The sequence below is a fragment of the Actinosynnema sp. NPDC091369 genome, from assembly GCF_044757065.1.
Classification (GTDB): Bacteria; Actinomycetota; Actinomycetes; order Mycobacteriales; family Pseudonocardiaceae; genus Actinosynnema.
Genome location: NZ_JBIVUG010000004.1, coordinates 1 through 57,671 on the forward strand (window position 1 = coordinate 1; position 57,671 = coordinate 57,671).

A 57,671-nucleotide genomic window follows, 5' to 3' on the forward strand; every position below is an offset into this window, starting at 1 on the left:
GCTGAACGCCTTCGAGATCGCCTTCGACGGCCGCCTGGCCGCCGGACGCAAGTAGCCCTCTTCAACCCGAGTTACACCGCTCGTTTGACAGACCCCTCCAGCCCCGACTGGTCCATTTCGTGATCGGTGTGTCCGGCGTCGTTGATCAGTAGGTCTCGGCGTTCGAGCTAAGCGCCTGACCAGAAGTCTTGTCCGTAACGCTCGGGTAGCCAGGGTGAGGTCCAGGGTGCGGCGGTGGTGAGTGTCTGTTCGTCGGTGCGGTTGTGGAAGTAGGCGTGGGTCTGTCGGACGCGGTCGGCCATGGTGGCGCCCTCGCCGCCGGTGCCCATCCACAATCCGAGCACGTCCTTGCGGCCGTCCACGGTGAAGGATCGCGGCGGTGCAGACCGGCCTAGTGGCGACCTGCCCATCACGGATTTGACCACGATCGCGTCGAGAAACAGTCACGCGATGGTCGGCAGCGGCGGTCGGTGTGACATGGCGCTGCGGTCGGCGGGACACGGCGGCTGGGGGCGGCGGGCGGCTGCGGGCTGCGGTCTGCTGGCGGCGCGAGGAGGTGGGCGGCGGGCGGGTGATGGCAGGGGCCGGCGACGGCAGGCGGCTGGCGGCGCCACGACCCGCGGGCGGTGGCGGCGGCAGCTCGGGGCGGGTGACGGCGAGTTCGGCATCGGCTCGCTGTGTCTCGCGGTAGCGGTGTTGGGAGGTGGTGAGGGCGGGTGGCGGCTGTGAGGTCGAGGGCGGCGAGGTCGGCTGCGGTGGTGGTGGCCCCGGTGGCCCCGGTGGCGGCGATCAGGTGAGGCCGGGTCGTGGGTGGCGGGCGGCAGGTGTGAGGGCGGGGCGGTGTTTGGAAGGGGCGTGGTCGGAGGGGTGGGGGTAGGTCGGGTGGGAGGAGGCGGATCAGGGCGGGGTGGTGTGGGTGAGCAGGCGGGGGGTTGGGGGCGTCGTCTTTGTTTCAACCGACGTCTGAGGGCACTGGAAACAGGGTTTTGATTGATGGGGATGTTGTAGTTCACCCGTTCGTGGAGGCGCGCGGCACGTGCCGGATGGCACCTCCGACAGTGGCCGGGCTGCACTCCCGCGGCCGCTACCAGCGGCAATAGCGTCGCCGGCATGACGTTCCTGATGCGGTTCGGTGCGGTTTGCGGCGTGTTGTCCGGGCTGTCCATAGCCCTGCCCGGGGCGGTGGAGGGGTTTGTCGGGGAGACGACGACCACCAGTCTCGTGATCGGGCTGTCGCCGGCGCTCGCGGCGCCGCTGGTCACCGCCCTCTTCCTCAGACAGCCGCGCACCACGCTCGGCACGGTCGGGTACGTGGTGAGCTTCGTGGGGCTCGGGTTGTTCGGCGGGGCCGCCTACTCCCTCAACATCGTGCTGTTCCACCTGGACCAACCGACGCTCGCGGCGCCGAGCGTGGCAGTCCTGACCGGCAGTGCGGTGATGTTCGCGGCCGGCGCGGTCCTGTTCGCGATCAGCATGATCAAGTCGCACGTGCACCCGCCGGTGCCCGTGTGGACGTACGCCGTCGCCCTCCCGGTCTTCACCTTCGCCGCACGCCTGCCGGACACCCCGCTCACCAGCGCCCTGCACGTCGTCGTCGGCGTGACGCTGGTCTGGCTCGCCCGATCGGTCTACCCGGCCACCCGCCCGGCCAGCACCACCAGCAGCACGATCACGGCCAGCGCCGCGTAGGGCACGTACACCCGGGGCCTCCCGCGCGTCCCCGCCCACGTCAGCACCACCGACGCGGCCCACACCAGCGCGGTCCCGCCGGACGCGACGATCATCGGCATCCGCCCGTACGAGCACACGCCCGACACCGAGTAGTCACAGCTGCCCGTCGGGGTGAACGCCATCAACCCGTACACCATCGCGACCGGCGCGAGAACGCACAGCAGCACCGTGCCGAGCACGGCCCAACCCCTCATGGACCCGCACGGTAGCAGCACCGCCGTGCGGGTCCACAAAGGACTCACTCCTGCGTCACGGCGTCCAGGGCGCGCTCACCGCCCAGCTCACGTCCGCGTCGTACGACGTCGGGTTGTCGTACGCGTGGGCACCGCCGTTGACCGCCACCCACACCTCCTCCGCGTAGTGCCGCACGCTGGCACCGAGCTCGTTCACCGACACCAACCGCACCCCGCCGACGCCGGGCTGGGCGCAGAACGTCGCGTCCCGCCGGAACAGGTCCGTGCCGTCCGACGCCGCCAACCGCACCCGGAACGCCGAGTGCCGCAGGTACTGGCCGGGGAGGTTGCGCGACTCGAACGAGTAGCACGACGGCTCGGCCAACCCGCGCCGCACGACGAACGTCGCGTCGGCCTTCAGCAACGCCGAGCTGCCCTGGTTCACCACGTCGGTCCGGGCCAGGCCGTCCTGGTGGCGCAGGTAGCGGTCGGTGAAGCCGGCGGTGGTCACCCGGAAGGACCGCGCCTGGTCCAGCGGCAGGTCCGCGCCGCTGCGCCAGAGCGGCACGACGGCCGCCCAGGTCGTGTCGGCCGCGAAGCTCGTCGCGCTGTCCCACGGGTTCGTCCCGCCGGACCGCGCCAGGTACACGCCCTCCTGGTAGTGCCGGATGAAGTGGCCGGGCAGGTTGCGCGACTCCAGCACCGTGCCGCCGGCGCCCGCACGCACGCAGAACGTGGCGTCGGACGCGAACGCCGCCGACCCGTCGTTGGCGTCCGACCGCACCCGGAACGCCGAGTGCCGCAGGAACCGCCCGGGGAAGTTGCGCGACTCGAACGACAGGCACGCGGCGTCGGCCAACCCGGGCCGTGCCCAGAACGTGGCGTCCAGCCGGCCCAGGTCGTCGGTGATCACGTCGGTGCGCGCCACCCCGTCCCGGTGCCGCAGGTGCCGGTCGGTGTAGCCGGCCGTGGTGACGCGCAGCGAGATCGCCTCGCCGCGTCCCACCTCGGTGCCCACGGCGAGGGCCAGCACCCGCTGGTTGACCTCGCGCACCCGCGCCTCGGAGACCTTCAGCACCTGGCGGTCGTAGGTGTAGAAGCCGTTGACCTCGTTCTCCACGTCGTACGGTTCGGTGTAGACGGACGCGGACAGGCCGCGGGTGTGCACGAACCGGCCGACCTCCTTGGTGATCTCCACGTACCGCCCGGTCAGCGAGGTCTCGTCGGGGAACAGCTCGCCGTACGCGAACCCGGCTCCCGGCTGCCACTCGTGGCCGACGATCCGCCGGCCCAGGCCGCCGAACTCGCCGAGCACGGCGACCCGGTTGGCGTCGGGCTGCCGGGTGGCGCCGGACATCTGGTAGGCGTGGTCGTCGATGATGTCGCCGTTGCCCGGGTCGGGGTCGGAGACGCAGCAGTTGGAGCCCGAGTTGTGGTTGATCAGCCGGGTGGTGTCGATGGACCGGACGAGGTTCACGATCCGGCCGGCGTCGTACTCGCCCCAGCCCTCGTTGAACGGCACCCACTGCACGATCGACGTGATGCCCTTGAGCTGGTCGACCACGCGGCGCAGCTCGGACTCGAAGTTCGCGCGGCCGTTGGGCACGTCGTCCACGGCGTCGAGCGACGGCATGTCCTGCCACACCATCAGGCCGAGCCGGTCGGCGTGGTAGTACCAGCGGGCGGATTCGACCTTGATGTGCTTGCGCACCATGTTGAAGCCGAGCGCCTTCTGCCGCTCCAGGTCGAACCGCAGCGCGGCGTCGGTGGGGGCGGTGTAGATGCCGTCCGGCCAGTAGCCCTGGTCGAGGGTGCCGAGCTGGAACACGAACTTGCCGTTGAGCAGCGGGCGCATCACGCCGCCGACCATCGCCTTGCCGAGGGACCGCATGCCGAAGTAGCCGGTGACGACGTCGCCGCCGAGGGTGACGCGCAGGTCGTAGAGGAACGGGTCGTCCGGTGACCACAGCCGCGCGTTGGGCACCGGGACGCGCAGGTGCGCGCCCGTGGTGCCGGTGGCGGTGCCGACGACGCGCCCGCCGGTCAGCACTTCGGCGCGCACCTGCTGGCCCGCCGTGCCCTGCACGACCAGGTCGAGCACGCCCGCGGGCACGTCCGGGGTGGTGTCCAGGCGCGTGATGTGGTTGGCCGCCACCGGTTCGAGCCACACCGTCTGCCAGATGCCGGATGCGGCCGTGTAGAAGATCCCGCTGGGGCTGCGGCGCTGTTTGCCGATTGGATACAGGCTACCGTCTACAGCCGACCGTACACCGACGATCACCTCGTTGTCTCCGGCGCGCAGGGCGTCGGTGATGTCGAACGAGAACGCGTCGAAGCCGCCGGTGTGCGTGCCGACGCTGACGCCGTTCACCCAGACGCGGGTCTCCCAGGTGACCGCGCCGAAGTTCAGCTTCACCCGGCGACCGCTCCAGCCGGACGGCGTGGTGAACGTGCGGCGGTAGAACATGTGGTCCTCGTGCCGCTTGATCCCCGACAGCGCGGACTCGATCGGGTACGGCACCAGCACGCCCTCGGCGAGCGGGCGGCCGAACGGCGGCGAGGACAGGTTGGGCGCGCCCGCGAACTCCCAGACGCCGTTGAGGGTGAGCCAGTCCGACCGGACCAGCTGCGGGCGCGGGTACTCGGGCAGCGCGTTGGTCGGTGACACCTGGCCGGTCCACGGTGTCGTCAGGGGCGCCGGTTTGGGCTGCCAGACGGCCGCGGCGGCGGTGCCGGGCAGCGCGAGGACGAGGGTGCTCAGGACCAGCAGTCCGGTCAGGCCGGACAACAGCTTGCGCATGGTGGCTCCACGATCGGCAGGGTGTGCGGTGACGTGGGTGCTCTGGTACTCGTGACCTGGGTCACTTGCAGTTCTTACATCGTTGGTACAACGTTGTAAAGCGGTGCCCCGGCCGGCTACGATCCCGGTCGTTCCCGAGAATGGCCCCGTCCGGCCATCGATCCGCAGAACGCAGAGCACCGGAGGCGCCGCTTGGCCACGCTCAAGGACGTCGCCGCGCTGGCCGGCGTGTCGGTGAAGACGGTGTCGAACGTGGTCAACGGCTACGCGTTCGTGAAGCCGGAGAACCGCCGCCGGGTCGAGGAGGCGCTGACCGCCACCGGCTACCGCCCCAACCTGGGCGCGCGCAACCTGCGCCGCGGCCGGACCGGCTTCGTGGCCCTCGTGCTGCCGGAGCTGGTCGTGCCGTACTTCGCCGAGCTGGCCGGGCTGGTGCTCGGCGCGGCCCAGGAGCGGGAGTGGAACGTCCTGATCGAGCAGACCCTCGGCACGCGCGAGGGTGAGCGGGACACGCTGGCCTCGCTCGGCCCGCACATGATCGACGGTGCGATCGTGAGCCCGGAGGCGTTGCAGGCGCGCGACTTCGGCGAGCTGGCGCCGGGCATCCCGGTGGTGATGCTCGGCGAGCACTCGGTGGACCTGCCGATCGACCACGTCGGCATCGACAACGTGGAGGCGGCGCGGGCGGCGGTGGCGCACCTGGTCGGCCTCGGCCGCACCCGGATCGCGGCGATCGGCGCGCACCCCCACCGCGGCACGGCGGCGCAACGCGTGGAGGGTTACCGGAAGGCGTTGGTCGAGGCCGGCCTGCCGGTGCGGGACGAGCTGGTCGCGACCGCGTTGAACTACCACCGGCGGGACGGCGCGGTGGCGATGGCGCGGCTGCTCGCGGCGGACGAGCCGCCGGACGCGGTGTTCTGCTTCAACGACCTGCTGGCCGTCGGCGCGGTGCGGGCGGCGGCGGAGCGGGGCGTGCGGGTGCCCGACGACGTGGCCGTGGTCGGGTTCGACAACACCGAGGAAGGCGCGTACAGCCTGCCGTCGTTGACCACGGTCGCGCCGGACAAGGCGGCGATCGCGCGGGCGGCGGTGGACCTGCTGCGGCGGCGCGTGGACGACCCGGAACGGCCGCCGGAGCACGTGCGGACGCCGTTCTCGTTGGAGGTCCGGGAGAGCACGGGTGGCGGCGCGGGGGCGTGACCGCCATGGAAATTCCCGATCGGATGGACTCGGTGCCATTCCCCGGGTTCTTCGGTAACCAATACATCCACTAGTTGGACAGGGCTTCACCTGCACTGTCGTGGTCGGACGCCTCCGGGCCGCGGCGCGACGGGGCTCCGGCCGCGCCACCGGGCGTACACGCCGGGGATGGCCACTGATCACCTTCGGCGTGTACGCAGTACCGGAACGCGTTCTTCCCGGCCCTGCACGAAGGAGAGCCGATGTCCCCACTGACCCGACGAACGCTCATCGCCGGCGGCATCGCGAGCGCCGGCGTGACGGTCCTCGCGCCCACCACCGCGAACGCCATCTCCTACCCGTTCACGCTCGGCGTCGCCTCCGGTGAGCCCGCCGCGGACGGCTTCGTCATCTGGACGCGCCTCGCGCCCAGCCCGCTCAACGCCGACGGCCTCGGCGGCATGGGCAGCGCCTCGGTCCCGGTGGAGTGGCAGGTCGCGACGGACCAGCGGTTCACCCAGGTCGTGCGCAGCGGCTCGGCGACCGCGGTCCAGTCGTGGGCGCACAGCGTGCACGTCGAGGTGACCGGGCTGGAGCCCGGCCGCGAGTACTTCTACCGGTTCCGCGCCGCCGGGCACATCTCCCCCGTCGGCCGCGGCGTCACCGCGCCCGCGGTCGGCACGAGCCCCTCGCTGACCATGCTGTTCGCCTCCTGCGCGCACTACGAGGAGGGCTACTTCACCGCGTACCGGCGCATGGCCGAGGAGAACCCGCACCTCATCCTGCACCTGGGCGACTACATCTACGAGGGTGGTGCGACCACCACCAAGGTGCGCCAGTTCGCGCCGTCGGCGGAGATCGCGAACCTGGCCGACTACCGGGTGCGGCACGCGCAGTACAAGACCGACGTCGACCTCCAGGCCGCGCACGCCGCCGCGCCGTGGCTGGTCGTGTGGGACGACCACGAGGTCGAGAACAACTACGCGAACCTGGTGCGCGCGAACACGTCCCCGGCCGGTGACTTCAAGGCGCGCCGCGCGGCGGCGTACAAGGCGTACTACGAGCACATGCCGTTGCGCCCGGCGCAGGCGCCGGTGGCGGAGAACATGCAGCTGTACCGCCGGGTCCGCTGGGGCGGCCTGGCCACGTTCCACATGCTCGACACCCGCCAGTACCGCGACGACCAGGCGTGCGGCGACGGCACGAAGGTGTGCGCGGAGGCCGACGACCCGGCCCGCACGTTGATCGGCGCCACGCAGGAGGCGTGGTTGCTCGACGGGATGCGGCAGAAGCTGGCCACCTGGGACTTCCTGGGGCAGCAGGTGTTCTTCGCGCAGAAGCTCGCGTCGGCCGACGGCGCGAAGTCGATGGACTCGTGGGACGGCTACAGCGCCAACCGGGGCCGGTTGCAGCGCGGCTGGGACGCGGCGGGGCTGCGCAACACCGTCGTGCTGACCGGTGACGTGCACCGGTCGTGGGCGGCCAACCTGATGAACGACTACGCCGCGCAGGACCGGGTCGTCGGCACCGAGCTGGTGACCACGTCCGTCACCTCCGGCGGCGACGGCAGCGCCACCGACACCGGCGTGTCCAGCCTGAACCCGCACGTGAAGTTCTACAAGAACCTGCGCGGCTACGTCCGGACCGTCACCACCGCGACCCAGCTGAACGTCGACTTCCGCTTCGTGGACCGGGTCACCACGCGCGACTACCCGGTCCGGACCTTGCAGAGCTACGTCGTCCAGGCCGGCAACCCGGGATTGCAGGCGCCATGAGGGATGTGAGCGGGATGAAGAAGCTGATCACGATGGGCGCGGCGCCGGCGGTCGCGGCGCTGATGCTGCTCGGCGCGGGTACCGCGTCGGCCGCCGTCACGTGGGCCGCCGCCAACAGCACCGCCACCGGCGACCAGGACAACGCCGCCGTGTCCGCCGTCCGCAACGGCTGGACCGCCGCGGTCTGGGAGGACGACCGCGACGACGCCACGCCCACCGACCCCGTGCACAGCGACGTGTGGGTCCGGCTGTTCAAGGACGGCGTGTCCCGTTACGAGAAGAAGCTGTCCACCGGCGGCACGGGCAACTGGCGGCACGTCCAGCCGGACGTGGCCGTGCACGACAACGGCACGGCGGTCGTCGTGTGGGCCGACGACGGCGAGGGGAACGGCTACTACAACATCCAGGTGCGGGTGCTGAACACCAGCGGCACCGTCACCGGATCGGCGCGGGCCAACGCCAACACCGACGGCCAGCAGCTGAACCCGGCCGTCGCCGCCGACCCGGACGGCACCGGTTTCGCCGTGGTGTGGGAGGACAAGCAGACCTCCACGAACGCGACGGTCCGGGTGGCCGGGTTCGCGTCCGTGACGTCGAAGACCTACGAGGCCCAGGTGCACACCTCGGGCGGCACCCACCAGCGGCCGGACGTGGCCATGGGCGCGGCGGGCAACGCCATCGTGGTGTGGGACGAGGACGGCGACGGCAACGGCGCCTACAACATCGGCCGCAAGGTCCTGACCCCGTCCGGCGGGGTGAAGGTGGCCCAGGGGGTCGCCAACGTCAACGGCGACGGTCAACAACGCCGACCGGTCGTGGCGGCCAACTTCAACGGCGACCACGTCGTCGCGTGGGAAACCGATCACACCGGCACGGCCCAGGTGGGCGTGCGCTCGTTCGCGGCGGGTGGGGCGGCGCGGACGGAGGCGGACGCGCTGCTGCCGGGAACGGACCCGCAGATCGGGATCGACGACCAGCTCAACGTCGTGGTGTCGTCGGTGGAGGCCCAGGACGTGGTGACGCAGGGCCTCAACGCCGACGGGACGGTCGAGGGCCGGCTGCCGCCCCAGGTCACCGTGTCGACGGCGACGGGCAGGCAGGACGAACCCGCGCTCGGCGTGGACGCCTGGGGCCAGATCACCGTGGTCTACACCGACGACAACGACGGCAACGGATTCGACCAGATCTACATGGGAACCGGCCTCATCAACAGCACCTGGTAAACCGAGTCAGCATTTCGTCCACTGACCCAATCCAATTGCACATCGGATCCGCAGCCATACCGCAGAGGCTCGATTTGACGTGGGTTCGGGTGCTTTAGGCTGGTCGAAGCCGGCAGGTCCGGCGGGACGCTTTTCCCCGCCGGACCTGCCGGCTTTGGCGTGCCTGGAGTGCCCGTGAGGGCCCCGTGTCACATCGAGCCGGACTCAACCCCTGAGCCGCTCGCACCCACCGAGCCGGGCCCAACCACCGAGCCGAGCAGTGAGTCGCCCCACACGACCCGGCCTGACGTGCGATCTTGTCGGTCCCGTTCGGACACTGGAGCCGTGAGCACCCCTCTTCTCGTCTCCCCCACCCGCATCTACGTCGAGCCCGCCGCCGCCGACCTCCCGCGCGGCAGGGAAGTGCTCAACCGGTTCCCCGAGGCGGAACGCGTCGAAGTGGACAGCCACTGGCGCATCCCCGAGCTGCACGGCGACGAGGCCAACGCCCGGCGCTGGGTGCGGATCAAGCAGGAGGCGCTGGTGCTGGGGGTCAAGAAATCCCTCAGCGCTCGACCCAACGGCCGGTCGGCGCACTTCATCGCGCCGTCGACGGCGAACGGGTGCGCGATGGCGTGCGCGTACTGCTACGTGCCGCGGCGCAAGGGGTACTCGAACCCGATCACGGTCTTCGCGAACATCGAGCAGATCACCGGGTATGTGAAGCGGCACGTCGGGCGGCAGGGGCCGATGGACGAGCCGGGTCAGGTGGACGACTCGGCGTGGGTGTACGACATCGGCGAGAACTCTGATTGTTCGGTGGACGCACTGGTGAGCGACAACGTGCGCGATCTGGTGGAGCTGTTCCGGGGGCTGCCCACGGCGAAGGCTTCTTTTGCGACGAAGTACGTGAACCGGGAGCTGTTGGAGTGGGATCCGCAGGGGCGCACGCGGGTGAGGTTCTCGCTGATGCCCGAGCGGACGGCGAAGCTGCTGGACATCCGGACCAGCTCCATCGGCGAGCGGCTCGCCGCGTTGGACGACTTCCGGGCGGCGGGGTACGAGGTGCACGTGAACCTCAGCCCGGTGGTGGTGCACGACGGGTGGTTGGAGGACTGGCGGGAGCTGTTGGAGGCGTTGGGTGACGCGTGCTCGGCGGCCACGCGGGAGCAGTTGGCGGCGGAGATCATCATGCTCACCCACAACCAGGCGCTGCACGAGGTGAACCTGCGGTGGCACCCGCGGGCGGAGGAGGTGTTGTGGCGGCCCGAGTTGCAGGAGGTGAAGCGCAGTGAGGGGGGTGGGGTGAACGTCAGGTATCGGCGAGGGCTCAAGCGGGGGTTGTTGGACGAGTTGCTCGGGGTGGTGGAGCGGAGTGCGCCGTACTTGAGGGTTCGGTATGCGTTCTGAGGGCGCCACGAAAAGACAAGAAAAAGATGAAAAGCGTCCTCGCCGGACGGGCAGATCAGCAGGATGACCCCAACCACTGCGAAAAGTCCCTGTTTCGTCGTGGGTCGGGTTTCGTGTCATCCCACCGACCCCCCTCCGGGCTACCACACGCGTCAAGGACGGACATCAGTGAAGGCCGCGGGTATCGCTCGCACGAGCCCTCCTTGACACGCGCGGTAGGGCAAAGCCAGGTCGGCGTGATGACACGAAGCCCTTCTACTGGGAAAGGGCGTGCCGGTGGAGTCAGCGGGGGTGGTGGGTGGCGGTGAATTGTTCGGCCAGGGTTTTCGGGGCGCGGCACAGCCAGGCTTCGGTCAGGAGTTCGGCCAGGTCGTCGGTGGTGATGGGGTCCAGGTGGACGAGGACGGCGGCGTAGTTGTCGAGGTGGGGGATGGTGAAGTAGACGGTCGGGTCGTCGGCGAGGAGGGCTTCTTTCGCGCCGAGGTCCGGGACGCTGGCGGCGAGGATCGGACCGGAGGGGACGGCCGGGTCGTTCTTGCGCAGGGGGCGGTCCCAGGCGAACGGCTTGTCCTTGACGCGCCAGGCCGGGCGGTTGTCGTAGGTGGGGCGTTCGGTGACCTCGGGCAGGGCCATGGCTATGCGTCGCACGTCGTCCCAGGTGGCCATGGGTAGAGAGTAACCGGGTTGACCGTTGGTTAGGCCAACGTTTATGTTGGTTGAACCAACATTGGTGCAACCAACGGAGTTGTGATGATCGAGCCCTTCACCCTGGACGTGCCGCAGGCGCAGTTGGACGACCTGGCCGATCGGCTGGCCCGGACGCGGTGGCCGGAGGAGTTGCCGGATGCCGGGTTCGACTACGGGTTTCCCCTGGCGGAGGTGCGTGCGCTGGTAAACCGGTGGGTGGACGGGTACGACTGGCGGCGGTGCGAGGCGGAGTTGAACGCCTGGCCGCAGTTCACGACCGAGGTGGACGGCCAGCGGGTGCACTTCGTGCACGTGCGGTCGGAGCGGGAGGACGCGTTGCCGCTCGTGCTGGTCCACGGGTGGCCCGGGTCGGTGGTGGAGTTCCTGGACGTCATCGAGCCGTTGTCGCGGGACTTCCACCTGGTGATCCCGTCGATCCCGGGGTTCGGGCTGTCCGGGCCGACGACCTCGCGGGGGTGGGACGTGTACCGGGTGGCGCGGGGGTTCACCGAGGTGATGGGCAGGCTCGGGTATCGGCGTTACGGGACGCAGGGTGGTGACTGGGGGTCCTCGATCGCCAGGGCGATGGCCGTCGTGGCGCCGGAGAACGTGGTGGCGGTGCACCTGAACTACCTGCCCACGCCGCCGGTCGAGGGGGTCGAGCTGTCCGAAGAGGACGATCGGCGGTTGGACCGGATCAAGGCGATGATGCGCGACCGGCCCGGTTACCAGGTGTTGCACGCGACCCGGCCGCAGACGGTGTCGTACGCGTTGACGGACTCCCCGGTCGGCCAGTTGGCGTGGATCGCGGAGAAGTTCGTGGAGTGGGTGGACCCCGCGTCGCGGATCGACGTGGACCGGGTGCTGACGAACGTGATGCTGTACTGGCTCACCGGGACGGCGGGGTCGTCGGCGCGGTTGGCGAAGGAGACGGGGTTCGTGTCGGACCCGTGCCCGGCGCCGGTGGGGGTGGCGGTGTTCGCGCACGACATCGTGCGGTCGGTGCGGCCGTTGGCGGAGCGGGTGCACCCGGTCGAGCACTGGAGCGAGTTCGCGCGGGGTGGGCACTTCGCGGCGATGGAGGTGCCGGAGCTGCTGGTCGGGGACATCCGGGAGTTCTTCGCCGGACGGTCGTAGGCGGACCACTCGGGCACCGGGTGGTGCCCGAGTGGTCGAGAGGTCAGTAGGCGGCGTCCAGGCGGGCGCGCTGGTCGGCCGTGAGGTGCAGGTCGACGGCGGCCAGGCTCTCGTCCAGTTGGGCGACCGAGGAGGCGCCCACCAGGGGGATCACCGGGACGTCGCCGCCGATCAGCCAGGACAGCACGACCTGGTTGACCGTGGCGCCCGTTTCGGCGGCGACCTCGCGCACGGCGGCCAGGCGGGGTGCCGTGCCGGCGTGGTCGTGGTCCGGACCCAGGGGCTTGTCGTCGCGCACGTAGCCGCCGGACAGCAGGGGCGAGTAGGCGACGAGGGTCAGGCCGGGCTCGGAGCGCAGGTAGGCCAGCAGGTCACCGCTGACGACGCCCTGGTTGCCGTCGGGCGAACGCCTGCCGGGACGGTCGGTGCGGGCGCGCAGGTAGCTGTGGTGGTACTGGAGCACCTCGTAGCCGGGCAGGCCGGCCGCGGCGGCGAGGGTGCGGGCCCGTTCCACCCGCCACGACCAGTGGTTGCTGACGCCGAGCAGGCCCACGGTGCCCTCCGAGACCAGCTCGGCGAAGCCCTCGACGGTGTCCTGCAACGGCGTGAGCGGGTCCTCCACGTGGGCGTAGAGCAGGTCGAGCTTGTCCACGCCCAGCGCTTCGCGGCTGCGCTCGGCCGACTCGCGGATCACCTTGGCGGACAGGCCCTCGACGTTCTCCGCCTTGGCCGTGTCGGCGAACGCGAGCCCGGCGGCGTTCGGCCGGCCGCCCAGCTTGGTGGCGATGACGACCTCGGAGCCGACGCCCCGGCTGCGCCGCCACCGGCCGAGCAGCGCCTCGCTCTCCCCGCCCTGGCTGGCGTTGTACCAGAACGCGTAGTTGTTCGACGTGTCGATGAACGTGCCACCCGCCTCGACGTACCGGTCGAGGATCGCGAACGACGTCTCCTCGTCGGTGGCCGTGCCCATCAGCATCGCGCCGAGGGCGAGCACGCTCACCTCCCGGCGCGTCTTCGGGTCCTGGCCGATAGTGCGGTATTCCATTGCGGGTTTCCTCCCAGGCTGGACAACTGCGGGGCCGACGTTAGCGAAGAGCGGACAGCGCGGACATGACCAGATCGGCGAGTTCCGCGGCGATCTCCGGGTCGTGCGCGCGGACGGTGAGCTCCGGTGTCGGCCTCAGGACGACCTCGACGGTCACCGGGAAGTCGGTCCGGTCGGAGAACCACCAGTCCAGCGCCTCGACGCCGGTCAGCCGGTCGAGGTCGGCGAGGACGTGGAAGTCGGTGTAGTTGAACACCGCTTCGAACGGCGGCCGGCCGAGGTCCGCGGTGAGGCGGGCCAGCGGGTAGCGCAGGTGCGGGTGGTGGGCGCGTTCGGCGTCGAAGGCCGCGCGGGCCAGGGACTCCAGGTCGGTCGTCCTGGCGCGCAGCGGCACGCAGTTCAGGAACAGGCCGAGCAGGCGCTCGACGCCGTCGAGGGCGGGCCGGTTCGACACGACGAGGCCGGTCACGACCTCGTCGGAGCCGGTCAGCTTGGCCAGGGCGGACAGGTGGGCGGCCAGGTAGACGCTCTTCGGCGGCACGCCGAGCCGTGCCGCGAGGTGGCGGACGCCGGTGACGACGTCGGCGGGGACGGGCAGTCGCACGTCCGGTTCGGCGCCCGGCTCCCCCGCCGAGCCGAACGGCAACCCCGGCACCGGGTCGCCGACCACCGAGCGCCAGTAGGCCGCGGAGGTGTCCGAGGTGTCCTCCGACGTGACGAAGTCGCGGAACCGGAACGGGGGCAGCGGAGGTGGTGGGGGTGCGGGGGCACCGGTTTCCCGGTCGTAGGCCAGCAGCAGGTCGGTCATCAGGGTGGCGAAGCTCCACCCGTCGATCACGGAGTGGTGCACGGACACCGACAACCGGAACGTGCCGTCGGCGGCGTCGTGCACGTGGCAGCGGGCCAGTGGGGCGCGGGTCAGGTCGAACGGTTCCGCCCACCGGCGGCTCCACCACCGGCGCACGTCCTCGTCCGGCAGGACGTCGAGCGGGATGCGCGCCGAGGGGTGCACCACCTGGGTGGCGTCGTCCAGGTTGAACGACGTGCGCAGGACGTCGTGGCGGGCGGTCAGCCCGTCCAGCGCGCGGCGCAGCGCGGCCAGGTCGAGGCGGCCGGCCAGGCGGACGCTCGCCAGGTCGTGGTACAGCGTCGGGTCGCCGGTGGACAGGCACTCCAGCAGGATTCCGTACTGCATGGCGGAGACCGGGTACACGTCGTCCGGTGCCGCGGTGGTCGGCGGGGGTGGCGCGGGTTCGGCCGAGCGGGCGAGGTCGGCCAGGACCGGTGAGCGGTAGAGCTGTCCCACGGACAGGTCCAGGCCGGCGTCGCGGGCGGCGGCGACGGCGCGGACGGCGAGCATGGAGTCGCCGCCCAGGCCGAAGAAGCTGTCGTCGGGGCCGATGCCGGACACGCCGAGCACCTGTGCCCACACGTCCGCCAGGCGTTGCTCGTCGGGGGTGAGGGGTGTGGGGGTCGGTGTCGTGGCGGGTGTGGGCAGGGCGAGGCGGTCGAGTTTGCCGTTCACCGTCACGGGGAGGGTGTCGAGCAGCACGAACGCGGCGGGCACCAGGTAGCCGGGCAGTCGTTCGGCCAGGCGGTCGCGGTCCGGCGGGGTTCCCACGACGTAGGCGACGAGTTGCTGCTCCCCCGCCTGGTCGCGCACGACGACCGCGGCCTCCGTGACGCCCGGCTCGTCCAGCAGGGCGGCTTCGACCTCGCCCAGTTCGACGCGGTGGCCGCGGAACTGGACCTGGGCGTCGCGGCGGCCCCGGTAGAGCAGTTCGCCGTTGGGCAGGCGGGTCGCGTAGTCGCCCGTGCGGTAGAGCAGGCCCGGTCCGAACGGGTTGGGCACGAACCGCGTGGCGGTGAGGCCGGGTCGGTCGAGGTAGCCCAGGGCCACACCCGGCCCGCCGACGTACATCTCCCCTTCGGTGGTCGGCCGCAGCCGGTCGTCGAGCACGTGCACGTCCAGGTCGGCGAGCGGGCGGCCGATCGGGCTGGACGACGGGCCGTCGGCGCGGGTCATGGTGCGCGCGGTGACGTGCACGGTGGTCTCGGTGATCCCGTACATGTTCACCAGGCGCGGTGCGGTGTCGCCGTAGTGGTCGAACCACGGGCGCAGGACGGCCGGGTTCAGCTCCTCGCCGCCGAACACGACCAGCCGCAGGGAGGTGGCCGGGAACCCGGCGGTCGCGGCGGCGGTGACGAGCTGGCGGAACGCGGTCGGCGTCTGGTTGAGCACGGTGACGCGTTCGGCGCGCAGCAGGGCGAAGAACGCCTCCGGGTCGCGGGCGGTGGCGCGCGGCACGACGACCAGCCGTCCGCCGTGCAGCAGCGCGCCCCAGAACTCCCACACGGAGAAGTCGAACGCGGCGGAGTGGAACAGCGTCCACACGTCGTCCGGGCCGAACGCGAAACCCGGCCTGGTGACGTGGAACAGCCGGCTCACCGCCCGGTGCGGCACCACGACGCCCTTCGGCCGGCCGGTGGAGCCGGAGGTGAAGATGACGTAGGCGGCCTCGGCGGGACGCACGTCGGGCGCGTGGTCGGGGCCGTCGGGCGCGTCGACCGGGACGAACGACTCGGCCAGGTCGCGGAACCGCTCGTGGCCGACGAGGAGGGTGACGCCGGCGTCGGCCAGGACGGCGCGCAGCCGCGCGGGCGGGTGCTCGGGGTCGAGCGGCAGGTAGGCCGCGCCCGCTTTGAGCACCGCCAGCACCGCGATCACGAGGTCCGCGGTGCGCTCGGCGCACACGCCGATCACCGGTCCCGCGCCGACGAGCCGGTGCGCCAGGCGGTTCGCGGCGCGGTCCAGCTCGGCGTAGGTGAGCGAGCGCGTCCCGTCGGTCACCGCGATCCGGTCGGGGTGGCGGGCGGCGGTGGCGGCGAAGTCCTCGTGCAGGCACCGGGTTCCCGGCGAGCGGATCGGTGTCCGGGGGTCGGTGGTCGCTTCGGCGAGGAGGTCCAGGTAGGCGTCGACCCAGCCGTCCACAGTGGACTTGTCGAGCAGGTCGGTGTTGTACTCGGCGGTGACGGACAGCGCGTCGCCGACCTCTTCGAGCTCCAGGACCAGGTCGAACTTGGCGGTGCCGTTGTCGAGCGGCAGCGGTTCGGCGGTGAGGCCCGGCAGGTCGGGTCCGGTGCGGCGTGCGCCCTGGTGGGCGAGCACGACCTGGACGAGCGGCGGACGTGCGGGGTCGCGGTGCGGGACCAGGGCGTCCACCAGGCGGTCGAACGGGACGTGCTGGTGCTCGAAGGCGGTCAGCGCGGTGCGCGCAGTGTCGCGGAGCGCGTCGGCGAAGGTCGTGCCGGGGGTCGGGGTCAGGCGCAGCACGACGGTGGTGGCGAAGAAACCGATGACGTCTTCGAGGTCGGGGCTGGGTCGGCCCGCGGCCGGTGAGCCGACGAGCAGGTCACGGCGGCCGGTGAGGGCGTGCAGCAGGACGGCGAACGCGGTGAGGTGCACCGCGTAGGGCGTGGTGGCGTGTTCGCGGGCCAGCCGTTCGACGGCGCGGCGCAGGTCGGCCGACGCCATCCGGGTGGTCCGGCGGCCCCGGTAGCGCTGTGCGGCGGGGCGTGGCCGGTCGGTCGGCAGGTCCAGCACCGGCGGCGCGTCGGTCAGCCAGGGCGTGGCGGCTTCGGGGAGTCGGCGTTGCCAGCGCACGAAGTCGCCGTACCCCGCTTTCGGTGGCGGTGGTGTCACGCCCCGGTAGTGGGCGGCGAGCGCGCGGTCGAAGTTGTCCAGGGACCAGCCGTCCGAGACGAGGTGGTGCAGGACGACGAGCAGCACGTGGTCGTCCTCGGCGAGGCGGAACAGCGTCGCCCGCAGCAGTGGTGGCGCGGTCAGGTCGAACGGTTCGGCGGCGGCGGCTTCGAGGTTCGCGGTGCCGTGCTCGACGGCCAGGTCGACTTCGGCGGTGTCGACCACTTCGGCGACGAGCTCGCCGCCGCGCAGGTGGAAGCCGGTGCGCAAGGTGTCGTGGTCGGCCACGACGGCGTTGAGCGCCTCGCGGAGCGCGGTGACGTCCAGCGGTCCGCGCAGGCGGGTGGCGGCGGGCACGGTGTAGGCGGCGTTCGCGGCGGCGTCGAGCTGGGTGAGGAACCACAGGCGGCGCTGGCCCGCGGAGACCTCGTCGTTCGGGCCGCCGGTGGTCAGCCGGGGCCGGTCGTCGGGGTGGCCGTCGGCGATCAGGCGGGCGACGCCGGCGACGGTGTGGGCGGCGAAGAACTCGGGCACGGGGACGTGCACGGCGAACTCGTCGTGGACGCGGGCCAGCAGGCGGGTGGCCATGAGGGACGTGCCGCCCAACGCGGTGAACCCGTCGTGCCGGCCGACCGGGCGGACGCCGACGACCGTCGCCCACAACTCGGCCAGCCGCGCTTCGACCTCGCCCACCGGCTCCTCGTAGGGCAGGTCGGCGGGCCGGTCGACGGTCGACGCGCGCAGGGCGGCCCGGTCGACCTTGCCGTGGGCGGTGAGCGGCAGGGCGTTCAGCGGCACGACCACCGACGGCACCAGGTAGTGCGGCAGCTTGCGGCTCAGCGCGTCCCGGAGGCCGGTCGTGGGGCCGACGACGAAGGCGACCAGCCGCGCGTCGGCGTCGTGGCCCTGGACGACGACCGCGCAGTCCCGGACGCCGGGCAGCAGGCCGAGCTGGTGCTCGACCTCGCGCGGTTCGACCCGGTGGCCGCGCACCTGGACCTGGTCGTCCACGCGGCCCAGGAACTCCAGCCCGTCCCGGCCGCGGCGGACCAGGTCGCCGCTGCGGTAGAGGCGCTGCCCGGTGACCGGGTGCGGCACGAAGCGGGCGGCGGTGAGGCCGGGCTGGTCGAGGTAGCCGCGCGCCACCCCGGGGCCGCCGATGAACAGCTCGCCCACGTCGGCCGGGCGGAGGCCGTCGAAGACGTAGGTGTCCACGCCGCGGAGGGCGTGACCGAGGGGTGGTGGCCGGTCGGACGGGACGGTGTCGCCGAGGGTGGCGAAGACCGTGGTCTCGGTGGGGCCGTAACCGTTGAGGAAGATCCGGCCGCGGCTCCAGCGTTCGGCGACCTCCCGCGAGCACGCCTCGCCGCCCACGGACAGCACGCGCAGGTCGGGCAGGTCGGCTTCGGGGAGGACGGAGAGCAGCGACGGCGGGGAGAACAGGGTGGTGATCCGGCGGTCGCGCAGGAAGTCCACCAGTTCGGGGCCGTCCACGGCGGGTGGGAGGACGACCGTGCCGCCGGCCGCGAGCGGGGCGAAGACCTCCAGCACGGAGGCGTCGAACGTCATCGCGGCGAACTGGAGGAACCGGGTTCCCGGGCCGAGCCGGAACGGTTCGCGGACCGCCTCGACGAGGTGGACGACGTTGCGGTGCTCGACCATCACGCCTTTGGGGCGGCCGGTCGAGCCGGAGGTGTGCAGCACGTAGGCCAGGTCGGTGGGCGCCACGTGCGAGGTGCCGCGCGGGCCTTCGTCGGTGGGCAGGACGACGTCCGGGCCGGGGTCGCGGGCGATGACCACGACCGGCTTGGCGTCGGCCTTCACCGCGTCGAGGCGTTCGGCCGGGTGGCGCGGGTCCAGGGGCAGGTACGCGCCGCCCGCCTTGAGGACGGCCAGCAGCGCCACGACCAGGTCCGGTTCGCGGTGCAGGTGGACGCCGACGAGGGTGTCCCTGGTGACGCCCCGGGCGCGGAGGGCTCCCGCCAGGCGGTCGGCGCGGTCGTCCAGCTCGGCGTAGGTGAGGCTGGACGTGCCCTCGACGGCCACGGCGTCCGGGGTGCGCCGGGCTTGGGCTTCGATCAGCGCGTGGACGGTCATGGGGCTCCGTTCAGCGCTCGGCGGATACCGGCGGCCAGGTGGTCGACGTGGGGTGGTTCGAGCGCGCTCCAGTGGTCACCGGGGGTGGGGTGGATGTCGACGTGCGCGTACATCGGGGTGAGGGCGGCGCGCGGTGTTCGCTCGGTGAGGAAGAGCGCGGCGCGCGTCGGCGCTGGTCCGGGGGTGTAGCGGAGGATCGCGCGGAGGGTGGCGTAGTAGACGTCCGGCTGGTTGCGTTCGACGTAGTGGCGGGTGGCGCCGGCGACGATGTCGGGCACCGCGCCCAGCGCTCGACCCTGGGTGTCCGGGACGTGGCCGTCGATGCCGATCAGGGTGGCAACGGGGAGGTGGCGGGCCATCTCGTGCGCGACCGTGACGCCGGTGGACCAGCCGCCGACCAGGTAGGGGCCTTCGGGGTGGTGGCGGCGGACGAGGTCGACGTGGTGGGCGGCGACCTCCTCGATGGTGGGGAGGGGGCCGGGCGGTTCGAGGCCGAGGACGGGCCGGTCGAGCCGGGCGGCCAGCTCGCGGTAGGCGGCGGAGGTGCCCGTGCCCGGTGCGGCGAGGAAGAGGGGTACGCCGTCGGTGACGTCGTTCAGCGGCACGAGCCCGGCGGTCGTGGGGGTGTCGTGGACGAGCTCGACCAGGCGTCCGAAGGTGGCGCGGGTGGAGAAAGTGGTCAACGGCACCTGGATGCCGGTGCGGTCGCGCACGCGGCCGAGCAGGTGCACGAGCATCAACGACTCTCCGCCGAACCGGAAGAAGTCGTCGGCTGCGCGCACTTCCCCGACCCCGAGCACTTCGCACCAGGCTTCGGCGAGCACCCGCTCCCACCGGCCCGCGCTCCCCGCCTGGCCCTCGCCGGCCGTCTCGCTCAGTGTCGAGTGGTCGGCAGACGCCGACGATCGGCCCGACTCGCTGGTGGAGATGACCGCCGACGGCGGGAGTGTCGAGTGGTCGGTGGGCAGGGCGGCGCGGGTGGCCAGCAGCACGGTGTGGTCGGGGTTGCCCGGTGGGGTGGCGTGGGTGGCGTTCAGGCCCACCTCGGTCAGCGCGGTCAGCCAGGAGGTCCGGTCCAGGTGAGGTGAGTCGCGGCCGTCGGTGGCGGTCCACCAGCCCGGGGCCAGGCCCCAGATCAGGTGGCTCCAGCGGTCCGGGCGGGTGACCTCGACCAAGGCCAGCCAGCCGGTCGGGGTCAGCAGGCGGGTCAGGCCGCGCAGCGCACGGCGCAGGTCGGGGGCCACGTGGACGACGTTGTGGGCCACGACCACGTCGTAGGTGCCCGGGGAGTCCGGCAGCCGGGTGATGTCCAAGGTCGAGAACCGCAGGTCGTGCCGCCCCGCCAACGGCTGCAACCGGGTCATCGCCTGCCGCACGCGCAACGGGCTCACGTCGGTCACGTGGTACGACAGCGCGTCCGGCGCGTCGGTCAGCAGGCGGTCGGCGAAGTCGCCGCGGCCGGCGCCCACCTCCAGCACGCGGCGCACCCGGCCGGCGCGGAGGGCCGCCGCCAGGGCCGCCAGGCACGGCTCGGCGTCGCTCACCGAAACGTCGTTCGCCGCGTACCCGGCGCTCACGAACCCGTCGTCCCCGTCCGGGAACAGCACCGACACCGGGTCGCGGCGACCGCTGAACACGTCCGGGTAGGACTCGACGCAGTGGCGCACCAGGTCGCGCAACCCGGCGACCTCGCCGAGGTGGTCGTGCTCGGCGAGCGCCCGGGACACCCGCTCCTCCACGTCGGCCACCGGACCGCCGTCGGTCAGCCACCCCTCCTCGGCCAACGTCCGCCGCACGAACGACGCCAGCCGGGGCAGCGGCCCATCAGCCGGGAGGCCGGTCAGCGCGAACCGACCCAGCAACCCCGCGCAGTACCGCGCCAACCGCGCCCGCAGGTCCGGCCGCGACGCCAGCGACGGCACCGGTGACGGCCACCGCAGGCCACCCGGCAGGTCGATCGGCGTGGTGATCGGCCTCGACTCGAACGGGTGATGCGGCAACGGCACCTTGCGGGCGCCCGTCCGGGCCCACGCCACCTCGACGCCCCGCTCCCACAACCGCCCCACGGCGTGCAGCACGTCGTCCGGCTCGCGCCCCAGCATCGGGATCGCGCCCGGCACCAGCCGGGTCATCGACGTCCCCGGCCCCAGCTCGACGACCGTCGGCACGCCCGCCACCGCCGCCACGCCGAGGTCCAACCGCACCGGCGCGCACAGGTGCCGCACCCAGTACTCCGGCGACCTCACCTCGTCCGGATCGGCCCGGTCGCCGGTCACGTTCGACACGAAAGGCAGCCGCGGGCGGGCGGTCGGCGTCGACTCCAGGACCTCCCGCAACCGCACGGCCGCGTCCCGCATCAACGGCGAGTGGAACGCACCACCGGTGTCCAGCACCCGGCACGCCACGCCCCGCCGCCGCAACTCCCCCTCCAGCGCCGCGACGGCGTCCACCTCGCCGGACACCACGACCTGCCCCGGTGACCGCACCGCCACGACCAGGCCGGGACCGACGGGCCCCGGGTCGCCGAACACCGCGAGCATCCGCCCGGCCGGCGCCTCCCGCATGGCCCGCCCCCGGGCCGCCACCAGCGCCACCGCGTCGGGGAACGTCCACAGCCCGGCCACCGCCGCCGCCACGTACTCCCCCACGCTGTTGCCGAGCATCGCCACCGGCGTCACGCCCCACGCCCGCAGCTGCGCCGCCAACCCGTACCCGAGCACGAACAGCGCCACCTGCTGCACCTCGGTGTCCCGCAACCACTCCGGGTCCACCTCGGGCGAGAACAGCGGCGTCAGGTCCACTGTGGACGAGTCGACCACCCGCCGGAACTCCGGCAGCCGCTCGTACGCCGTCCGGCCGATCCCCCGCCGCAACGCGCCCTGACCGGGGAACAGGAACGCGATCCGCGGCCGTTCCGCGGCCTCCACCGCGTCGAAGGGAGCGCGCAACGCCTCGGCGGCCGACGCGGCGTCCGGCACCACGTGGGCCGCCCGGTACCGGAACCGCCGCCGTGCGGCCAGCGTCCGCTCGGCGGAACCGACGTCGTCCACCGCCCCGGCCAGCGAGCCGCGCAGCGCGGTCAACGCCGACGGGCTCGCCGCGGACACGAGCAGCACCCGTGACCCGGCCGAACGCTCGACCTCCCCCTCCGGCGCGGCCCCGAGCACGACGTGCGCGTTCGTGCCGCCGATGCCGAACGAGCTGACGCCCGCGCACAGCGGTCCGGACCACGGCTCGTGCCGCACGGCGACCTCGAACGGCGTGCCGTCCAGCCCCAGCTCCGGGTTGGGCCGGGTGAAGTGCGCGGTCGGCACGAGTTCGCGGTGGGCCAGCATCAACGCGGTCTTGATCAGCCCGGCGACACCGGCCGCCGCGCCGGTGTGCCCGATGTTGGACTTCACCGCGCCCAGCCGGCACGGCCCGGTCGCGCCGCGGAACACCTCGGCCAGCGCCGCGACCTCGACCGGGTCGCCCACCGGCGTGCCGGTGCCGTGCGCCTCCACGTACGAGACCTGCGCCGCCGTCACGTCCGCCCGCGCCTGCGCCAGCCGGATCACGGCCGCCTGGCCGGGCACGGACGGGGCGGTGTAGCCGATCTTGCCGCCGCCGTCGTTGTTGACCGCGGAACCCAGGATCACGGCCACCACGTGGTCGCCGTCGGCGATCGCGTCGGCGAGCCGGCGCAGCACGACCACCCCGACGCCGGCGCTGGGCACGGTCCCCGAGGCGTGCGCGTCGAACGGGCGGCACCGCCCGTCCCGCGACAGGATGTCGCCCTCCCGGTACGTGTAGCCGACGGCCTGCGGCAGCACCAGCGACACCCCGCCCGCCAGCGCCGCGTCGCACTCGTGGTCCAGCAGGCCCTGCACGGCCAGGTGCACCGCGACCAGCGACGTCGAGCACGCCGTCTGCACGGTCAGCGCCGGGCCGCGCAGCCCGAGTTTGTAGGCCACCCGCGTGGCCAGGAAGTCCTTGTCCGCGCCGATGATCCGGGCCGCCGCGTCGTCACCGCCCCGCACGTCGGTCAGCGGCGCGGCGTCGCACCCGGCGAACACCCCGACCAGCCCGTCGAACCGGGCCGGGTCCAGGCCCGCGTCGTCCACCGCGGCCGACGCGCACTCCAGGAACACCCGCTGCTGGGGATCGATCCGCACCGCCTCGCCGGGGCTGTAGCCGAACACCGGCCAGTCGAAGCCCTCGCCGCCGGGCAGCACGCCCCGCGCGGGCACGTGGTGGGGCGTGCCGTCCGGCGCGAACCGCGAGATCGAGTCGACGCCGGCGCGCAGGTTGGCCCAGAACTCCCGCACGTCCGCCGCGCCGGGGAACCGGCAGGCCATGCCGACGATCGCGATGCCGTCGTCGGTCACGCCCGCCTCCGCGCCCGTGCCCGCCGGGCCCGCGCCACCGCGTCGTCCCCGTCCGGCGCGTCCCCGTCCGGCGCGCCGCCTTCGGCCGGGCCGAGCGCGCGGGCCAGCTCGCCGACGGTCGGCCGGGCGAACAGCACCGTCATCGGCACCGGCGTGCCCAGCTCGGCCTGCAACCCGGCGCGCAGCGCGGCCAGCAGCAGCGAGTTGCCGCCCAGGTCGAAGAAGTTGTCGTGCAACCCCACCTCGTCGACCTTGAGCACGGTGGACCACACCCGGGCGATCCGGCGCTCCACCTCGCCGACCGGTTCGACGTACTCGACGGCCCGCGCGGGCTGCGGGAGCGCGTCGACGTCCACCTTCCCGTTGGCGGTCAACGGGAACTCGTCGAGCCACACCACGCCGGGCGTCACCGCGACCCACCCGGCGAGCCGGTCCAGCACGGCCGACGTGTCCCACGCGGCGCCGGGCCGCGGCACGAGGTAGGCCAGCAGGCCGTCGGAAGTGCCGCGCACCACCGCGTTGGCCACCAACGGGTCCGCGCACAGCCGGGCCTCGACGTCACCGGGCTCGATCCGGTGGCCTCGAACCTTGATCTGCCGGTCCTGCCGGCCCAGGTACTCGATCGTGCCGTCGGGCCGCCACCGGCCGCGGTCGCCGGTGCGGTAGCCGGAGGGGGTGAACCGCTGCCGCGTCACCGTCGGGCGGCCCCGGTACCCGCGGGCCACGGCCGCGCCGCGGATGTGGATCTCGCCGTCGATGATCTCCACGTCGACGCCGCCGATGGGCCGTCCGATGACGTTGCCGTCGCCGGTGGACAGCAGGTGGGCGGTGGCGAGCACGGTGCACTCGGTCGGTCCGTAGAAGTTGTGCACCGGGTAGGGCAGCTCGGGCAGGGGCCGGGCCAGGGCCGCGCCGCCGATCATCATCGACCGCAACGACGGCAGCGGCTCGCCCAGCGCCCACACCGTCTCGGCCAGCGGCGTCACGAGCATGGCGCGGGTGATCCGCCGGTCGCGCAGCCACCCCGGCACGTCGGCGGCCACCACCGGCGGCTCGTGCGGCACCACGCACGCGCCGGCCGCCAGGTACGGCCACACCTCGATCTGCGACACGTCGAACCCGACGCTGCCCAGGTGGCTCGCCCGGTCGTCCGGCGTCAACCCCAGGGCGGTCACGAACCACGACACCAGGTTGGCCAGGTTCGCGTGCGTGACCTCGACGCCCTTGGGCGTGCCGGTCGTGCCGGACGTGTAGAGCACGTACGCGGTGGACGACGGTGACGGCGCGGGGAACTCCCCGTCCGCTTCCTCGTGCGGGACCTCGCGCACCACCGCGCACGCGTCCACGTCGTCCAGGACGAACTTCACCCGGTCGGCGGGCGCGGTCGGGTCTACCGGGCAGAACGCGGCACCGGCCTTCCACGCGGCGAGCATGGCCACCACGAAGTCCGGCCCCCGGTCCAGCACCAGCGCCACCACCGGGTCGGCGCCGCGCAGCGCCGGGCGCAGCCGCGCGGCCAGGGCGTTCGCCCGCCGGTCCAACGACCGGTAGGTCAGCACCTGCGCCGACTCCACGGCCGGCGCGTCGGGCCGGGCCGCGACCTGCGCGGCCACCAGCTCGGGGACGGTCATCGCGCCACCCCTTCCCGCAGGACCGCCGCGTAGTCCGGTTCGTCCGCACCGAGCTGGTGCCACGAGTCGTGCACCCGGAACGACGCCGAGGTGCAGAACACGTCCGCCACGTCCTGCCGGTCCTCGGTGGACGCGCGGGCCAGCACGAGCGCCATCGCCACCAGCTCGTTCACCACCCGGCTGAGCAGGATCACCGTGCGCTCGCGCTCGAACAGCTCCTCCCGCGGGTGCCGCGCGGTCAGCTCGGCGCAGGTCGACGCGAGCCGCCGGGCCTGGTCCGCGACGAACCGCGCGTGCCCCGCGTTGCGCGCGGACAGCGTCAAGGTCGAGAGGTCCGGCACGACGTCGTGCACCGCCCCGCCCTCGTAGTAGCCGGTGAGCAGGTGCCGTCCGGCCCAGTTGTCGAGCTGGAAGTCGATGCCGCCCGACACCCGCATGGCCCGCGCGTCCCGGAACGCCCGCTCCAGCGGCGAGGCGTCCGCGCCGCGCCCGGCCTTGCTGCCCGCCGTCTCCAGCCCCTCGGCCGCCATGATCGACAACGCCCGGTCGACCACTCGCCACGACGCCAGCGACGCGATGTTCTTCGCCGCCAACTGCTCGTAGAGCGGGTTGACCCGCACGTGATCGGCCAACGACCACTCCACCGCGGTCTCGGTGGCGAACACGTCCGCCGCCGCGACCGCGAGCTGCCGCCGGATCTCCGGGTAGTCGCCCAGCGGGCGGCCGTCGATGGCCCGCCGCGCGACGAACGACGCGGCGAACCGCGCCGCGAGCCGGGCGAACGCCAGCGACGGCGCGGCGATCAGGTGCATCCGGCCCAGCACCACCAGCCGGGTGGCGACCGGGGTGAGCCTGCCCGCGTGCTCCGGCTCGACCAGCACCTGCTCGGCGGGCACGAACGCGCCGTCGAACTCGACGCTGCCGTTGGGGAACCCGGACAGGCCGAGGAAGTCGTGCCGCGCGGTGATTGTGACGCCGGGAGTGGCCGCGTCCAGGAAGAACAGCCGCAGCTCGTCGCCCAGCGTCGCGGTGACCACGAACGCGCCCGCCTCCGGCGCGTTGCCGACGTGGATCTTGCGCCCGTCGAGCCGGAACCCGCCGGGCACCGGCGTCGCCGTGGTCGACCGGCCGCTGTTGTGCGCGCCGGACGGCTCGGTGTCGGCCGTGCACGACACCACGCCCGCCACCACCCGGTCGCGCACCCACTCGCGCAGCGGACCGTCCGGCAGCACGGGCAGGTAGGCGCTGTAGCCCAGCGCGTTGTCCACCGCCATCGCCAGCCCGACCGCCGGGCAGAACGCCACCGCCGCCTCGACGACGTCGAACACCTCGCGCTGCCCGAGGCCGTGCCCGCCGGTCTCCGGTCCACCCGCCAGGTTCAGCAGCCCCCGCGCGCCCAGCGCCGGCAGCACGCCCGCGGGCAGCTCCCGCGTGACGTCGACCTGCTCGGGGTCGACCAGCTCGCGCAGCACCCCGACCACCTCGTCGGCCACCCGCCGCCCCCGGCCCGTGGCCGGGAACGGGTGCACGAGGTCCCAGCGGACCGCGCCGAAGTGCAGGTGCTCGGTGAACCCCGGTCGGTCGGCCTCCCGCAGCAGGTCGACGTCGGACGTCGCGGCGGACCGGCTCATCGCTCTCCCCCAGACATTCCGCTCAAGCGCGACTCAACTGCCCGCGTCCACTTGGCGCAGCACCGCCACCAGGTCCCGGATGGTCGGGTTGCGGTACAGCTCGCGCAGCGGCACCGACGGCAGGCCGCGCGCCCGCAGCGCCGCGCCGATGCGCACCGCCACCAGCGAGTTGCCGCCCAGCTCGAAGAAGTCGTCGTCCAGCCCGACGGGCACGCCCAGCACCTCGCGCCACACCTCGCGCAGGCTGCCCGCCAGGCCCTCGCTGGGCGGGTCGTCGGTGCCGGTCGCGACGACGGGCGCGGGCAGCCGGGCCACGTCGAGCTTGCCGTTGGTGGTCAACGGCAGCGCGTCCAGCGCGGTCACCGTCGCGGGCGCCATGTAGTCGGGCAGGATGCCCGCCGCCCGCTTGCGCACGCCCGCCGGGTCGCCGCCGGTGAGCACCACGTACGCGTCCAGCCGGGCGGTCGCGGCGTCGGCCGGGTCCTCCCGCCGCACCACGACGGCCGCCGCGCGCACGTCCGGGTCCTCCAGCAGCACCGAGCGGATCTCGTCCAGCTCGATGCGGAAGCCGCGGATCTTGACCTGGCTGTCGATGCGGCCCAGGTGCTCCAGCGCGCCGTCGGGCCGCAGCCGGCCGAGGTCGCCGCTGCGGTACATCCGGCCGCCGGTGAACGGGTCCGGCACGAACCGCCGCGCGGTCAGCTCGTCCTGGTTCAGGTAGTGCGAGGCCACGCCCGCGCCGCCGACGTGGATCTCGCCCGCGACCCCGGGCGGCACCAGCCGGCCCGCGGAGTCCAGCACGTAGAGGTGCCAGCCGGGCAGCGCCGGGCCGACCGACCGGGTCGCGGCCTCGGCCAGCTCCCGGGTCACCGTCTGGTGCGTGACGTGCACGGTGGTCTCGGTGATGCCGAACATGTTCACCAGCCGGCAGCCGGGGTGCCGGTCGAACCACGGCAGCAGCATCCGCGCGTCCAGCGGCTCACCGCCGAACACCACCAGCCGCACCGCCGGCCGGCCGTCCGCCCGCGCGTCGACGTCGAGCAGCTGCGCGAACGCCGACGGCGTCTGGCTGAGCACGGTGACGCGTTCGGCGACCAGCAGCTCGTGGAACCGGTCCGGTTCGCGGGAGACGAAGTAGGGCACCACGACCAGCCGGCCGCCGGTGAGCAGGCAGACCCAGATCTCCCACACCGAGAAGTCGAACGCGCTGGAGTGGAACAACGTCCACACGTCGTCCGGGCCCAGCCCGTACTCGTCGCGGGTCGCGTCGACCAGGGCGATCACGTTGCGGTGCGGCACGACGACGCCCTTGGGCCGTCCCGTGGACCCGGACGTGTAGATGATGTACGCCGGGTCGTCCGGGCCCGCGGCGGCCCCGGCGGGGTCGCCGGTCAGCTCGTCCGGCGTGACGACGGTGGTCCCGTCACCGCGCGGGAACTCCGCCAGCCTGGTCACGACCACGCCCAGCGCCGCGTCGGCCGCCGTGTAGGCGAGCCGTTCGGCCGGGTACGCCGGATCGGTCGGCACGTACACCGCGCCCGCCTTGAGCACGCCGAGCAGCGTCACGACCAGCTCGGCCGAGCGCTCCAGGCACACGCCGACGTGGTCGCCGCCGCGCACGCCCAGCGCCCGCAGCCCGCCGGCGACCCGGTCGGCCCGCTCGTCGAGCTCCCGGTAGGTGAGCCGGACCTCGTTGTCGCACAACGCGATGGCGTCCGGGCGGGCCGCCGCCACCCGCGCGAACGCCTCGTGGATCGTCGTGGGCGTGGTGACCAGCTCCACGCCGGGGCGGCCCAGCGCGGCGATCCGGGCCCGTTCGGCGTCGTCCAGCAGCACGCCGTCCCGGTGCACGGACACCAGGTGCCGGGTGAACTGCTCGACGATCTCGGGCGCGAAGTGCTCCCGGTCGTACACGGCGCGCAGCTCGCCGCCGGTCACCGCGATGGCCAGCGGGAAACCGTCGCCGAGGCCGACCGCGGTGGTCGGCTCGGCGGCGTGCTCACCGTCGTAGGCGCGCACGGTGGCGTCGAGCGCGGCCCGCCAGCCCGACTCGGCCACGTCGGTGTCGGCGGGCAGCGGCACGGTCAGCGTGCCCGTGCCCCGGCCGCGCCCCAGTCCCCAGTCCGGCGCGTGCGCCACGGTGTTCCCCCTCAGTGGACGGTCGAGTCGATCAGGTCGAGCAGCACGGGCGCCGAGTCGGCCAGGTACATGTGCCCGCCGGGCACCTCGACCAGCTCGAAGTCGCGGCCGGTGACCTTGGCCCAGCCCGCCGCCTCGTCGGCCGACACCAGAGTGTCGTCCGCGCCGCGCACGGCGGTGATGGGCACGGCCAACGGCTCCCCGGTGGACGGCACGTAGCTCTCGTGCATCTCCACGTCGGCCCGCAGGGTCGGCAGGATCAGCTCCCGCATCTCCGGGTCGTCCAGCGCCTCGTGCGTGTAACCGGCGATCTGCCTGACCCGGGCCAGGAACTCGTCGTCGTCGGCCAGGCCGGTGGCGGTCAGCTCCCGCCGCACGCCGGGCGCGGGCGAGCCGCTGACGACCAGCCTCAGCACCTCCACGCCCGGCGCCGCGAGCAGCCGGTGCGCGAACTCGTAGGCCAGCACCGCGCCCAGGCTGTGCCCGAACAGCACCACCCGCGGGTCCGGGCCCAGCTCGGCGAGCAGGCCCGGCAGCAGCCCGTCCACGGCCTCGTGCACGTCGGTGTACGGGTCGAGGTCGATCTGGCGCTCCCGGCCCGGCAGCTGCACGGGCACGACCTCCAGCCGGCCGCCGGCCATCACCGACCACGGCCGGAAGAACGACGCGCCCGCGCCGCCGAACGGCAGGCACACCAGCCGCGCGGTCACCGCGGCAGCCTGCGGTCGTAGGTGACCGGCAGCTTGGCCAGGCCGCGGCTGGCGGAGTTGTCGAACACCCACTCCAGCTCGTCCGGCTTCACCGCGAGGGCCAGGCCCGGCAGGCGGCGCAGCAGCGTGGTGAACGCGACCTGGCCCTCCACCCGCGACAGCGGCGCACCGGGGCAGAAGTGGGCGCCGTGGCCGAACGCGAAGTGCCGGATGCCCTGGCGGGTGATGTCGAGCCGGTCGGGCTCCTCGAACACCTCCGGGTCGCGGTTGGCCGAGTTGAGCAGCAGGTGGACGAAGCTCTCCTTGGGGATCGGCACGCCGTTGATCTCCATGTCCTGCGCGGCCAGGCGCAGGGTGCCCCGGTAGACCGGGCCCTCGTAGCGCAGGAACTCCTCGATCGCGTTGTCCACCAGGCCCGGGTCGTTCTTCAACAGCTCGAACTGGTCGGGGTGCTGCAACAGGGCCTGGGTGCCGTTGCCGATGAGGTTCGCGGTGGTCTTGTGGCCCGCGATGATCAGCAGGATGAGCGTGGACACCAGCTCGTCGTTGGTGAACACGTCCTCGTCCGTGGCGCGGATGAGGCTGGACACCAGGTCCTCGCCGATGTTCTCCCGGCGCTGCGCCAGCAGGTCCAGCAGGTAGGCTTCGGTCTTCTCGCTGGCCCACTTCAGCCGCGCGTTCGACTCCTCGTCGGCGTAGGGCGCGCCGCTGAGGATCAGGCCCCACTCGTGCAGCGCCGGCCGGTCCTCCACCGGCACGCCCAGGAACTCGCAGATCACCTTCATCGGCAGCGCCAGCGCGAAGTCGTTGAACAGGTCGACCTCGCCGGTCTCCGGGAACGCGTCGATCAGCTCGTCGGTGATCTCCTGGATGCGGGGGCGCAGCAGCTCCATCCGGCGCGGCACGAACGCGCGGCTGACCAGCTTGCGCAGCCGGGTGTGCTCCGGCGGGTCGGCGGTCAGCATGTTCTTGATCAGGATGGGGCTGGACTCGTTGAGCACGTCGCGGAACCACTTCGGGCCGCTGTTGACGCTCTTGGAGATGCGCGGGTCGCCGAACAGCTTCGACACCGTGTCGTAGTCGGCCACCACGTAGGCTTCCGCGCCCGGCGGGTGGTTGATCTGCCGCACCGGGCACTTCTGGCGCAGCTCGGCGAACGCCGGGTAGGGGTTCGCGCCGGGCTGGGTGAAGAACTCCGGCGGCAGCGCGGGGCAGTGCCCCGCCGCGGCCTGCTGAGCCTGCGCAGGGTGGGCTTCGGTCGTCATGTGCTTGTCCTCCGAAACTCAGGCGGTCAGTTCTTCGGGAGCGGGGAGCTTGCGGATCTGCTTGGACAGCGTCGGCACCGCGGCGACCACGCCGGCGACGGCCATGGTGATGAACACCGAGGTGGCACCCGCCAGGTCGAAGATCGCGCCGATGGCGAAGATGCCGATCGGCTGGGCGATCATGGAGATGAACATGATCGCGCCGATGACGCGGCCCTGCTTCTCGTCCGGCACGAGCGCGGCGATGTAGCCGAAGAACAACGCGTTCACCACGCCGGCGCGCAGGAAGATGCAGGCCACGATGATGCCCAGCGGCATGGTGCCGGGCACGACCGCGAGCAGCACGGCGGCGACCGGGCCGATCCAGATCGCGTAGGCCATGATCAGCGACGGCTTGACGAACCGCAGCACGATCGGGGCGATCAGCGAGCCCGCCAGGCCGCCCGCGCCCGCGATGGCGAGCGTCGTGCCGATGACCGCCTCCGAGGCGTCCCGGCTCTCCGCGGTGGCGATGAGCGCGAGGAACATGCCGGAGTGGTTGAACGCCATGTTCGAGACCATCACCCAGAGGATCAGGATGCGGATGATGGGCTGGCCCGCGATGAACTTGAAGCCCTCCCACGCGCCGCGCTTGCCGCCGCCGGACGGGGCGGGGGGCGCCTGCATCGGCTTCTTGATGAACAGCAGGATCACCGCGGACGCCAGGAACGCGATGGCCGCGCCGACGAACGGCAGCGCGCGGGCGATGCCGTAGAGCGCGCCGCCGATGGGCGGGCCCGCGACCGTCGCGCCGAAGAACCGGATCTGGTTCTGCGCGGTGGCCTGGGTGAGCTGCGAGGGCGGCACGAGCTGCTTGATCGCGGCCAGGCCCGCCGGGTTCGCCACCCCGAGGCACGCCGACGAGATGATCACGATGGCGAAGATGAGCGGCATGCTCGTGACGCCGGAGAAGACCAGCACGCTGAACAGCGCCAGCAGCACGAGCCGGATGCCGTCGGTGAGGATCATGATCTTGCGCCGGTCGAACCGGTCGGTCAGCGAACCGCCGGGGATCGACATCAGGCCCGCCACGACGAGCGCGACCGAGCCGACCGCACCCGCGTAGGTGGCCGAGCCGGTGGTGGCGAGGATGAGCAGCGGGTAGGCGATCTCCGCGGACTCCTTGGCGACCGCGGCCAGGAACTGGCTGATCCACAGCGCCTGGAAGTCGCGGTTGCGGAACAGCGGCTTCTCCGGCGCGGCCTGCTCGACCGGCGCCTGGTCCGCGGGCGCCTGGCCGTCGGGTGCCTGGTCCGCGGGGTCGGCCTGGTCGACCGGCGTCGAGCCGGTGCGCGCGGCCTGCTCGGCCGTCGCCTTCCCCGCCGACGTGGCCTCGGTGGTCGTCACTGCGGGTTTTCCTGCCATCACTGCACCCTCTCGGCGTTGGACAAGGCTGCGAGCAGCCCTTCGGCGAGCTCGCCCACGTGGGGCCGCGCCAACATCGACCAGTGGTCGCCGCCGGCGGCGCGCACCTCGACACCACCGCCGTACAGCGGGATCAGGCGCTTGGTCAGGCGCTGTCGGGCGCGCTGGTCCGCGCCGACCCGGAACACCACGGCACGCGCCGCGACCGGCTTGGGCGTGTACGCGGCCAGCACCTTGGCCTTCGTGCGCAGCAGCGCGGTCAACGCGGGGTTGCGGCGCACCTGCGCGCCGACCAGGCCGAGCCCGAGCAGGGCGCTGACCTGGATGTGCGCGTGGCTGTAGAGGAACTCCGGGTCCAGCCCGATCGGGATGCCCTTCCAGCCCTGCACGAACGCGTCCAGGCTGACCACGACGTCCACGGTCTCGCCCTGCGCGATGAGCTGCCGGGCCATCTCGTGCGCCAGCACCGCGCCGAACGACCAGCCGCCCAGCGTGTACGGCCCGTGCGGCTGCACCCGGCGCAACGCGTCGACGTGGTGCGCGGCCTGGTCCTCGACCCGGGTGTGCAGCGCCTCGCGCGGCTCCAGGCCGTGCACCGGCCGGTCGCCCAGCTCCTCGGCGAGCTGCCGGTAGCTCAGCACGCTGCCCGCCGAGTCGGCGACCAGCACGATCGGCCGGCCGACGCCCTCGCGCAACGTGACGGCGTCGACCACGTGCACGACCGCCGCCGCGTCCACCTGTTCGGCCAGCGCGGCCAGCGCGGCGAACGTCGGGTTGCGGGTGAACTCGGTGACGGTGACCGACAGGCCGGTCGCCTCGCGGATCTTGGTCATGAAGTCGACGGCCATCAGCGACTCGCCGCCGAGGGCGAAGAAGTCGTCGTCCGGCGCGACGGACGGCACGCCGAGCGCGGCGCACCACAGGCGTTCCACAGTGGACCGAACCGGCTGCCCCGCGGGCTTGCGCGTCGGTGTGGCCCCGGGTTTCCCCCTGGGGGCAGCCGGTTCGAGTTCGGGTGTGTCGAGCTGCGGGTCGTGCGGGGTGAACGAGTAGGTCGGCAGCGACACCGGGAAGACGTCGTCGCGCACCTCGTCCAGCACCACGTCCGCGCCGCGCTCCCACAGCGTGGCCAGGGCGCGCAGCAGGCCCCGCTCGCCGTCCTCGGGCCGGCCCAGCAGCGGCACGGTGACGTGGCCGGTGTCCCAGTCGCGGTGCCGGCGCAGGGCGCCGGTCATCGACGTGCCGGGGCCGAGTTCGAGGAACGTGTCGCAGCCGGCGGCCAGCACGGTGGCCATGCCGCCGTCGAGCAGCACCGGCCGGCGCAGCTGCTCGGCCCAGTACCCCGGTCCGGTGACGGCGTCGGGGTCGGCCCAGTCGCCGCTGGTGTTGGACACGAACCGCAGCTTCGGGCGGGTGCTCGGGGTGGCCGCCACGGCCTCGGCCAGCACGGCGGCGGCCGGTTCCATCGCGGCGCAGTGCGAAGCCTGCTTGATGTTCAGCGGCCGCACGTCCAGCCCGCGCAGCGCGTCGCCGTCGAGCACCGCGTCCATCCGGGCCCGCGGGCCGGAGATCACCACGCCGCCGGGCCCGATGACCGCGACCGCCACGCCGCTGTCGTCGCCGAGCCGCTGCCGCACCTCCTCGGCGGAGGCGTTGACCGCGGCCATCCGGCCGGGTTCGGTGGCGGCCATCGCGCTGGAGCGCTGGAACACCAGTTCGGCGGCGTCGGTCGGGGACCACAGCCCGGCCAGGGTGGCGGGCGCGTACTCGCCGATGCTGTTGCCGAACATGGCGTGCGGCCGCACGCCCCAGTCGGCGACCTGGCGGCCCAGCGCGTAGCCCAGGGCGAACAGGCCGAGCTGGTGGTTGACGATGTCGGCGAACCACTCGTCGGTGGCGGCCTCCCGGCTGACCACCGGGGTGAGGTCGATGCCGTGCCGGTCGCGCACGGCCTCGCGGATCTCGTCGAAGTAGCCGCGGAACGCGGGCAGCAGGCGGTGCGCGGCCTCGCCCGCGGCGTGCCCGAGCGGGCCGTGGCCGGGGAACAGGAACGCGACCCTGTCGAGCCGGCCGGGCGGCGCGGGTTCCCCCGCCTGCTCCAGCAGCGCCGCGGCTTCGGCCGGGTCGCCCGCGACGAAGGCTTGGCGGTGCCCGTGCGCTCGCCGGTCGGCGAGCGTCCGGGCCACCTCGGGCAGGTCGAGCTTCGGTTCGCCGCGCAGCGCTCGCGCGAGGTCGTCGCGCATCCGTCCGAGGGCGTCGGTGGACGCCGCGGACAGCGCCAGCACCCGTGCGCCGTTGCGGGCGACGGGCGCGGTGCGCAGCGGTGCTCCCTGCACGATCACGTGGGCGTTGGTGCCGCCCACGCCGAATGAGCTGACCGACGCGAGCCGGGTGCCGCGGTCGGGCCACGGCTGCGCGGTCGTGACCACCCGGAACGGGGTGGCGTCGAGGTCGAGCAGCGGGTTGGGGCTGCCGTAGTGCAACGTGGGCACGAGCTCGCCGTGCTTGAGCATCAGCACGGTCTTGATCAGGCCCGCGACGCCCGCCGCCGAGCCGGTGTGGCCGAGGTTGGACTTCACCGCGCCGAGGTGGCACCAGCCGGTGGCGTCGGTGGAGTCGCGGAACACGTCGGTGAGCGCGGACACCTCGACCGGGTCGCCGAGCTTGGTCGCGGTGCCGTGCGCCTCCACGTAGTCCAGGTCCGCCGGGTCGACGTCGGCGACCTTCTGGGTGTAGCGGATGACGTCGCTCTGGCCGGGGATGGACGGCGCGGTGTAGCCCATCTTCTCCGCGCCGTCGTTGTTGATCGCCGAACCGAGGATCACCGCGTCGACCCGGTCTCCGTCGCGCAGCGCGTCGTCGAGGCGCTTGAGCACCACCACGCCGACGCCCTCGCTGGGCACGGTGCCGTCGGCGTTGGCGTCGAACGGGCGGCAGTGGCCGTCGGCGGACAGGATGCCGCCGGGCTCGTACAGGTAGCCCCACTCGCCCTTGCCGGTGACCGCGACGCCGCCCGCCAGGGCCACGTCGCACTCGCCGCCGCGCAGCGCCGCCGCGGCCAAGTGCACGGCCACCAGCGAGGTGGAGCACGCCGACTGCACGTTCACCGCCGGGCCGCGCAGCCCGAGCTTGTAGGCGACGCGGGTGGCCAGGAAGTCCTTCTCCGTGCCGATGTACTGGGCCAGCTCGCTGAGCTGGTCGTCGGCGCGGGCGGCGACCTTGTCCGCGCCCGCGTACACGCCGATCCAGCCCGGGAACCGGGTCGGGTCGATCGCCGCGTCGTCCAGGGCGGCCGTGGCGGCCTGGAGGAACACCCGCTGCTGCGGGTCGATGTTGGCCGCCTCGGCCCGGCTGTAGCCGAAGTAGGACCAGTCGAAGTGGTACGGCTCGCGGATCGTGCCCATGGCGGGCACGAAGTTCGGCCGCCGCACGTAGTCCGGGTCCGCGCCGCGCCGGATCAGGTCCTCCGGGTCGAAGCGGGAGATGCCTTCGACGCCGCCCCGCAGCTGGGCCCACAACGCGCGCACGTCGTCCGCGCCGGGCAGCCGGGCGGCCATCCCGATGACCGCGACGGGGGTCATTTCGCGCCCGCCTCGTCGACCAGTTGCCGGAGGCCCGCGGGGGTGGGGGTGCGCAGGAAGTCGCGCAGCCGCAGCGTGACGCCGAGCCGGTCCTTGACCAGCTTCACCAGGCGCACCGCGCCCATGGAGTTGCCGCCGACGACGAAGAAGTCGGTGTCGGCGTCGACCGTGGTGGTCGGTTCGCCGCCGATGGCCTCCACGAACAGCGGCACCAGGCCCTCGTCGGCGCCCCGGTCGGCCACGACGGGCTTCGGCGCGCGCTGCCCGGCGGGTGCGGCCTGTGCGACCAGGGCGCGGCGGTCCACCTTGCCGTTGCCGGTCAGCGGGACGCGGTCCACCACCGCCCACAGCACCGGCACCATGTAGACCGGAAGCCGTTCGGACAGGTGGTCGCGCAGGTCGGCGGTGCCGACCTCGCCCTTGAGCACCACGGCGGCGACCAGGCGCTTGTCGGCGCTGTTGTCCCCGGTCACGGCCACCACGGCGTCCTGCACGTCCGGGTGGGTGACCAGGGCGTCGCTGATCGCCGACAGCTCGACCCGGTAGCCGCGCAGCTTGACCTGGTCGTCGCGGCGGCCCAGGAACCGCAGCCTGCCCCGCGTGTCGATGCGGACCACGTCGCCGGTGCGGTAGAGGCGTTCGCCGACCTCGGGCGAGAAGTGCCCGAACGCCCGCGCGGTCTCGGCCTCGTCGTCCAGGTAGCCGACGGCCAGGCCCTCGCCCGCCGCGTACAGCTCGCCGACCGCGCCGGGCGGCACCCGCCTGCCCCGCTCGTCCAGCACGAAGACGCGGGTGCCGGGCAGCGGCGTGCCGATGGGCAGCGGTCCGTCCACGTCCTCGGGGTCGCTGACCGAGTACGTCGTGGTGAACGTGGTGTTCTCGGTGGGGCCGTAGCCGTTGGTGATGACCAGGCCGGGGTGCCGTTCGAGCACGCGGGCGGCGTGGTCGTGCGGCACGACGTCACCGCCGGACAGCAGTTGGCGCAGGCCCGCGAACGAATCCGGCGCGAACTCCTCGACCAGCCGGAACAGCCCGGCGGTCAGCCACGCCACGGTCACCTCGCGCTCCAGCAGGAAGTCACCCAGCTCGGTGGGCGTGGGCAGGCCCGCCGGGTACACCTCCAGGGTGGCGCCGGTGAGCAGCGCGCCCCACAGCTCCAACGTGGACGCGTCGAACGCCAGCGGCGACAGCCGCAGCACCCGCTCCCCCGCGCCCAGCCGGACGAAGTCGGCCTCGTGCACCAGCCGCACGACCGCGCGGTGCGGGATCGCGACGCCCTTGGGCTGCCCGGTGGAGCCGGAGGTGAACGCCACGTACGCCAACCGGTCGGGGTCGGCGGGCAGCACGTCGACCTCACCGGCGGTCCACGTCTCGTCCCAAATGGACACCACGGCCACACCGGGCACGCGGCCCGCGGCACCGGGCGCGATCAACGCCGCCGCCGGCGCGGCCTTGGCCACGATCTTCTCCGTGTGCGCGGCGGGCAAGCTCAGGTCGACGCCCACGTAGGCCGCGCCCGCCCACACCACGCCCAGCACGGCGACGATCTCGGCGACCGACCGCTCCACGCCCACGAGAACCCGGTCTCCCGGTCGCACCCCCGCCTCGCGCAGCAGCCGCGCCTGTTCCGCCGCCGCGCCGGCGAGCTGCCGGTAGGTCAGCTCGACGTCGCCCTCGCGCACCGCAACGGCGTCCGGCGTGCTGCGCGCGATGTCGCGGAACAGCTCGTCCAGCGACGCCACCGGGAAGTCGCGGCGGGTCTCGTTGATCCGGTCCAGCGCCGCCCGCCGTTCCGGCGCGATGCAGCGCACCTCCTCCAGCGGCCCGTCGGCCGCGGCGAGTTCCGCCGCCGCGGTCTGGAAGTCGGCCACGAACCCCTCGACCTCGGCGACCTGCCAGACGCTGGTCGCGTACTCGAGGTGCCCGGCCAGCGACGGTTCGGACTGCCGGATCAGCAGCGACAGGTCGAACTGCGAGCCGCCGCCGTGCCCCTCCTCGACCCGGATGCGCAACCCGGCCGCGTCCAACCGCTGCGGCACGAGCTGGTCGTGCATGCCGAACGTCGCCTGCACCAGCGGGTGGCAGCCCAGGCTGCGCTCCACGCCCAGCCGCGCCACCAGCTCCTCGAACGGCAGCGCGCCCGCGTCGATGCTCTGCGCCAACGAGTGGTGCACCGCCCGCAGGTAGTCCGCCACCGGCGCGTCGTCGTCCACGTCGACGCGCACCGGCACCAGGTTGCCCGCCACCGCGACCAGGTCCTCCAGCTCGGAGGTGCCGCGGCCGGTCAGCGGCACGCCGACCAGCAGCCGGCGCGCGCCGGTCCACCGGCTCAGCGTCAACCCGTACGCGCCGAGCAGGAACGCGAACGGCGTGATGCCCAGCTCGCGGGCCCGGCGGACGACGGCGGCGCTGGTGTCCACGCCGAAGTCGACGGTCGTGCGGTCGCCGGCGGCGTCCTGCAACGCGGGCCGTTGGCAGTCCGCGGGCAGCTCCAGCACGGTCGGCACGCCGTCCAGGTGCTTGATCCAGAACTCGGCCTGGCGGTCCCACTCGCCGCTCGTGCGGGCCTGCTCCTGGTGCCGGAACAACGCCTGCGTGGACGGCGCGGTCCCGGTGAACGGCGCGGTCCGTTCGAGCGCCAACGCGTCGTAGTGCGCCCAGATCTCCTTGAGCAGCAGGCCGACCGCCCACCCGTCGAGCACCATGTGGTGCGCCATCAGCACCACGGCGTCCTGGCCCGACCCGGTCACCCGCAGGAACCGGAACGCGGGCGCGGCGGCCAGGTCGAACGGCAGCCGGCCGTGCTCGGCGGCCAGCGCCCGCACGTGCTCCTCGAACCCCTCGCCGTCGTGCTCCACCACCGCGATCTCGGCCGTGTGGTGACCGAGAACCTCGGTGGCCACGTCGCCGTCCACCTCGCGGTACACGGTGCGCAGGCCCGGGTGGCGGGCGACGGTCGCGGCAACGGCCCGCTCGAACACCCCGCCGTCCAGCCGCCCCTCGGTGCCGGGCCGGACGAAGCAGGTGAACACCAGGTTGTACGGCGAGCCGCCGGTGAGCCGCTCGATCAGCCACATACCGCGCTGCGCGTGGGACAACGACTCCGTCGGCACGTCGTCCACCGCGGCGGACGGGGCGGGCTCGGCGGGCGCGGTGACCACGCCCGCCTCGGCGAAGACCTCCGCCAGCGGCGCGTCGCCGAGCAGCGCGGCCACCGGGATCCGCACGCCGAGCTGCTCCTGCACCAGCGCGGCCAGCCGCATGGCGCGTAACGAGTCACCGCCGAGCCCGATGAAACTGCTGGTGGCGAACGCCGAGGCGTCGACCTCCGGACCGAGAACAGCGGTCGCGTACTGGTTGAACGTCATCGCCTGCCTGCCCCTCCAACGCAGAGCGGAACTACCGGGTGGTGGTGGTCAGGCCCGTGCCTCGCCGCGGCGGGCGCGGGCGGCGTCCAGCAGGCGCTGCCGGCTGGAGCCCGCCGTCGAGGAGGTCGAGGCCGCCGGGCCGGCCAGCAGCTCGGCCTGGGCGCGCACGGTGCCCGCGCGGAACAGGTCCACGGTGCGCAGGGCGTGCCCGGACACCTGGTTCAGCCGCTCGACCAGGATCACCAGGCGCAGCGAGTCGCCGCCCGCCTCGAAGAAGCTGACGTCGTCGGCTACCTCTTCCACGCCGAGCACTTCGCGCCACAGGGCGCGCACGGCGTCCAGGCGGGCGGCGGGGTCGTCAGCGATGCCGTCAACGGCGGTGGTGGGTTCCAACACGGGTTCCTCCGGGAATCGGGCCAGGTCGGCGGCACTGCGGCGCAGGCCGGCGAACAGGTCGACGAGGGTCGTGCCCTCGAACAGGTCGGCCGGGCGGTCCAGGGACAGCTCCAGCCGCTCGGCGCCCGAGCTGTGGTCCAGGCGCACGAACAGGGCCAGGTCGTACTTGCTGTACTGCGGCTTGAGCGGCCGGTAGCGGCCCGGCACGCCCGGCGCCAGCTCGAACCCGTCCGGCACCGCGTTGAGCTGCACCAGCACCGGGGTCAGCGGTGGCCTGCTGACGTCGCGGTTCGGGTCGAGCGCGGCGGCGATCGCGTCCAGCGGCACGTCCGCGTCCACGAAGGTCTCCATCGCGGCGAACCGGGCGTCGCGCAGCAGTTCCCGCCACGTGGTCGTCTCGTCCAGTCCGATGCGCACGACCAGCGTGGTCATGAACATGCCGACCACGTCCGCGGTCGCCGGGTCGTCCCGACCCGGCCACACCACCGCGAACAGGAAGTCGCGCTGGTCGCTCATCCGGGCCAGCGTCGCGGCGAGCAGCGCGACACCGGTCATGTAGAGCGTGGCGCCCTCGGTGGTGGCGACGTCCACGAGCTGCTTGGTCAGGTCGGCGTCCAGGTGCGTGGCGCTGTCCGCGCCCAGCAGCGACAGCTCCTCCGACGCCGGGTCGCGGTCGTAGGGCAGGGCCACGCCCATCGGCGCGCCCCGCAGCCGCTCGACCACGTCGGCGACGCGTTCGGCCAGGTCGTCGGGGTCCGGCTGGGACAGCACGTCCGCCGGGTGCGCGGCGGGCGGCAGCTCGACCTCCGCACCGCGCAGCTTGCCCCGGTAGATGGCGGCGATCTCGTCCATCAGCAGACCGCGCGACCAGCCGTCGAAGACGATGTGGTGCACGTTGAGCACGAGCAGCGTGGTGCGGTCGTCCACCCGGATGACCTCGGCGCGCGTCGGCGCCTCCTCGGCCAGGTCGAACGGCGTGTAGCAGAGCACCTCGACCAGGTCGTCCAGCTCCTCACCGGTCCAGCCGTCGGCCGCGGCGTCGATGAACCCGGCCTCGGCGGGCTCGGCGTCGGTGCGGTACTCGACCCGGCGGTGCCGCGCGTCCAGGCGGAACCTCGACCGCAGCGCCGGGTGCCGGGCGATGGCCCGCTGCACCGACGCCACCAGCAGCCCGTGGTCCACCGGGCCGGTGAACTCGACCACGGACGGCAGCAGGTAGGTGGGCCTCAGCCGTTCGATCCGGTCGAGGATCCACAATCCCTGCTGGGTCGGCGTCGCCTCGTGCCAGGTCCTCGGCGTGGTCGGCGGACTAGACATGCGTCGACCCGCCCCCGACCAGGAGGTTTTCCCCTTCTGACAGAAAAGGCGGCGCGGCGGTAAAAAGCGCAGCACAAATGTCCGAATCGGGCGACAGCCCCACGATTACCCCTCAACGTCCCCAGACTTGCCAGCCAGTCCCCGCAGTTCTCCTGGCGGCCGTGGCTCAACGTAGGTGCGTTCCACGCGACGCGTCAAGAGATCCCGAAAAGTCGCCCCGAAGACTTCGAGAACACGTATGTACCAGCGCCTTTCGACGATCGTCCAAACGTGATAGCGGAACGTAAATACCCTTGCCTCCGTTCGGGTTTAACAGTTACCGACACCGTCACTCTGAGACAGGGTTGACACCCTCGTGACCTCGTGCTTAGCTCGATCACCGTCGGCTGCATACAGTCCGGCGCTGGGGTCTGGGGACTATCGGGAGCATCCTGGGGGATTTCCCGCGATTGTCAGGACCTGGTTCACGGATTCACACGGACCAGGTCTGACCTGCGCGTTCGACGGCGCACGCGCAAATCGCTCCACATCGACGAGCCGCTCGCAGCCGGTGGGCGGTGATTTTTTGCTGGCCGGATTTCCCCGCACCGCGGACCGAGACCGGCGCGGAATGAACGCGCACGCTCGAACGAAAGGAAAACGGGCCATGACCACCACGTCCGGATGCCCGGTGCACGTGGGCTCGACCGACCTCGTCGATCCGCACCTCTACAGCGACGGCGACGCCCGCGCGGAGTGGCGCCGACTGCGCGGACTGGACGGGTTGAGCTGGCTTCAGGTGGACGACGACCGCGGATTCTGGTCCGTGGTCAAGTTCGACGACACCGACTTCGTGCTTCGGAACACCGCACTGTTCACCTCGGAGCGCGGCACCATGCTCAGCCTGCTCGGCATGGACGACCCGGCAGGCGGGCAGCAGCTGGCGGCCACCGACCCGCCCCGGCACACGGTGATGCAGAAGAGGCTGAAGAAGGCGTTGGCGGTCAACGCGGTGGACCGGCAGCGTGACATGATCCGCGGCCTGGTGCTCGACCTGTTGCTGCCTCTGGGTGACGGCGGCGCCTTCGACTTCGCGCAGGCGATGTTCGCCATGCCGATGTCGGTCACCGGCACGATGATGGGCCTGCCCCAGTCCGACTGGGCGTGGCTGAGCAGGCTCACCACCATCTGCATCGCCGCCGACGACCCGGAGTACCAGGACGCGGGCAGCAAGTCCGCGACCCTGTCGATGGCGCACCACGAGCTGTTCGCCTACTTCCAGGACCTGGTCCGGCACCGGCGCGACAACCTCGGCGACGACCTGCTCAGCGTGCTGATCTCCACCCGGTTCGAGGGCAGGCACATGACGCCGCCCGAGATCGTGTCCAACTGCTACAGCCTGCTGCTGGGCGCGAACGTCACCACGCCGCACGCGCCGAACTACGTGATGGCCGAGTTCCTGGAGACCGACGTGGTGCGCGACTGGGCGGCCGACATGTCGGCCACCACCACGGCGGTGGAGGAGGCGCTGCGGTGGGCGTCGCCGGTGAACCACATGCTGCGCTACGCCACGCGTGACGTCGTCATCCGGGACACGCCCATCAAGGCGGGCGACGCGGTCGTGGTGTGGCTGGGCTCGGCGAACCGGGACGAGGACGAGTTCCCGGACTCGGAGAGCTTCGACATCCGCCGCAAGCCCAACAAGCACCTGGCGTTCGGCATCGGCCCGCACTACTGCATCGGGCACAGCGTGGCCCGGGTGACGCTGAAGATCCTGTTCGAGGAGCTGCTGACCCGCTTCGAGGACTTCGCACCCGCGGGCAAGCCGGAGAAGCTGATCTCGAACTTCGTGTCCGGTTACAAGCACGTGCCGATCACGGCCCGCGCCAAGGCCCGACCGAGCCGGGTCTAGGTCAGAACACGAGGGAGACGCCGGTCGCCGTGACCACCACGGCGACCGCCGCGTCGAGCACCCGCCACGCCGAGGGCCGGGTGAACACCTTCGACAGCCACCGCCCACCGAACCCGAGCGCGCTGAACCACAGCACGCTGCCCGTGATCGCACCGACCGCGAACCACCACCGGTCGCCGCCGAACCCGGTGGACGCCGTGCCCAGCAGCAGCACGGTGTCCAGGTACACGTGCGGGTTGAGCCACGTCAGCGCCAAGCAGGTGACGACCACCGCCGACGCCGCGCCGGCCGTGCGCTCCAGCGGCAGCGCCGACGGCCGCAGCACCCGCCGTGCCGCCAGCACGCCGTAACCGATCAGGAACGCCGCGCCGACCCACCGCACCGCCGCCAACGCGGTCGGCCACGCGGTGAACGCCGCGCCGACGCCGCCGACGCCGAGCGCGATCAGCAGCGCGTCCGAACCGGCGCAGATGGCCACCACGGCGGGCACCTGCTGCCGCAGCACGCCTTGGCGCAGCACCAGGGCGTTCTGCGCGCCGATCACGACGATGAGGGACAGTCCGGTGCCGAGCCCGGCGAGCAGCGCGTACGTCACGGCGTCGACGGTAGGAACGGGCCGCGGATTAGGCCAGCTACCTTTTCTTACGTATCATCAGCACTCGTGATGCTCGATCCCGAGTGCGTGCGGACGTTGCTGGCCGTCGTGGACGAGGGGACGTTCGACGCCGCCGCCAAGGCGCTGCACGTCACGCCGTCGGCCGTGAGCCAGCGGATCAAGCTGCTGGAGCAGCGCACCGGCCGCGTCCTGCTGGTCCGCGCGAAACCCGCGCGGCTCACCGAGTCCGGCGCCGTGATCGCCCGGTACGGGCGGCAACAGGCGCTGCTGGACCGGGACGCGCGGGAAGCGCTCGGCCTGGTCGAGGACCCGACGCCGATCCCGGTCGCGGTCAACGCCGACTCGCTGGCCACCTGGTTCCGCCGCGTGGTCAAGGAACTGGCCGCCGACGAGGGCCTGGTGCTGACCGTGCGGCGGGACGACCAGGACCACACCGCCGAGCTGCTGCGCCAGGGCCTCGTCGTCGGCGCGGTGACGTCGTCGCCGCGACCGGTGCAGGGCTGCGCCGTCCGTCCACTCGGGAGCATCCGCTACCACGCCGTGGCGACCAGGCGGTTCGTCCGGCGGTGGCTCGCCGACGGGCAGCCGCTGCACGACGCGCCGGTGATCGTGTTCGACGACAAGGACGACCTCCAGGACCGCTTCTGCCGCGAGCTGTCCGGCCGCAACGCCTCCGCGCACCGGCACCACCTGCCCGACGGGCACGTGTTCGAGGACGCCGTGGTGGCCGGCGCGGGGTGGGCGCTGCTGACCGAGCACCAGATCACCACCCACCGCCGGCTCGTGCACCTCGCCCCGGACAAGCCGGTGGACGTGCTGCTGCACTGGCAGCAGTGGAAGCTCGACTCCCCACCACTGGCTCGCGTCGCCGACGCCGTCTTCCGCGCGGCGGCGGCCGAGCTGCACTGACCGGGCCCGCCCTGAGACTGTCTGCAGTGAACACTGGTTCGGTGCCTCGGTTCGAAGACCGCTGCGAGGTGGAACGGGTCCGGCCCCGTCCGGCCGAGGTCGCCGGCGGTGTTCGGCGATCGTGTTCGGGGTTCGTGTTCGGGGGTCGGCACGCGGTCGGTTGCGTCACCATGGCGGTCATGAACGAGCAACCCTTGCAGGTGAGCCGGGCCGTCCTCGGTCTTCGCCGGAGACCGCGAGTGCGGCAAGGGCTGGCGGCAGCGGCCCTGATCGCCGCGGTCGTCAGCCTGGCGCCCCGGTGGTGGGCGCAGGTGGCGGCGGTGGGTGGGCAGTGGGTCGGGCGGCACTGGGCCGTGTGCCTCTTCGGCGTGGTGGCGGTGGTGTTGGCGGCAGGTGGAGGTGACAGGGCCGCGATGGCCCTGGGACGCCGGCCGCGCACGCCCGCGATGCCGCTGTTGGTGCACGTGGCACTGCTGCTGGCGCTGGCCGCGGCGGTCGCGGTGGGGGTCGGGGTGGCCCTGTGGGGCGTGCTGGGACGGCCGACCGGCGTCCAGGAGCGGCTCGACGCGGTGAAGGTCGTGTTGACCGTGGTCGGCGGCGTCGGGGCGGTCGTGGCGTTGACGGTCGCGTACCGGCGGCAACGCCTCAACGAGGTCGACTCCCACCGCGACGACGCCAAGGTGCTGCTCGACCGCTACGCCAAGGCGGCCGAGCTGCTGGGCGCGCCCGACGCCTCGGTGCGCACCGCGGGCGTCTACGCGTTCGCGGCACTGGCCAACGACGCACCCGAAGCGCGCCAGGGCTGCATCGACGTGCTCTGCGCCTACCTGCGCCAGCCCTACGGCACGGTCGACGCGGCGCAGCCGGACCCCGGCCAGGAGCGCCACGTCCGGCTCACCGTCATCCGGCTCATCCGCGACAACCTGCACCTCGCCGACGGCGACCCGCGCACCTGGCGCGGCCACGACTTCGACTTCACCGGCGCGGTGTTCGACGGCGGCGACTTCTCCGGTGCGACGTTCACCGCGCCCGGCCGGGTCACCTTCGCCGACGCCACGATCACCGGCCGGCTGTCGTTCGCCGGGGCCGCGTTCACCGGCGGGGTCGTCTCGTTCGACCGCGCCCGGTTCGCCGGGGGTTCGGTGTCGTTCGACGGCGCGCGGTTCGCGGGTGGGGTCGTCGACCTGTCGGAGGTCGACCTCTCGGGGACGGAGCGGGAGTCGGCGGTCGAGCTGTGGCCGGCGGGTGTCCCGGTGCCCCGAGGGGTGCGATTACCAGCCGAGCCATCACAGCCGACCGAGCCGAATGCGGGGTGAAGGTGAACTTTTTGTCTACACTGAAGGTATAGAGACTTTCGCATTCGAGCGTTGTCCGGCGGACAACGCCGGCCCAACGGCGTTCGGCCGCGCAGCGGGTTCCCGAGCTGTTCCACCGGTGGGAGAATCGGCACCTGACAACGTTGTCAGACCTCCTCCCCCTGCCGGAGGTTCCAGATGCGTCTCCGCTCCGCGGCTGTCGCCGCACTCACCCTCGCCGCGCTCGCCGTCCCGGTCGTGACCGGCACGGCGCACGCCATCACCGATCACGCCCAGCACGTCAACCCGTTCGTCGGCACCAAACCCGGCGGCCCCGACTTCGGGCACGGCGGCGGCGCGGGCAACACCTTCCCCGGCGCCGTCGCACCGTTCGGCATGCTCCAGTGGAGCCCCGACACGGTGACCCACCAGCACGGCGGCTACCACTACGACGACAACCGCATCCGCGGCTTCAGCCTCACCCACCTGTCGGGCCCGGGGTGCAGCGACTTCGGCAACGTGCCGTTCATGCCGTCGCTGGGCACCACCCCCGCGGCCTACTCGACGTTCTCGCACGCCAACGAACAGGCTTCCCCCGGCTACTACTCGGTCCGCTTCGACAACGGCATCCGCACCGAGCTGACCGCGAACCAGCGGTCGGGCGTCGCCCGCTTCACCTACCCCGCCGGCCAACGGGCCTCGCTGAACGTCGACGCCGCCCGCGCGTTCAACGCGGCCGGCGGCTCGATCACCGTCGGGACCGACAGCCTCTCCGGCTACACCGACAGCGGCGGGTTCTGCGGCGCGGGCAACCGCTACCGCCTGCACTTCCACGTCACGTTCGACCAGCCGTTCGCCACCACCGCCACGATCGCCGACGGCCGGGTGACGCCGGGTGGCCGCGCGGTGGAGGGCAGCAGCCGGGGCAGCGTCGCGCCCTCGCCCAAGACCGCCGGGACGCAGCACGTGCCCACGCCGTCCACGGCCGCGCAGGACGTGCAGCCGTTCGCCGCCTCGGCGTTCGTGTCGTTCAACGCCACGACGGTCACGGCGCGGGTCGGCATCTCGTTCGTGAGCCTGGACAACGCCAAGGCCAACCTCGCGGCCGAAACCGGGACCCGGTCGTTCGACGAGGTCCGGACCGCGGCGCGGGCGACGTGGAACGGCTGGCTCGGCCGCATCGACGTCACCGGCGGCACGACCACCCAGCTCCGCACGCTCTACACCTCGCTGTACCACTCGTTGTTGCACCCCAACGTGTTCAGCGACGTCAACGGCCAGTACACCGGGTTCGACCGGCAGACCCACACGACCACGAGGACCCAGTACGCGAACTTCTCCGGCTGGGACGTCTACCGGTCGCAGGTGGCGCTGATCGCGTTGCTCGGCCCGAGGGAGGCGGCGGACATCGCGCAGTCCGCGGTCAACCAGGCCGCGCAGGGCGGGTACTTCGACCGCTGGACGGTCGCCAACGGCGGCACGGGCGTGATGAACGGCGACCCGATGGCCATCATCGTGTCCACCGCGCACGCGTTCGGCGGCACGGACTTCGACACGGCGGACGCGTTGCGCCGCATGGTCGCGGGCGTCAACGACATCCGGCAGCGGCCGGGGTGGTTGCAGTTCAACGACTACGGCTACGTGCCGACGGGCCTCGGTGACGTGTGGGGCTCGGCCGCGACGACGCTGGAGTACACGAGCGCGGACTTCGCCATCTCGCAGTTCGCGGCGAGGCTGAACGACACCGGCGCGGCGGAGAACTTCCTGCGGCGCGCCCAGAACTGGCGCAACCTGTTCAACTCGGGCAGCAAGTACGTGCAGCCGCGCAACACCGACCTGACGTGGCCGGGCTTCAGCCCGACCCAGGAGAACGAGTACGTCGAGGGCAACGCGGCACAGTACACGTGGATGGTGCCGTACAACCACCGCGGCCTGTTCGACGCGATGGGCGGCAACGCGGCCGTGGTGTCCAGGTTGGACACGTTCTTCACGGAGCTGAACGCGGGCCCCAAGAAGCCCTACGCCTACCTGGGCAACGAGCCGACGCTCAACACACCTTGGGCGTACGTGTACGCGGGCGCGCCGCACAAGACGCAGGACGTGGTGCGGCGGGCGTTGACGTCGATCTTCCTGCCCACCCCCGAGGGCCTGGTGGGCAACGACGACCTGGGCGAGATGTCGTCGTGGGCGGTGTGGGCGGCGTTGGGCCTGTACCCGCAGGCTCCGGGTCGGGCGGAGCTGGTGCTGGCCAGCCCGCAGTTCCCGAGCACGACGATCAAGCGGGGCAACGGCGCCACGATCTCCATCACCGCGCCGAACGCCTCCGACAGCGTGAAGTACGTGCAGTCGCTGAAGGTCGACGGGGCGGCGTCGGGCAGGGCTTGGTTGCCCGCGTCGTTCGTGGCGCGGGGCGGGTCGCTGGAGTTCACGCTGGGCACGGCCGCGTCGAGCTGGGGCAGCGGCGCCGGTGACGCGCCGCCGTCGTTCGACGTGGGGCCGAACCCGGCCAGGTCCGGCGCGATCGTCGGGTCGGCGGGCAAGTGCGTGGACGCCGAGCCCGCGGGCCCGACCGACGGCGCGCCCGTGCGGCTGTGGGACTGCAACTCCTCGGCCGCCCAGCAGTGGACCCTGGCGTCGGACGGCACGGTGCGCGCGTTGGGGCGGTGCCTGGACGTCAGCGGCAGCGCTCGGGTCAACGGGGCCAAGGTGCAGCTGTGGACGTGCAACGGCACGGGCGCGCAGCAGTGGTGGCCGAAGGGGTCGACGCTGGTGAACTCGCCGTCCGGCAAGTGCCTCGACGTGCCGAACAGCAACGCGGTCAACGGCGTCCAGCTCCAGATCCACGACTGCAACGGGACGGGTGCCCAGCAGTGGCGGCTGCCGTGAGGCGGGGCCGGGGATAGGACCCGTTGATAGAACACGTGGGTAGAACAGGTTGGTAGGACACGTTAATTGGCCGGTCGCCACGGCTCTCCCAACACGTGGCGACCGGCCGTTGACACCGCGAGGTGGCTACTTGACGCCTCCTGCGGTCAAGCCCGCGATGATCCGCCGCTGGAACAGCAGCACCACGACGACCAGCGGCACGGTCACGATCACGCCGGCGGCCATCTGCGTGCCGAACGGCTGGTCGAAACCGTACGCCCCGGTGAACCGGGAGATCGCGACGGTGGCGGTCTGCATCGAGCTGTCGTTGACCATCGACAGGGCGATGATGAACTCGTTCCACGCCGCGATGAACGTGATGATCGCGGTGGTGAAGATGCCGGGCGCGGCCAGCGGCAGGATCACCTTGCGGAACGCCTGGCCGCGCGTGCAGCCGTCGATCATCGCCGCCTGCTCCAGCTCCTCCGGCATCTGCCGGAAGAACGCGGTCAGGTTCCACACCGCCAGCGGCAGCGCGAACGACAGGCTCGGCACGATCATCGACTGGTAGGTGTTGATCCAGCCGATGTCGGTGAACAACGCCAGCAGCGGCACCAGCAGCGAGATCCCGGGGAACATCGACGTGGCGATGATCAGCGCCGCGACCGCGTTCTTGAACCGGAAGTGCAACCTGGCCAGCGCGTACGCCGCCGAGACGCCGATGATCAGCGTGAGCACCGTGGTGGTGCCCGCGACGACGAGGCTGTTCAGCAGCGACCGGCCGAACCCGACGCCGGGCGAGAACACCGCGGTCAGGTTGTCCAGCGAGAACGGCGCGGGCAGCGCGGTCAGCTCGAACTGGTCGGACGGGCGGCGGAACGCCGACACGGCCATCCAGTAGAACGGGGCCAGGCAGTAGACCAGGATCAGGCCGAGTCCGGCGAAGGTCAGCACCTTGCGCGGCAAGGAGTTGTTGCCCTGGGTGGCGGTCATTTGCGCGCCCTTTCCCGAGCGGCGCCGATGACGTCCGCGCCCAGCAGCCGCACGAACACCAACGCGGTCACGGCCACGTAGACGAACAATATCGTCGCGTACGCGGCGGCGGGGCCGAACCGCAGGCTCGACGCCTCGTCGAAGGCGACCATGGACAACGTCTCCACCGATTCCTTGCGGCTGCCGATGAGCACGAACGGCAGGTCGAACATGCGCAGCGCGTCGAGCACCCGGAACAGCACGGCCACCAGCAGCGCGGGCTTCACCAGCGGCAGGGTGATGCGCCAGAACTGCCGCCACGGCGACGCGCCGTCCACCCGGGCCGCCTCGTAGACGTCGTTCGGGATGATCTGCAACCCGGCCAGCACGAGCAGGCCGACGAACGGCGCGGTCTTCCACACGTCGGCGAGGATGACCGCGAACTTCGCCTGCCAGCCCTCGGTGGTCCACAGGACCTGCTGGCCGATGATGGCGTTCGCCACGCCGTCGGCCTGGAAGATCCAGCGCCACAGCAGTGCCGAGACCGCGGTGGGCACGGCCCACGGCACCAGGATGCCGGCCCGCACGACGCCGCGCCAGCGGATCGCGTGGTGCATCACCAGCGCCATCGCGACACCGATCACGACCTCGAGCGCGACCGTGATCACGGTGAACAACGTGGTGTTGCCGAACGCGTTCCAGAACCGGGCGGCCGAGTCACCGGCGAAGATCGCGGTGTAGTTGTCGACGCCGACGAAACGCGAGCCCTCCACGACGAAACCGCTCTCGTCGAGGTCGGTGCCCTCCCGGAACACCGACTCGCGCAGCGCCGCCACCAACGGGTACCCGACCACCAGGCCGAGCACCACGAACGTCGGTGACAGCAGCGCCGCGGCGAGTCGCCCCGCGCCCGAGGTCGCACCCCGGGCGCGGCGGGCGACCGCCGTCACTTCAGGAGCTCCTGCAACTTCGCCTGCAGGTCCTTCAGCGCCACGTCGCTGGTCTTCTCACCGGTGAGCGCGGCGTAGGCGGCTTCCTGGATCGCCTGCGTGACGTCGCCGTAGCGGACGGCCTGCGGGCGCGGCTTCGCGGAGAGGATCGACTCCTTCAGCGTGGGCAGGTACGGGAACTGCTTGATCAGCTCCGCGTCGTCGTACAGGCTCGACAGGGTCGGGGCCTGCGAGGTGGCCAGCAGGTTGGAGCGCTGCGAGGACTCGCTGGTGAAGAACTTGATGAAGTCCAGCGCGGTGGCCTTGTTCTTGCCGAACGCGGAGATGGCGAAGTTGTGCCCGCCGAGGGTGGAGCTGCCGGGGCCGTTCAGGCCGGGCAGCGGCGCGACGTCGAACTTGCCCGCGACCTGCGACGAGCCGTCGGTCTTGCCGGCCAGGTTCCACTGGTACGGCCACTGGCGGTGGAACAGCAGCTCGCCCGCCTGGAAGGCGCGGCGGCCTTCCTCCTCCTTGTAGGTGATGGCCTTCTGCGGGATGATGCCCTGCTGGAAGCCGGTGACCAGGGCGTCCAGCCCGGCCTTCGCCTCGGGCGAGTCGACCACCGGCTTGCCGGAGGAGTCGACCACGTCGCCGCCCGCGGAGTGCACGGCCTCGTCGAAGTTGACCGTCAGGCCCTCGTACTTCTCGAACTGACCGGCGTAGCAGCCGATCGCGGGCTGCGTCGCCTTGACCGCCTGGCATGCGGTGGTGAGCTCGGCCCACGTCTTCGGCGGCTTCAGACCCGCCGCGTCGAGCAGGTCCTTGCGGTAGTACAGCAGGCCGCCGTCGGAGTAGACGGGCGCGGCGTAGAGCTTGTCGCGGTACTGCGCGGTCTTGATCGCGGGCTGGAGGAACTTGTCCAGTTCGAACTGGTCGGTGGGCAGTTCGACGACCCAGCGGTTGGCCGCGAACTCCGCGGTCCAGACGACGTCGAGGTTGAGGATCGTGTACGCGTCGGACTTGACCTGCGCGTTCTGCACCATCTGCTGGCGCTGGGCGTCGGCGGACTCGGGCAGTTCGATGATCCGGACCTGCTCGTTCGCGTGCGAGGCGTTCCACTCGTCGACGAGCTTCTGCATGTTGCCGGACGTGTCCTTGCCGGTGGCGAAGGTGACCTCGCCCCGACCTTCGAGCGCACCGCTGGGCTGCTCGCCGCCTTTGTCCCCTCCGCTGCCGCACGACGCGAGGAGGACTGCCACACCCAGCGCCGCGGTTGCCCGCGCCGCCGTTGTCCGAACGCCCATTACCGAGACTCCCATTCGTTCAGGTCTTGCTCTGTCAAGCCGATCGGGGCACTGCCCCGGCTGGTGATCACTCGGTTGGTGATCACGCCGGGCAGCGGCACGCCCCGATCGCCGGTCACGCCGGCCGGCTGGTCCACCGTCCACGACGGAGGCGGCGGTGAGTGGTTCTGGCCCGCCGCCGTGACGTCCGTGCACGGGCGGAGGCCGTGGTGGCGCACTTCCCGGTGCACACCTACAGCAAGTGGATCATTCACGCGATCACCACGTCCGGTGTGACTTCGGGGTCCAGCAGGTTCCGCATCACCGGTGGGGCGGGCACGGCGGGCCCAGTCGGCAGGGCAGGCCGGGTGGGGTGCGAGAGGCTTGACGAGGGCAGGGCGGGTGAGGGCAGGTTGGCAGGTCGTCACCGGATAGCCGGGACGTGCCATGGTCTGCTCCCCCTCCCCCGGTCCCGCTCGACTCCGCGCCGTGGCAGTCACGCAGAGCATCCGATCGGACACTTCGACGGATGTTTGACCCTTCAAAACGGGCGGTACTGTGTCGCGGGCCACAGCGTCGTGTCAAGGAGTGGGAAGGGTGCGTGATCGGACCGCAACTCTTTCGCGCTCTGGCGTGGCATATGGGGGGATGTTCACAGGACGATGGTCTGGTCCGGCTCGATGTGACATGGGGCCTTCACGGCACTCCAGGCAGGCCAAAGCCGGCAGGTCCGGCGGGGAGAAGCGTCCCGCCGGACCTGCCGGCTTCGACCAGCCTGAAGCACCCGAACCCATGTCACATCGGGCCTCGTCGGCCGCTGTCCGGTTCGACGGGGGCCGGGTCGGGGGTGGTGAGGTGAGGATTAGCAGATGCTCTGGCGGCTGTTGACCAGGGTGTTGTTGCGGAACGTGGTGTTCGTGCCGCAGGGGTTCTCGGTGATGGCCGAGTTGGTGACGGTCAGGTTCTGGATGGTGATGTCCCGGGTGATCGGGAACTCCGAGCGGGCGGCCAGGCGGATCTCGCCGCCACCGGTGACGCTGCCGCTCTGGGCGGCGATGTTCACGTTGTAGCAGTTCTCGATGAGGATCGAGTTGTTACCCGTGTTGGAGATGGTGATGCGGTCGATCTGGAGGCCGCCGCTCTCCGAGACGCAGAAGATGCCGCGGCCACCGCCGCGGGCGATGACCTGGCCCACGCGGACGTTGGTCGGGTAGCTGTCGCCGATGCGGCCGTTGCGGTTGGCGGTGCGGAAAGCGGCGTAGCCCGTGCCGGTGCCCGCGTTCTCCGCGTCGACGGTGCCCACGGTGGCGTTGATGGTCTGGTTGAGCAGCAGGCCGGATTCGCCCACGCTGCGGGCGACGACGGTGCCGATGGTCAGGCCGTCGACGCCGTAGGTCTCCACGGCGTGGCTGCTGGCGCCCTGCACGTAGGCGTAGTCGATGCGGACGTTGCGGGTCCACTGGCTGGTGTCGCCGCGGTTGTCGATGCGGACGCCCAAGCCCCGGGAGAGGCGCATGTTCACGTTGCCGATGACCACGTTGGTGACGTTGCGCATGAAGATGCCGTACAGCGGGGTGCCGGTGAGGGTGAGGTTCTGGACCTCGATGTCGCGGACGCCGCGCGCATAGACGGGCGCGTAGTCGCCGGAACCGGTGCCGGTGACGTTGATGGTGCCGCACACGTCGATCGTGGTGTAGCTGCGCATCGAGTAGCGCTCACCGGCGGGGATGGAGCCGGAGGCGCGGACGACGATCCGCTCCTTGGAGGTGCGGTTGGCGGTGAGGCTGTCGTTGGCGGCCTGCATCGCGGCGCGCAGGCTGCTGCCGGTGTAGACCGTGCTGCTGCCCCGGCGGGCGGTGAAGCTGCTGCCGGAGCCGGTCACCTCGGCGTGGTACGTGCCGTCACCGCAGGCCGCGAGGGCCTCCGGCGCGGAGACCTGGAGCAGCGCCGCTGTCAACGCTGACACGGCGAGAAGTGCTTTCATGGGGTGATCTCCTGGGTTGGTAAGCGCTTTCCTGGTGGCGGCGGAGATCTGGTGCGACTTCTTCGGTGGTGGTTGGAGCAGCGGCGGCCCGCCGAGGGACGTGACGGGCCGCCACCGAGCTGTGGGCCTGGGAGCGTTCCCAGGGTTATCCGGTAGTGAATCGGATAACGGATTGCGCGTCAAGACCTGGCGCGTACGGCCTTTCGGGCTAACGGGTGATGATGTAGGCGATGCCGCCCGAACCCGAGGCGACCGAGCCGTCGGCGCGGTGGCGCTTGGTGCGCAGCCAGATGGTCTCGAACTGGGCGCGGTCGTAGACGCGGCGCACGGCGTCGTTCGAGGGGGATGCCGGGTCGTTGGCGATCACGTCGCCGTCCTGGGTGAAGCCGATGACGACCATGATGTGGCCCGCCGTGCCGTAGCCGGCGCCGGTCAGCTCGTCCTCGCGGAACGACTGCGAGGTGATGACGGGCACGCCCCGGGCGATGTAGCCCTCCAGTTCGGACAGTGAGCGCAGGCGTGTGACGTGGCCGCGCAAGCCGAAGGTGGCCGCGTAGGCGGTGTTGAACGGCCAGTTGCCCGCGCCGCGGTAGTCGTGGTCGTAGGTGTGCCGGGCGGCGTGGTCGACGGTCCGGTCGACGTGGCCGGGGTCCAACCAGGACAGATCGTCGGCGCTCGGGCCTCGGCCGTGGTACTCGACGACCATCTCGGTGGACGTGGGGCTGCACCACGCTTCGCCACCGCCGTCGTACTCGGGGTAGTGGCCTTCGTGGACGTTCTGCGAGTAGCGCGGCACGGGCAGCTCGACGCCGCGGGCGACGCCGGGTGCGCTGGTGGGCACGGTGAAGCGGTCCGGGATGGCGGAGGTCATCGCGCCGGCCATGCGCAGCAGCGGTGACGTGCGGGTGCCGGTGAGCCGGTGGAGGGTCACGCGGAGCTGGTAGGCGCGCAGCGGCCGGGTGGCCAGGAAGGTGTCCACGTCGACCGAGCCGTGCTCGTCGGACTGGCCGGAGACCGTCGTGCGCTCGATGTCCTGGTCGCCGAGCGCCCACCGGGCCATGACGTACCAGGGGGTGTCGTCGCCGCGCAGCTCGACCTGGAGCCACGTGCCGGGCGGTGTGTCGGCGTTCCACGAGGCGACGGCCTGGGTGGCGGCGAAACCGGTGACCCGGCGCGGGGACGTCCACCGCGCGTAGTCGTAGTCGCGGCCTTCGTGGTGCAGGACGCCGAGCGGGCGGCGGATCGCGAGGCCGCCGGGGACGGGCGCGGTGCCCTCGTGCTCACCTTGGACGAGCTGGGCGGACCGCCACTCGCGGTAGTCGACGCGTGCGCCCTCGGCCACCGCGGGCGGAGCCGCGGTGAAGCCGAGGGCGAGCACGGCGGACAGGACCGACACGACGCGCAGCGACATGTCGGGAATTGTCGCGCTAGAGAATTATTTTGTAATCATCCAACAGAGTGGTCACGCGCGGCCGCGGCGCTTGGTCCACACGTCGTAGGCGACGGCGGCCAGCAGCACCAGGCCCTTGACCAGCATGACCCGTTCGCTGGGCGCGCCGATCAACGACATGCCGTTGTTGATCACGCCCATGATCAGGCCGCCGGTGATGGCGCCGACCACCCGGCCCACGCCGCCCTGGACGGCCGCGCCGCCGATGAACGCCGCCGCGATCGCGTCCAGCTCGAACGCGTTGCCCGCGGTCGGGCCCGCCTGGTTGAGCCGACCGGCGAAGATCACGCCGGCCAGCGCCGAGAGCACGCCCATGTTCACGAACACCCAGAACGTGACCTGCTTGACCTTCACGCCGGACAGCGTGGCCGCCTGGAGGTTGCCGCCGATGGCGTAGATGTGCCGGCCGAACACCGACTTGTTCGCCATCACCGAGTAGCCCAGCGCCAGCACCGCGAGCAGCACGAGCACCCACGGCAGGTTGCGGAACCGGGCCAGCTGCACGACCACGGCCAGCACCACGGCCGCCGCCAGCGCGATCTTCGCCACGAAGATCGGGAACGGGTCCACGACCTGGCCGTAGCTCAGCCGCGCCTTGCGGTTGCGCCACTGGTTGAACGCGAACCCGGCCACCACCGCGACGCCGACCAGCAGGCTGACCAGGTCCGCGCCGCCCAGCGGCCCGAGGCCGACGTTGCCGAGGTAGCCCTCGGTGAAGCCGTTGGCCAGGGTGCGGATCTGGTCCGGGAACGGGCCGATGCCCTGGTTGCCCAGCACGGTCAGGGTGAGCGCGCGGAACACGAGCATGCCCGCCAGCGTCACGATGAACGCCGGGATGCCGAAGAACGCCACCCAGTAGCCCTGCGCCGCGCCGATCACCGCGCCCGCGAGCAGCGTGATCAGCACGGCCAGCGGCCACGGCAGGCCCATCTGCACGGTGAGCACCGCGCAGATCGCGCCGGTCAGCGCGACCACCGACCCGACGGACAGGTCGATGTGCCCGCCGATGATCACCAGGATCATGCCGATGGCCAGGATCAGCACGTACGAGTTCTGCACGATGATGTTGGAGATGTTCTGCGGTGTGAGCAGAGCACCGTTCGTCAACACCGTGAAGAGCACCACGATCAACGCGAACGCGATGTAGATGCCGGACTGCCGCAGGTTGAACGTGAACCTGCGCTGCGGCGCGCCGGCCTGCGCGGCCGCCGTCTTGGTGGTCATGAGGTCTGTCCCTGGGTCATGTGGTGCATCAGGCGTTCCTGGGTGGCTTCCGCGCGGTCGAGCTCACCGGTGATCCGGCCCTCGGACAGGGCGTACACCCGGTCGCACAGGCCGAGCAGCTCCGGCAGCTCGGAGGAGATCACCAGCACCGCGCGGCCCTGGTCGGCCAGGTCGTTGATGATCGAATAGATCTCGTACTTCGCGCCGACGTCGATGCCGCGGGTCGGCTCGTCGAGGATCAGCACGTCCGGGTCGGTGAACATCCACTTCGCCAGCACGACCTTCTGCTGGTTGCCGCCCGAGAGCGACGACGTCGTGGTGGCCACGCTGGGTGCCTTGATGTTCATCGAAGCGCGGTAGCGCTCGGCGACCGAGTGCTCCTCGTTCTCGTTCACCCAGCCCCGCGTGGCCAGCTTGTCCAGGCCGGCCGCGGACACGTTGAGCTTGATGTCCTGGATCAGGTTCAGCCCGTACCGCTTGCGGTCCTCGCTGACGTAGGCCAGGCCGTGCTCGATGGCCTTGCGGACGGTGCGCGTGTCGATCTCGCGGCCGTCCTTGACCACCCGGCCGGAGACGCCCACGCCGTAGGACCGGCCGAACACGCTCATCGCGAGCTCGGTGCGGCCCGCGCCCATGAGGCCGGCGAGGCCGACGATCTCCCCGCGCCGCAGCACGAGGGTGGCGTCGTCGACCACGACCCGGTCCGGCTGGGACGGGCTGTGCACGGTCCAGTTCTCGATCCGCAGCACCTCGTCGCCGATCTTCGGCGTGCGCGGCGGGAAGCGGTGCTCCAGGTCGCGGCCGACCATGCCGGAGATGATCCGGTCCTCGGTCACGTCCCGGGCGGGCAGCGTCTCGATCGTGCGACCGTCGCGCAGGATCGTGATGCTGTCGGCGATCCGGGTCACCTCGTTGAGCTTGTGCGAGATGATCACCGAGGTGATGCCCTCGTCGCGCAGGCCGTCGAGCAGGTCGAGCAGGTGCGCGGAGTCGTCGTCGTTCAGCGCCGCGGTCGGCTCGTCCAGGATCAGCAGCTTGACGTCCTTGGCCAGCGCCTTGGCGATCTCCACCAGCTGCTGCTTGCCCACGCCGAGGTCGTGGACGGGTGTGGTGGGGTTCTCCCGCAGGCCCACGCGGGCGAGCAGGGCGCCCGCCGCGTGGTTGGTGCGGTTCCAGTCGATGAACCCGCGCTTGGCCCGCTCGTTGCCGAGGAACAGGTTCTCCGCGATGGACAGCTGGCCGCACAGCGCCAGCTCCTGGTGGATGATCACGATGCCGCGCCGCTCGCTGTCGCGGACGCCGCCGAACGAGCAGGGCTCGCCCTCGAAGACGATCTCGCCCTCGTACGACCCGTGCGGGTGCACACCGGAGAGCACCTTCATCAGCGTGGACTTGCCCGCGCCGTTCTCACCGCAGATCGCGTGGATCTCACCGCGCCGCACGGCGAGCGTGACGTCGTGCAGCGCGGTGACCCCGGCGAACCGCTTGGTGATGCCGCGCATCAC

Annotated in this window: 33 protein-coding genes and 1 pseudogene (1 of these 34 running past the window's edge); 10 read left to right on the forward strand and 24 right to left on the reverse strand. The window is 72.1% G+C overall.

Translation table 11 applies throughout. The annotated features are described in order from the left end of the window. Window positions 1–167: 167 nt before the first annotated feature. A pseudogene (locus ACIQMJ_RS16625) lies at window positions 168–443 on the reverse strand (transposase); the annotation flags it as partial. 667 nt (window positions 444–1,110) lie between these two features. On the opposite strand from ACIQMJ_RS16625, the gene ACIQMJ_RS16630 reads away from it, so the two are divergent. Beyond that, the gene (locus tag ACIQMJ_RS16630; protein ID WP_499761842.1) at window positions 1,111–1,689 is read left to right on the forward strand and encodes a hypothetical protein; all 579 of its coding nucleotides are present in this window, start codon (window positions 1,111–1,113) and stop codon (window positions 1,687–1,689) included. Here ACIQMJ_RS16630 and ACIQMJ_RS16635 read toward each other — a convergent pair. Together ACIQMJ_RS16635 and ACIQMJ_RS16640 are read right to left on the reverse strand one after the other, a co-directional pair. Further along, complete coding sequence (locus tag ACIQMJ_RS16635; RefSeq protein ID WP_387497799.1) at window positions 1,629–1,925, reverse strand: hypothetical protein; 297 nt, start codon at window positions 1,923–1,925, stop codon at window positions 1,629–1,631. The two genes, ACIQMJ_RS16630 and ACIQMJ_RS16635, sit on opposite strands and share 61 nt — an antisense overlap. A gap of 55 nt (window positions 1,926–1,980) precedes the next feature. Beyond that, window positions 1,981–4,704 (reverse strand): AbfB domain-containing protein, encoded by a 2,724-nt coding sequence (locus ACIQMJ_RS16640; protein WP_499761843.1) that lies wholly within the window; start codon window positions 4,702–4,704, stop codon window positions 1,981–1,983. A 192-nt stretch (window positions 4,705–4,896) separates the two neighbouring features. Here ACIQMJ_RS16640 and ACIQMJ_RS16645 point away from each other — a divergent pair, with 192 nt between their 5' ends. The 4 genes from ACIQMJ_RS16645 to ACIQMJ_RS16660 all read left to right on the forward strand — a co-directional run bounded on the left by ACIQMJ_RS16645 (window position 4,897) and on the right by ACIQMJ_RS16660 (window position 10,270). Then, window positions 4,897–5,904 (forward strand): LacI family DNA-binding transcriptional regulator, encoded by a 1,008-nt coding sequence (locus ACIQMJ_RS16645; protein WP_499761844.1) that lies wholly within the window; start codon window positions 4,897–4,899, stop codon window positions 5,902–5,904. 242 nt (window positions 5,905–6,146) lie between these two features. Further along, complete coding sequence (locus ACIQMJ_RS16650; RefSeq protein WP_499761845.1) at window positions 6,147–7,658, forward strand: alkaline phosphatase D family protein; 1,512 nt, start codon at window positions 6,147–6,149, stop codon at window positions 7,656–7,658. 14 nt (window positions 7,659–7,672) lie between these two features. Next, on the forward strand, window positions 7,673–8,881 hold the full coding sequence (locus ACIQMJ_RS16655; RefSeq protein WP_499761846.1) for a hypothetical protein: 1,209 nt from the start codon (window positions 7,673–7,675) through the stop codon (window positions 8,879–8,881). Window positions 8,882–9,205: 324 nt separating this feature from the next. Beyond that, window positions 9,206–10,270, forward strand: a complete 1,065-nt coding sequence (locus ACIQMJ_RS16660; protein WP_499761847.1) for a spore photoproduct lyase family protein — start codon at window positions 9,206–9,208, stop codon at window positions 10,268–10,270. Between the two features lie 282 nt (window positions 10,271–10,552). Here ACIQMJ_RS16660 and ACIQMJ_RS16665 read toward each other — a convergent pair whose 3' ends face one another. Next, a complete protein-coding gene (locus ACIQMJ_RS16665) occupies window positions 10,553–10,936 on the reverse strand; it encodes an MmcQ/YjbR family DNA-binding protein (RefSeq protein ID WP_499761848.1) in 384 nt (127 codons plus the stop codon). 84 nt (window positions 10,937–11,020) lie between these two features. Between ACIQMJ_RS16665 and ACIQMJ_RS16670 the strand changes: the two genes are divergently transcribed. Beyond that, entirely contained in the window at window positions 11,021–12,094 is a 1,074-nt protein-coding gene (locus ACIQMJ_RS16670; protein WP_499761849.1) for an epoxide hydrolase family protein, read from the forward strand. A gap of 43 nt (window positions 12,095–12,137) precedes the next feature. Here ACIQMJ_RS16670 and ACIQMJ_RS16675 read toward each other — a convergent pair whose 3' ends face one another. The 12 genes from ACIQMJ_RS16675 to ACIQMJ_RS16730 are packed head-to-tail and all read right to left on the reverse strand — an operon-like array spanning window position 12,138 to window position 40,748. Further along, window positions 12,138–13,139: an aldo/keto reductase gene (locus ACIQMJ_RS16675; RefSeq protein ID WP_499761850.1), complete on the reverse strand. Its 1,002-nt coding sequence runs from the start codon at window positions 13,137–13,139 to the stop codon at window positions 12,138–12,140. Window positions 13,140–13,179: 40 nt separating this feature from the next. Then, window positions 13,180–18,939 carry an amino acid adenylation domain-containing protein gene (locus ACIQMJ_RS16680; protein WP_499761851.1) on the reverse strand — a complete coding sequence of 1,920 codons (5,760 nt, stop codon included), beginning with the start codon at window positions 18,937–18,939 and terminating at the stop codon, window positions 13,180–13,182. Continuing rightward, window positions 18,936–23,306: a beta-ketoacyl synthase N-terminal-like domain-containing protein gene (locus ACIQMJ_RS16685; protein WP_499761852.1), complete on the reverse strand. Its 4,371-nt coding sequence runs from the start codon at window positions 23,304–23,306 to the stop codon at window positions 18,936–18,938. The genes ACIQMJ_RS16680 and ACIQMJ_RS16685 overlap by 4 nt, the downstream gene beginning before the upstream one ends. Continuing rightward, window positions 23,303–24,937 carry a non-ribosomal peptide synthetase gene (locus ACIQMJ_RS16690; RefSeq protein ID WP_499761853.1) on the reverse strand — a complete coding sequence of 545 codons (1,635 nt, stop codon included), beginning with the start codon at window positions 24,935–24,937 and terminating at the stop codon, window positions 23,303–23,305. Before ACIQMJ_RS16690 ends, ACIQMJ_RS16685 begins: the two co-directional genes overlap by 4 nt. Further along, window positions 24,934–26,568 (reverse strand): acyl-CoA dehydrogenase family protein, encoded by a 1,635-nt coding sequence (locus ACIQMJ_RS16695; RefSeq protein ID WP_499761854.1) that lies wholly within the window; start codon window positions 26,566–26,568, stop codon window positions 24,934–24,936. Before ACIQMJ_RS16695 ends, ACIQMJ_RS16690 begins: the two co-directional genes overlap by 4 nt. A 33-nt stretch (window positions 26,569–26,601) precedes the next feature. Further along, entirely contained in the window at window positions 26,602–28,707 is a 2,106-nt protein-coding gene (locus ACIQMJ_RS16700; protein WP_499761855.1) for a non-ribosomal peptide synthetase, read from the reverse strand. Window positions 28,708–28,718: 11 nt separating this feature from the next. Further along, window positions 28,719–29,417, reverse strand: coding sequence for a thioesterase II family protein (locus tag ACIQMJ_RS16705; protein WP_499761856.1), 699 nt, complete (start codon window positions 29,415–29,417; stop codon window positions 28,719–28,721). Continuing rightward, window positions 29,414–30,682: a cytochrome P450 family protein gene (locus tag ACIQMJ_RS16710; protein WP_499761857.1), complete on the reverse strand. Its 1,269-nt coding sequence runs from the start codon at window positions 30,680–30,682 to the stop codon at window positions 29,414–29,416. Before ACIQMJ_RS16710 ends, ACIQMJ_RS16705 begins: the two co-directional genes overlap by 4 nt. Window positions 30,683–30,700: 18 nt before the next feature. Next, window positions 30,701–32,068 carry an MFS transporter gene (locus tag ACIQMJ_RS16715; RefSeq protein WP_499761858.1) on the reverse strand — a complete coding sequence of 456 codons (1,368 nt, stop codon included), beginning with the start codon at window positions 32,066–32,068 and terminating at the stop codon, window positions 30,701–30,703. A gap of 17 nt (window positions 32,069–32,085) precedes the next feature. Continuing rightward, window positions 32,086–35,667, reverse strand: a complete 3,582-nt coding sequence (locus tag ACIQMJ_RS16720; protein ID WP_499761859.1) for a type I polyketide synthase — start codon at window positions 35,665–35,667, stop codon at window positions 32,086–32,088. Then, on the reverse strand, window positions 35,664–39,035 hold the full coding sequence (locus ACIQMJ_RS16725) for a non-ribosomal peptide synthetase (RefSeq protein ID WP_499761860.1): 3,372 nt from the start codon (window positions 39,033–39,035) through the stop codon (window positions 35,664–35,666). Before ACIQMJ_RS16725 ends, ACIQMJ_RS16720 begins: the two co-directional genes overlap by 4 nt. A gap of 48 nt (window positions 39,036–39,083) precedes the next feature. Further along, window positions 39,084–40,748 carry a condensation domain-containing protein gene (locus ACIQMJ_RS16730; protein ID WP_499761861.1) on the reverse strand — a complete coding sequence of 555 codons (1,665 nt, stop codon included), beginning with the start codon at window positions 40,746–40,748 and terminating at the stop codon, window positions 39,084–39,086. 646 nt (window positions 40,749–41,394) lie between these two features. Between ACIQMJ_RS16730 and ACIQMJ_RS16735 the strand changes: the two genes are divergently transcribed. Further along, entirely contained in the window at window positions 41,395–42,639 is a 1,245-nt protein-coding gene (locus ACIQMJ_RS16735; RefSeq protein ID WP_499761862.1) for a cytochrome P450, read from the forward strand. A 1-nt stretch (window position 42,640) separates the two neighbouring features. Here the strand turns inward: ACIQMJ_RS16735 and ACIQMJ_RS16740 are convergent, their stop codons facing one another. After that, on the reverse strand, window positions 42,641–43,234 hold the full coding sequence (locus ACIQMJ_RS16740) for a LysE/ArgO family amino acid transporter (protein WP_499761863.1): 594 nt from the start codon (window positions 43,232–43,234) through the stop codon (window positions 42,641–42,643). 69 nt (window positions 43,235–43,303) lie between these two features. On the opposite strand from ACIQMJ_RS16740, the gene ACIQMJ_RS16745 reads away from it, so the two are divergent. The 3 genes from ACIQMJ_RS16745 (at window position 43,304) to ACIQMJ_RS16755 (ending at window position 48,345) form a co-directional block, all read left to right on the forward strand. Then, the gene (locus tag ACIQMJ_RS16745; RefSeq protein ID WP_499762449.1) at window positions 43,304–44,164 is read left to right on the forward strand and encodes a LysR family transcriptional regulator ArgP; all 861 of its coding nucleotides are present in this window, start codon (window positions 43,304–43,306) and stop codon (window positions 44,162–44,164) included. Between the two features lie 179 nt (window positions 44,165–44,343). Further along, window positions 44,344–45,480, forward strand: coding sequence for a pentapeptide repeat-containing protein (locus tag ACIQMJ_RS16750; RefSeq protein WP_499761864.1), 1,137 nt, complete (start codon window positions 44,344–44,346; stop codon window positions 45,478–45,480). A 177-nt stretch (window positions 45,481–45,657) separates the two neighbouring features. Beyond that, window positions 45,658–48,345 carry a lectin gene (locus ACIQMJ_RS16755; RefSeq protein ID WP_499761865.1) on the forward strand — a complete coding sequence of 896 codons (2,688 nt, stop codon included), beginning with the start codon at window positions 45,658–45,660 and terminating at the stop codon, window positions 48,343–48,345. A 126-nt stretch (window positions 48,346–48,471) separates the two neighbouring features. Here ACIQMJ_RS16755 and ACIQMJ_RS16760 read toward each other — a convergent pair whose 3' ends face one another. From ACIQMJ_RS16760 to mmsA, 7 genes are all read right to left on the reverse strand, one after another. Continuing rightward, window positions 48,472–49,317, reverse strand: a complete 846-nt coding sequence (locus tag ACIQMJ_RS16760; protein ID WP_499761866.1) for a carbohydrate ABC transporter permease — start codon at window positions 49,315–49,317, stop codon at window positions 48,472–48,474. Then, complete coding sequence (locus ACIQMJ_RS16765) at window positions 49,314–50,246, reverse strand: carbohydrate ABC transporter permease (protein ID WP_499761867.1); 933 nt, start codon at window positions 50,244–50,246, stop codon at window positions 49,314–49,316. Before ACIQMJ_RS16765 ends, ACIQMJ_RS16760 begins: the two co-directional genes overlap by 4 nt. Then, window positions 50,243–51,484, reverse strand: coding sequence for an ABC transporter substrate-binding protein (locus tag ACIQMJ_RS16770; RefSeq protein ID WP_499761868.1), 1,242 nt, complete (start codon window positions 51,482–51,484; stop codon window positions 50,243–50,245). Before ACIQMJ_RS16770 ends, ACIQMJ_RS16765 begins: the two co-directional genes overlap by 4 nt. An 886-nt stretch (window positions 51,485–52,370) precedes the next feature. Next, entirely contained in the window at window positions 52,371–53,474 is a 1,104-nt protein-coding gene (locus ACIQMJ_RS16775; RefSeq protein WP_499761869.1) for a hypothetical protein, read from the reverse strand. A 226-nt stretch (window positions 53,475–53,700) separates the two neighbouring features. Next, window positions 53,701–54,903 carry a C39 family peptidase gene (locus ACIQMJ_RS16780; protein WP_499761870.1) on the reverse strand — a complete coding sequence of 401 codons (1,203 nt, stop codon included), beginning with the start codon at window positions 54,901–54,903 and terminating at the stop codon, window positions 53,701–53,703. A gap of 51 nt (window positions 54,904–54,954) precedes the next feature. Further along, complete coding sequence (mmsB, locus tag ACIQMJ_RS16785; RefSeq protein ID WP_499761871.1) at window positions 54,955–56,166, reverse strand: multiple monosaccharide ABC transporter permease; 1,212 nt, start codon at window positions 56,164–56,166, stop codon at window positions 54,955–54,957. Beyond that, on the reverse strand, window positions 56,163–57,671 hold the 3' portion of the coding sequence (gene mmsA, locus ACIQMJ_RS16790; protein WP_499761872.1) for a multiple monosaccharide ABC transporter ATP-binding protein. Its footprint extends 18 nt past the window's final position; 1,509 of the gene's 1,527 nt are visible here — the last part of the coding sequence; its start codon lies beyond the right edge, outside the window; the stop codon is at window positions 56,163–56,165. Before mmsA ends, mmsB begins: the two co-directional genes overlap by 4 nt.

What these genes read in the sequence shown, in the direction of transcription:
- ACIQMJ_RS16630 (WP_499761842.1), top strand. Translation starts at nt 1,111, where the DNA reads ATGACGTTCCTGATGCGGTTCGGTGCGGTTTGCGGCGTGTTGTCCGGG.
- ACIQMJ_RS16635 (WP_387497799.1), bottom strand. Translation starts at nt 1,925, where the DNA reads ATGAGGGGTTGGGCCGTGCTCGGCACGGTGCTGCTGTGCGTTCTCGCG.
- ACIQMJ_RS16640 (WP_499761843.1), bottom strand. Translation starts at nt 4,704, where the DNA reads ATGCGCAAGCTGTTGTCCGGCCTGACCGGACTGCTGGTCCTGAGCACC.
- ACIQMJ_RS16650 (WP_499761845.1), top strand. Translation starts at nt 6,147, where the DNA reads ATGTCCCCACTGACCCGACGAACGCTCATCGCCGGCGGCATCGCGAGC.
- ACIQMJ_RS16655 (WP_499761846.1), top strand. Translation starts at nt 7,673, where the DNA reads ATGAAGAAGCTGATCACGATGGGCGCGGCGCCGGCGGTCGCGGCGCTG.
- ACIQMJ_RS16665 (WP_499761848.1), bottom strand. Translation starts at nt 10,936, where the DNA reads ATGGCCACCTGGGACGACGTGCGACGCATAGCCATGGCCCTGCCCGAG.
- ACIQMJ_RS16670 (WP_499761849.1), top strand. Translation starts at nt 11,021, where the DNA reads ATGATCGAGCCCTTCACCCTGGACGTGCCGCAGGCGCAGTTGGACGAC.
- ACIQMJ_RS16675 (WP_499761850.1), bottom strand. Translation starts at nt 13,139, where the DNA reads ATGGAATACCGCACTATCGGCCAGGACCCGAAGACGCGCCGGGAGGTG.
- ACIQMJ_RS16680 (WP_499761851.1), bottom strand. Translation starts at nt 18,939, where the DNA reads ATGACCGTCCACGCGCTGATCGAAGCCCAAGCCCGGCGCACCCCGGAC.
- ACIQMJ_RS16690 (WP_499761853.1), bottom strand. Translation starts at nt 24,937, where the DNA reads ATGACCGTCCCCGAGCTGGTGGCCGCGCAGGTCGCGGCCCGGCCCGAC.
- ACIQMJ_RS16695 (WP_499761854.1), bottom strand. Translation starts at nt 26,568, where the DNA reads ATGAGCCGGTCCGCCGCGACGTCCGACGTCGACCTGCTGCGGGAGGCC.
- ACIQMJ_RS16710 (WP_499761857.1), bottom strand. Translation starts at nt 30,682, where the DNA reads ATGACGACCGAAGCCCACCCTGCGCAGGCTCAGCAGGCCGCGGCGGGG.
- ACIQMJ_RS16720 (WP_499761859.1), bottom strand. Translation starts at nt 35,667, where the DNA reads ATGACCCCCGTCGCGGTCATCGGGATGGCCGCCCGGCTGCCCGGCGCG.
- ACIQMJ_RS16725 (WP_499761860.1), bottom strand. Translation starts at nt 39,035, where the DNA reads ATGACGTTCAACCAGTACGCGACCGCTGTTCTCGGTCCGGAGGTCGAC.
- ACIQMJ_RS16730 (WP_499761861.1), bottom strand. Translation starts at nt 40,748, where the DNA reads ATGTCTAGTCCGCCGACCACGCCGAGGACCTGGCACGAGGCGACGCCG.
- ACIQMJ_RS16735 (WP_499761862.1), top strand. Translation starts at nt 41,395, where the DNA reads ATGACCACCACGTCCGGATGCCCGGTGCACGTGGGCTCGACCGACCTC.
- ACIQMJ_RS16745 (WP_499762449.1), top strand. Translation starts at nt 43,304, where the DNA reads ATGCTCGATCCCGAGTGCGTGCGGACGTTGCTGGCCGTCGTGGACGAG.
- ACIQMJ_RS16750 (WP_499761864.1), top strand. Translation starts at nt 44,344, where the DNA reads ATGAACGAGCAACCCTTGCAGGTGAGCCGGGCCGTCCTCGGTCTTCGC.
- ACIQMJ_RS16755 (WP_499761865.1), top strand. Translation starts at nt 45,658, where the DNA reads ATGCGTCTCCGCTCCGCGGCTGTCGCCGCACTCACCCTCGCCGCGCTC.
- ACIQMJ_RS16760 (WP_499761866.1), bottom strand. Translation starts at nt 49,317, where the DNA reads ATGACCGCCACCCAGGGCAACAACTCCTTGCCGCGCAAGGTGCTGACC.
- ACIQMJ_RS16780 (WP_499761870.1), bottom strand. Translation starts at nt 54,903, where the DNA reads ATGTCGCTGCGCGTCGTGTCGGTCCTGTCCGCCGTGCTCGCCCTCGGC.
- mmsB (WP_499761871.1), bottom strand. Translation starts at nt 56,166, where the DNA reads ATGACCACCAAGACGGCGGCCGCGCAGGCCGGCGCGCCGCAGCGCAGG.